The sequence below is a fragment of the Acidovorax benzenivorans genome (assembly GCF_028680575.1).
GTDB classification, from domain to species: Bacteria; Pseudomonadota; Gammaproteobacteria; order Burkholderiales; family Burkholderiaceae_C; genus Acidovorax; species Acidovorax benzenivorans.
This window is the reverse complement of the sequence record NZ_JAPCKI010000005.1, coordinates 226,384-284,054: the sequence shown is the minus strand read 5'-3', so window position 1 is coordinate 284,054 and position 57,671 is coordinate 226,384. Positions and strand designations below refer to the sequence as shown.

At 61.3% G+C, this 57,671-nt stretch carries 52 protein-coding genes, 1 tRNA gene and 1 pseudogene (1 of these 54 running past the window's edge); 25 read left to right on the top strand and 29 right to left on the bottom strand.

The window, feature by feature from the left end; translation table 11 throughout:
- Window positions 1-115: 115 nt before the first annotated feature.
- Both OIN59_RS11550 and rarD read right to left on the bottom strand, forming a co-directional pair.
- Window positions 116-1,357, bottom strand: a complete 1,242-nt coding sequence (locus OIN59_RS11550) for a GGDEF domain-containing protein (protein WP_274110379.1) — start codon at window positions 1,355-1,357, stop codon at window positions 116-118.
- 156 nt (window positions 1,358-1,513) lie between these two features.
- Window positions 1,514-2,392 carry an EamA family transporter RarD gene (rarD, locus tag OIN59_RS11545; RefSeq protein WP_274110377.1) on the bottom strand — a complete coding sequence of 293 codons (879 nt, stop codon included), beginning with the start codon at window positions 2,390-2,392 and terminating at the stop codon, window positions 1,514-1,516.
- A gap of 655 nt (window positions 2,393-3,047) precedes the next feature.
- Here rarD and OIN59_RS11540 point away from each other — a divergent pair.
- Together OIN59_RS11540 and OIN59_RS11535 are read left to right on the top strand one after the other, a co-directional pair.
- Window positions 3,048-3,881 (top strand): hypothetical protein, encoded by an 834-nt coding sequence (locus OIN59_RS11540; protein ID WP_274110374.1) that lies wholly within the window; start codon window positions 3,048-3,050, stop codon window positions 3,879-3,881.
- Window positions 3,874-4,434, top strand: coding sequence for a hypothetical protein (locus OIN59_RS11535; protein ID WP_274110372.1), 561 nt, complete (start codon window positions 3,874-3,876; stop codon window positions 4,432-4,434). The genes OIN59_RS11540 and OIN59_RS11535 overlap by 8 nt, the downstream gene beginning before the upstream one ends.
- A 104-nt stretch (window positions 4,435-4,538) precedes the next feature.
- Here OIN59_RS11535 and OIN59_RS11530 read toward each other — a convergent pair whose 3' ends face one another.
- A complete protein-coding gene (locus OIN59_RS11530) occupies window positions 4,539-5,450 on the bottom strand; it encodes a PGN_0703 family putative restriction endonuclease (RefSeq protein ID WP_328517980.1) in 912 nt (303 codons plus the stop codon).
- A gap of 363 nt (window positions 5,451-5,813) precedes the next feature.
- Between OIN59_RS11530 and OIN59_RS11525 the strand changes: the two genes are divergently transcribed.
- Both OIN59_RS11525 and OIN59_RS11520 read left to right on the top strand, forming a co-directional pair.
- Entirely contained in the window at window positions 5,814-6,977 is a 1,164-nt protein-coding gene (locus tag OIN59_RS11525) for a hypothetical protein (RefSeq protein WP_274110368.1), read from the top strand.
- Window positions 6,978-7,239: 262 nt separating this feature from the next.
- Window positions 7,240-8,283 carry a hypothetical protein gene (locus OIN59_RS11520; protein WP_274110366.1) on the top strand — a complete coding sequence of 348 codons (1,044 nt, stop codon included), beginning with the start codon at window positions 7,240-7,242 and terminating at the stop codon, window positions 8,281-8,283.
- Window positions 8,284-8,913: 630 nt separating this feature from the next.
- Here the strand turns inward: OIN59_RS11520 and OIN59_RS11515 are convergent.
- From OIN59_RS11515 to OIN59_RS11490, 6 genes are all read right to left on the bottom strand, one after another.
- The gene (locus OIN59_RS11515) at window positions 8,914-9,117 is read right to left on the bottom strand and encodes a helix-turn-helix domain-containing protein (protein WP_274110364.1); all 204 of its coding nucleotides are present in this window, start codon (window positions 9,115-9,117) and stop codon (window positions 8,914-8,916) included.
- 70 nt (window positions 9,118-9,187) lie between these two features.
- Entirely contained in the window at window positions 9,188-9,721 is a 534-nt protein-coding gene (locus OIN59_RS11510) for a hypothetical protein (RefSeq protein WP_274110362.1), read from the bottom strand.
- Window positions 9,718-10,002, bottom strand: a complete 285-nt coding sequence (locus OIN59_RS11505) for a helix-turn-helix domain-containing protein (RefSeq protein WP_274110360.1) — start codon at window positions 10,000-10,002, stop codon at window positions 9,718-9,720. The genes OIN59_RS11510 and OIN59_RS11505 overlap by 4 nt, the downstream gene beginning before the upstream one ends.
- 27 nt (window positions 10,003-10,029) lie before the next feature.
- A complete protein-coding gene (locus OIN59_RS11500) occupies window positions 10,030-11,310 on the bottom strand; it encodes a tyrosine-type recombinase/integrase (RefSeq protein ID WP_274110358.1) in 1,281 nt (426 codons plus the stop codon).
- 171 nt (window positions 11,311-11,481) lie between these two features.
- Window positions 11,482-12,576 carry a redox-regulated ATPase YchF gene (ychF, locus tag OIN59_RS11495; protein ID WP_274110356.1) on the bottom strand — a complete coding sequence of 365 codons (1,095 nt, stop codon included), beginning with the start codon at window positions 12,574-12,576 and terminating at the stop codon, window positions 11,482-11,484.
- Window positions 12,577-12,661: 85 nt separating this feature from the next.
- Window positions 12,662-13,534 carry an MOSC domain-containing protein gene (locus tag OIN59_RS11490; protein ID WP_274110353.1) on the bottom strand — a complete coding sequence of 291 codons (873 nt, stop codon included), beginning with the start codon at window positions 13,532-13,534 and terminating at the stop codon, window positions 12,662-12,664.
- 91 nt (window positions 13,535-13,625) lie between these two features.
- On the opposite strand from OIN59_RS11490, the gene OIN59_RS11485 reads away from it, so the two are divergent.
- The 12 genes from OIN59_RS11485 to mdoH all read left to right on the top strand — a co-directional run bounded on the left by OIN59_RS11485 (window position 13,626) and on the right by mdoH (window position 27,847).
- Complete coding sequence (locus tag OIN59_RS11485) at window positions 13,626-14,759, top strand: FAD-dependent monooxygenase (RefSeq protein WP_274110351.1); 1,134 nt, start codon at window positions 13,626-13,628, stop codon at window positions 14,757-14,759.
- A gap of 29 nt (window positions 14,760-14,788) precedes the next feature.
- Window positions 14,789-15,517, top strand: a complete 729-nt coding sequence (locus OIN59_RS11480) for a DsbC family protein (protein ID WP_274110349.1) — start codon at window positions 14,789-14,791, stop codon at window positions 15,515-15,517.
- A 57-nt stretch (window positions 15,518-15,574) separates the two neighbouring features.
- The gene (locus tag OIN59_RS11475; RefSeq protein WP_274110347.1) at window positions 15,575-17,386 is read left to right on the top strand and encodes a M61 family metallopeptidase; all 1,812 of its coding nucleotides are present in this window, start codon (window positions 15,575-15,577) and stop codon (window positions 17,384-17,386) included.
- Between the two features lie 74 nt (window positions 17,387-17,460).
- Complete coding sequence (locus tag OIN59_RS11470) at window positions 17,461-18,240, top strand: enoyl-CoA hydratase (protein WP_274110345.1); 780 nt, start codon at window positions 17,461-17,463, stop codon at window positions 18,238-18,240.
- Between the two features lie 25 nt (window positions 18,241-18,265).
- Window positions 18,266-18,342: transfer RNA gene (locus tag OIN59_RS11465), tRNA-Met, on the top strand.
- A gap of 169 nt (window positions 18,343-18,511) precedes the next feature.
- Window positions 18,512-18,967, top strand: coding sequence for a hypothetical protein (locus tag OIN59_RS11460; RefSeq protein ID WP_274110343.1), 456 nt, complete (start codon window positions 18,512-18,514; stop codon window positions 18,965-18,967).
- A 101-nt stretch (window positions 18,968-19,068) separates the two neighbouring features.
- Window positions 19,069-20,415 carry a tRNA (N6-isopentenyl adenosine(37)-C2)-methylthiotransferase MiaB gene (miaB, locus tag OIN59_RS11455; RefSeq protein WP_274110342.1) on the top strand — a complete coding sequence of 449 codons (1,347 nt, stop codon included), beginning with the start codon at window positions 19,069-19,071 and terminating at the stop codon, window positions 20,413-20,415.
- A gap of 45 nt (window positions 20,416-20,460) precedes the next feature.
- Window positions 20,461-21,924: a sensor histidine kinase gene (locus tag OIN59_RS11450; RefSeq protein WP_274110341.1), complete on the top strand. Its 1,464-nt coding sequence runs from the start codon at window positions 20,461-20,463 to the stop codon at window positions 21,922-21,924.
- Window positions 21,914-22,597, top strand: a complete 684-nt coding sequence (locus OIN59_RS11445; protein WP_274110340.1) for a hypothetical protein — start codon at window positions 21,914-21,916, stop codon at window positions 22,595-22,597. The genes OIN59_RS11450 and OIN59_RS11445 overlap by 11 nt, the downstream gene beginning before the upstream one ends.
- Window positions 22,598-22,611: 14 nt before the next feature.
- Window positions 22,612-24,024 (top strand): sigma 54-interacting transcriptional regulator, encoded by a 1,413-nt coding sequence (locus tag OIN59_RS11440; RefSeq protein WP_274110339.1) that lies wholly within the window; start codon window positions 22,612-22,614, stop codon window positions 24,022-24,024.
- A gap of 182 nt (window positions 24,025-24,206) precedes the next feature.
- Complete coding sequence (locus tag OIN59_RS11435; protein WP_274110338.1) at window positions 24,207-25,778, top strand: glucan biosynthesis protein G; 1,572 nt, start codon at window positions 24,207-24,209, stop codon at window positions 25,776-25,778.
- The gene (mdoH, locus tag OIN59_RS11430; RefSeq protein ID WP_274110337.1) at window positions 25,751-27,847 is read left to right on the top strand and encodes a glucans biosynthesis glucosyltransferase MdoH; all 2,097 of its coding nucleotides are present in this window, start codon (window positions 25,751-25,753) and stop codon (window positions 27,845-27,847) included. Before OIN59_RS11435 ends, mdoH begins: the two co-directional genes overlap by 28 nt.
- A 142-nt stretch (window positions 27,848-27,989) precedes the next feature.
- Here the strand turns inward: mdoH and ffh are convergent, their stop codons facing one another.
- The gene (gene ffh / locus OIN59_RS11425) at window positions 27,990-29,369 is read right to left on the bottom strand and encodes a signal recognition particle protein (protein WP_274110336.1); all 1,380 of its coding nucleotides are present in this window, start codon (window positions 29,367-29,369) and stop codon (window positions 27,990-27,992) included.
- Between the two features lie 98 nt (window positions 29,370-29,467).
- Between ffh and OIN59_RS11420 the strand changes: the two genes are divergently transcribed.
- The 8 genes from OIN59_RS11420 (at window position 29,468) to OIN59_RS11385 (ending at window position 39,752) form a co-directional block, all read left to right on the top strand.
- Window positions 29,468-30,265, top strand: coding sequence for a cytochrome C assembly family protein (locus tag OIN59_RS11420; protein ID WP_274110335.1), 798 nt, complete (start codon window positions 29,468-29,470; stop codon window positions 30,263-30,265).
- Window positions 30,262-30,489, top strand: a complete 228-nt coding sequence (locus OIN59_RS11415) for a PP0621 family protein (protein ID WP_274110334.1) — start codon at window positions 30,262-30,264, stop codon at window positions 30,487-30,489. The genes OIN59_RS11420 and OIN59_RS11415 overlap by 4 nt, the downstream gene beginning before the upstream one ends.
- Before the next feature lie 23 nt (window positions 30,490-30,512).
- Window positions 30,513-32,219: a two-component system sensor histidine kinase NtrB gene (locus tag OIN59_RS11410; RefSeq protein WP_274110333.1), complete on the top strand. Its 1,707-nt coding sequence runs from the start codon at window positions 30,513-30,515 to the stop codon at window positions 32,217-32,219.
- Window positions 32,220-32,230: 11 nt separating this feature from the next.
- Window positions 32,231-33,787 (top strand): sigma-54-dependent transcriptional regulator, encoded by a 1,557-nt coding sequence (locus tag OIN59_RS11405; RefSeq protein WP_274110332.1) that lies wholly within the window; start codon window positions 32,231-32,233, stop codon window positions 33,785-33,787.
- The gene (gene ampD, locus OIN59_RS11400; protein WP_274110331.1) at window positions 33,771-34,400 is read left to right on the top strand and encodes a 1,6-anhydro-N-acetylmuramyl-L-alanine amidase AmpD; all 630 of its coding nucleotides are present in this window, start codon (window positions 33,771-33,773) and stop codon (window positions 34,398-34,400) included. Before OIN59_RS11405 ends, ampD begins: the two co-directional genes overlap by 17 nt.
- Window positions 34,401-34,777: 377 nt before the next feature.
- The gene (locus OIN59_RS11395; protein ID WP_274110330.1) at window positions 34,778-37,696 is read left to right on the top strand and encodes a ribonucleoside-diphosphate reductase subunit alpha; all 2,919 of its coding nucleotides are present in this window, start codon (window positions 34,778-34,780) and stop codon (window positions 37,694-37,696) included.
- A 135-nt stretch (window positions 37,697-37,831) separates the two neighbouring features.
- The gene (locus OIN59_RS11390; protein WP_274110329.1) at window positions 37,832-39,028 is read left to right on the top strand and encodes a ribonucleotide-diphosphate reductase subunit beta; all 1,197 of its coding nucleotides are present in this window, start codon (window positions 37,832-37,834) and stop codon (window positions 39,026-39,028) included.
- A 187-nt stretch (window positions 39,029-39,215) separates the two neighbouring features.
- The gene (locus OIN59_RS11385) at window positions 39,216-39,752 is read left to right on the top strand and encodes a histone (protein ID WP_274110328.1); all 537 of its coding nucleotides are present in this window, start codon (window positions 39,216-39,218) and stop codon (window positions 39,750-39,752) included.
- Window positions 39,753-39,881: 129 nt separating this feature from the next.
- Here the strand turns inward: OIN59_RS11385 and OIN59_RS11380 are convergent, their stop codons facing one another.
- The 8 genes and pseudogenes from OIN59_RS11380 to OIN59_RS11345 form a co-directional block, all read right to left on the bottom strand.
- Window positions 39,882-40,781 (bottom strand): carbohydrate kinase family protein, encoded by a 900-nt coding sequence (locus tag OIN59_RS11380; protein ID WP_274110327.1) that lies wholly within the window; start codon window positions 40,779-40,781, stop codon window positions 39,882-39,884.
- Window positions 40,782-40,816: 35 nt separating this feature from the next.
- A complete protein-coding gene (locus tag OIN59_RS11375) occupies window positions 40,817-41,518 on the bottom strand; it encodes a DUF3426 domain-containing protein (RefSeq protein WP_274110580.1) in 702 nt (233 codons plus the stop codon).
- Window positions 41,519-42,277: 759 nt separating this feature from the next.
- A pseudogene (locus tag OIN59_RS25360) lies at window positions 42,278-42,343 on the bottom strand (zinc-ribbon domain-containing protein); the annotation flags it as partial.
- 55 nt (window positions 42,344-42,398) lie between these two features.
- Entirely contained in the window at window positions 42,399-43,301 is a 903-nt protein-coding gene (prmA, locus tag OIN59_RS11365; protein ID WP_274110326.1) for a 50S ribosomal protein L11 methyltransferase, read from the bottom strand.
- Between the two features lie 77 nt (window positions 43,302-43,378).
- Entirely contained in the window at window positions 43,379-44,728 is a 1,350-nt protein-coding gene (gene accC / locus OIN59_RS11360; RefSeq protein ID WP_274110325.1) for an acetyl-CoA carboxylase biotin carboxylase subunit, read from the bottom strand.
- A 7-nt stretch (window positions 44,729-44,735) separates the two neighbouring features.
- The gene (gene accB / locus OIN59_RS11355; RefSeq protein WP_274110323.1) at window positions 44,736-45,188 is read right to left on the bottom strand and encodes an acetyl-CoA carboxylase biotin carboxyl carrier protein; all 453 of its coding nucleotides are present in this window, start codon (window positions 45,186-45,188) and stop codon (window positions 44,736-44,738) included.
- 171 nt (window positions 45,189-45,359) lie between these two features.
- Window positions 45,360-45,938 (bottom strand): TlpA family protein disulfide reductase, encoded by a 579-nt coding sequence (locus OIN59_RS11350; RefSeq protein ID WP_274110321.1) that lies wholly within the window; start codon window positions 45,936-45,938, stop codon window positions 45,360-45,362.
- A complete protein-coding gene (locus OIN59_RS11345; protein WP_274110319.1) occupies window positions 45,935-46,534 on the bottom strand; it encodes a hypothetical protein in 600 nt (199 codons plus the stop codon). Before OIN59_RS11345 ends, OIN59_RS11350 begins: the two co-directional genes overlap by 4 nt.
- A 203-nt stretch (window positions 46,535-46,737) precedes the next feature.
- On the opposite strand from OIN59_RS11345, the gene mpl reads away from it, so the two are divergent.
- A complete protein-coding gene (mpl, locus tag OIN59_RS11340; RefSeq protein WP_274110316.1) occupies window positions 46,738-48,159 on the top strand; it encodes a UDP-N-acetylmuramate:L-alanyl-gamma-D-glutamyl-meso-diaminopimelate ligase in 1,422 nt (473 codons plus the stop codon).
- A gap of 55 nt (window positions 48,160-48,214) precedes the next feature.
- Here mpl and OIN59_RS11335 read toward each other — a convergent pair whose 3' ends face one another.
- The 11 genes from OIN59_RS11335 to rodA form a co-directional block, all read right to left on the bottom strand.
- Window positions 48,215-48,526 (bottom strand): hypothetical protein, encoded by a 312-nt coding sequence (locus OIN59_RS11335; protein ID WP_274110314.1) that lies wholly within the window; start codon window positions 48,524-48,526, stop codon window positions 48,215-48,217.
- Between the two features lie 104 nt (window positions 48,527-48,630).
- Window positions 48,631-49,752, bottom strand: coding sequence for a 3-deoxy-7-phosphoheptulonate synthase (locus tag OIN59_RS11330; RefSeq protein ID WP_274110312.1), 1,122 nt, complete (start codon window positions 49,750-49,752; stop codon window positions 48,631-48,633).
- Window positions 49,753-50,012: 260 nt separating this feature from the next.
- On the bottom strand, window positions 50,013-50,552 hold the full coding sequence (locus tag OIN59_RS11325; RefSeq protein ID WP_274110310.1) for a hypothetical protein: 540 nt from the start codon (window positions 50,550-50,552) through the stop codon (window positions 50,013-50,015).
- Between the two features lie 128 nt (window positions 50,553-50,680).
- Complete coding sequence (locus OIN59_RS11320; protein ID WP_274110308.1) at window positions 50,681-51,835, bottom strand: SGNH/GDSL hydrolase family protein; 1,155 nt, start codon at window positions 51,833-51,835, stop codon at window positions 50,681-50,683.
- A gap of 3 nt (window positions 51,836-51,838) precedes the next feature.
- Entirely contained in the window at window positions 51,839-51,991 is a 153-nt protein-coding gene (locus OIN59_RS11315; RefSeq protein ID WP_274110306.1) for a DUF5989 family protein, read from the bottom strand.
- The gene (locus tag OIN59_RS11310; protein WP_274110304.1) at window positions 51,991-52,407 is read right to left on the bottom strand and encodes an SxtJ family membrane protein; all 417 of its coding nucleotides are present in this window, start codon (window positions 52,405-52,407) and stop codon (window positions 51,991-51,993) included. The genes OIN59_RS11315 and OIN59_RS11310 overlap by 1 nt, the downstream gene beginning before the upstream one ends.
- A 6-nt stretch (window positions 52,408-52,413) precedes the next feature.
- Window positions 52,414-54,243 carry a carbamoyltransferase family protein gene (locus OIN59_RS11305; RefSeq protein WP_274110302.1) on the bottom strand — a complete coding sequence of 610 codons (1,830 nt, stop codon included), beginning with the start codon at window positions 54,241-54,243 and terminating at the stop codon, window positions 52,414-52,416.
- 85 nt (window positions 54,244-54,328) lie between these two features.
- Window positions 54,329-55,216, bottom strand: a complete 888-nt coding sequence (locus OIN59_RS11300) for a sialate O-acetylesterase (RefSeq protein WP_274110300.1) — start codon at window positions 55,214-55,216, stop codon at window positions 54,329-54,331.
- A gap of 156 nt (window positions 55,217-55,372) precedes the next feature.
- The gene (tldD, locus tag OIN59_RS11295; RefSeq protein WP_274110298.1) at window positions 55,373-56,857 is read right to left on the bottom strand and encodes a metalloprotease TldD; all 1,485 of its coding nucleotides are present in this window, start codon (window positions 56,855-56,857) and stop codon (window positions 55,373-55,375) included.
- Window positions 56,858-56,947: 90 nt separating this feature from the next.
- Window positions 56,948-57,286, bottom strand: coding sequence for a YegP family protein (locus tag OIN59_RS11290; protein WP_274110578.1), 339 nt, complete (start codon window positions 57,284-57,286; stop codon window positions 56,948-56,950).
- An 86-nt stretch (window positions 57,287-57,372) separates the two neighbouring features.
- Window positions 57,373-57,671 carry the end of a rod shape-determining protein RodA gene (gene rodA, locus OIN59_RS11285; RefSeq protein WP_274110296.1) on the bottom strand. Its footprint extends 877 nt past the window's final position, so 299 of the gene's 1,176 nt are visible here — the last part of the coding sequence; the start codon falls outside the window, past its right edge; its stop codon occupies window positions 57,373-57,375.

Here is a 57,671-nt window from a genome sequence, read left to right as displayed (position 1 = left end):
GCGATGCCACCCACGCGGGAGGTGGGAACAAGCGCCCAGTGTGGTCACTGCAGGCCGCTTGTCAACCCAGCCAGCGCAAACCATAGCCTGCAGACCGCCAGCAGATGGTCAGCAGTTACAGGAAAGCGTGGCTGCTGGGGATCGACAGGTCCGACAGCTGCGAATCGCCTTTGGCAATGGGCTCCTCGACGACCACCTGGTTGCGCCCGCCCTCCTTGGCCATGTACATGGCGGTGTCCGCCCGCGAGAAGAACTCCAGCACCGACTCCCCCAGCACATACTGGGTCACGCCGATGGACACCGTCACGCGGCCCTTGAGCAGGCCCGTCCAGGCATGCGACTCGACCTGGGCCCGGATACGTTCGCAGGTGTTGAGCGAGGGCAGCAGCGAGGTCGCCGGGAAGATCAGCAAGAACTCCTCGCCGCCGTACCGCCCAAACACATCGCCACCACGCACGCCCTGCTGCGCAATGCGGGCAAAGGTACGTAGCACCTCGTCGCCCCCCAGGTGGCCCATCTCGTCGTTGATGCGCTTGAAATGGTCGATGTCCAGCACCGCCAGGCACAGCGGAATCCCGCTTTCGTCGGCCAGCTGCTTTTGTTCTTCGAGCGCGGCCAGGATGTAGCGGCGGTTAAAGCAGCCCAGCAAGGTGTCGCGCTGCGCGTCTTCCTGGATATTCTTGATCTTGCGGCTGGCCCGGTAGAGGCTGCGATACAGCCGCTGCACGCGGCCCATGAGCGCGATAAACGCTGGCACCGACACGGCCAGCGCCAGCAGATGCATCAGCTCCAGCCGCAACAAGGCGTCATTGCCCTGCTCTGCATAGTGCGCGGCCACCACTGCCGCATAAGCGCACAACACCACGGCCGTCAACACCAGCAGCGTGCGCCGGGGCACGGTAAAGATGCCGTAGGCCACCGCCAAAAACATGAAGGGCGCCACCAGAATCTGCGTAACGGGCTCCAGGTAGAACACCACCAGCATGCCGCTGATGGACGCCACCACGATGCCCAGCTGGAGGTGGCGCAGCCGCAGTTTGTGGTGCAGGCCCGAGCGGAACAAGGCTCCGAACACTGCAAAGCCCGCTGCCGTGAGACCGGCCAACACCCACAGCACCTGGGCACCCACCACGCCCAGCGCATAAAACCCAGCCAGGGCCACGGCGTACAGGCCAATCAGCCCCGCCACGGCCCACCACTTGGACTGCGCGCCGCGCTCGCCCCGGGGACCAAAGCCATCCAGCGCGCGCCGCCCAGGTCGGACGGCGACCGACGACGAATCGTCGAACTCCAGCACGGCATCGGTCAACGGGAAGGCATCCGTCGCCGAAAACAGGTTTTTGCGTCCAAAAAGCATGTGGTGGCGGGCTCAGGCCTGGATAGGTGGGGTGGGCGGGGCCACGGCACTCGCGCAGCACCCGTCAGACAAATCGCAGGATCTTACGTGTGGCTGACAAAATCAAACTGCGCGTTTTCCAGTAGGCCAGGTGGCAACAATCTGCCCTCCGTCGATTTACGCGGCCGCCACGCGCTGGCGCATCCACCAGCCCTCCATGCTGTACACCACCAGCGCGGCCCAGATCAGCGCAAAGCCCACTAGGCGCGCGGGCTGAAAGGCCTCGTGGTACACCCACACTCCCAGCGCAAACTGAAGACTGGGCGAGATGTATTGCAGGATACCCAGCGTGGACATGGGGATGCGCCGAGCGCCCGCTGCAAAAAGCAGCAAAGGCACGGCCGTCATGGGCCCGGCCAACAGCAACCAGCCCACGGTGGACACATCGCCCTGCACCAACGCGCCCTGTCCCTGCCAACTCCACCAGGCCAGCACCACGGCAGCCACCGGCGCCAGCATGAGTGTCTCCAGGGTGAGCCCCTCCAGCGCGCCCAGCACCGCCACCTTGCGCAACAAGCCATAGAACCCAAAGGTCAAGGCCAGCACCAGTGCGATCCAGGGCAGGCGCCCTGCCTGCACCGCCAGCCACAGCACACCGGCCGCAGCCACCGCCACGGCCAGCCACTGCCCCGGCCGGGGGCGCTCGCGCAGGAACACAAAACCCAGCGCCACATTGACCAGCGGCAGGACGAAATACCCCAAGCTGGCATCGACCACATGGTGGTTCTGCACCGCCCACACGTAGGTCAGCCAGTTGCCCGACAACAGCACCGCCGACAACGCAAACGCCCCGAGCACACGCGGCTGGCGCGCCACGGACGCCATCCACACCCATTGCTTGCGCACCGCCAGCAGCGCCAACACCACCACCAGCGACCACAGCGTGCGGTGCATCACCACCTCCAGCGAGGGCACGTCAGCCAGCTGCTTGAAGTACAGCGGGAACAGCCCCCAGGCGACATAGGCCAGAGTGGCGTAGAGGATTCCGGTATTCATGCGTGAGAAACCCAGCAAAGGGGGAATAGATGGACTGCCTGGCGTGGGGTGCTATGGAATGGAAGCCACCAGAAAAAATCCCTGCCAGCCCAAGGGCAGACAGGGATGGCAGGGAGCACAGTCGCGCAGACCCGAGCGGGCCTGCGGGCCGGTCCAGGTTTACACGTTGAACAGGAATTGTCGCTGTAAGGGCATGATTTGATTGGTTATCGTCTCTGCTCTACTCGCTTGGTGCCCCCTGCCATGCCCCCAAATCCTTCGGATGCGGGTGAACAGTGGCGAACATCGGGGCTCCCTGCTTCGGTTCAGTCTAGCTGAAGTTGACCTCCTCGATCTCTGTTCGATCTTGGCGGTCAGTTGTTAAGCAGAGTCGCAGGGTCACGCCAGTTGACGTGTCGGACTGCTGAGCGGTCATCAACAAGCTGACCAGTCAAGTCCGCTCCGGGGGCCATTGCGCATCGACCTCCATCGTTCCGAGCTGCGCGTTTACGTTCAAGCCGATCACGCGACGCCTACCCACCGCTTCTCCTCGTGCACTTGTTCGCGTTGAACTCCTGAGCAGTACAAGGCTAGTAGCGAGTACATCTAGCACTTTGAATTGGCGCAAGCCGTGCTATTCTGATTCAAATTCACATCATAAGAGGGGGATGGTACTGTGAGAGCTGGAATTTGGCTGCAAATCGAGGGTAATCAAGCCGACGAAGGCGAACTGGACTTGGTTGACGCTGCGGCGGTACTTGAAGGCTTTGCTGTTTCATTAAATATAGTGGGCCATGCGTTCGTGCATGAAAATGAAGTGCGAAACCGTGTTCCAGTAAGAACTGACTTTGGAACTTCGCTGACCGCAGCAAAGAAGGGATGCTTCGAGTTGCAAATGGATATCTCTTTTAGCGAGAAAGCCATTGCACACCACGGCAGCAGCGTAATAGTTGCACGGTTTTGGGACTATTTATCACTATCAATGGGTGTAGCAGCCGGCATCGACTATGACCCCCTAACCCCTTGGGGGATAAATTTAAATACAGAAGAGCCATTTATATTTGATGATATTGCATCAAACATAGAAAAGCATTTAATAGACGTCCATCGACCAATTTGGTCAACGAGCGCTCAAACAGTAAAACTCGTTCGCCCAAAAGTTGGCGATAAATTGGTATTTAATCGCGACACATTGGACTACATATCCGTATCGAATGTCAGTCCGGATTTAGAATATTTAGTCGGCAACGTCACCAAGTACAACATCCTCACCGGAAGAGGACGCGCATATTTCAAAAAATATGGTCGAACTGTTCCTTTTTTTATCAAAGATATACTGGGAACAGGGCATCATTCACACCTACAAGCAGCAGAATCAATGAGGGAAGCGGCCTTGGCTGGTCTTCGAGAAGGAGGGCAGCGTCTCTTTGGAATTTATGCAGTTACGGGTAGCCGCGACCAAGTCAAGCGAGTCAACGTAGAAGGCATTAACGAGTTACCCAATGGCTGACGACGCAATTTTCTGTGCAACCATCAAGCCTCCACTTCTTGATAAGTGCATGACGATGGCAGAGTGGTCCGCCACTTGGCAATCACTTGGAATATTAATCACACTAAGTGTCGCCATTGGCGCATTGATAAAATATTTCATGGATAAGTCTGTCGCTCGCAAGCAAGCCGAGAAGAGTCATAAACTGGAAAGAGTGAAGTTCTTCCTTGACCAGCATCGCCGTTTGTTTGATGACCCAGATCTAAAAATAGTACTCCAGTATCTGGACGGAGATGATCCACGCCTAGCAGAGGAGGAATGCTGGGAGAAAAATAGAAAATTCGCAGTATTTATCGAGGAGGTAGAGCTGCTGATTCGGTCAGAAATGCTGAATTCCGATGCATGTCAATACATGTTTGGATATTATGCAAACTGCGCATTCAAGGGAAAAAACTTCCGCCAAGGCATGAATTTCGACGAGGATCACTGGACCCTCTTTTCTGAATTTGCCAGAAATTACGAGCAATTCTCAAAAACATCAGGATCAAGTTCAGATTGGAATTTCACTCTTTAGTCTCGGTAAATTCTATCCAATTGATGCTGCATGAAAAAATCGCCTTTTGGGCAAATGCTCCGGAAGTATCACTTGGATACGCAGGATAGATCTGCAGCCAAGCGCTACCCAAAAATAACCTCTTCGATTTTGCTGAAATTTAGGTATCGCTCATGCAGGGCTTGGGCTGCCTCTTCATCTCCGATGGCCTTGTATGCCGCCAGACAAGCCTCCAAGGTCACCGCCTGGAAACCTGACACAGCAGGATCAGGACTGATGCACTCTCGTTGATAAAGCTTGGCTGCACTCTCGCAGTGGTGGTTCTGTTTTGGGTAGAGCAGGACGAATCGGCCTGACTCATAGAGCCCATTGCCCACCATGGCGCGGCTGAGCATGTGCTCCCGCCATAGCTGCTGAAGCGGATTCCCCCTGAGTGATTGGGATTCTGGTTCACGGTAAATGCCCACGGCTCGGGAGAGTTCGTCATAGCGTGGGCGCAGTGTTGCCAGGGGCTCAGCCATGGCCTCGGAATACTTCACTTCGACGGCAATAAAGCCTTGCTTGCCCTCGGGTGTGCGGCAGGTCACGAACACGTCAAAGGCTGTGTTGTCTGCAGTGAAGGATGCATCCCCTCGCCCAGGTGAATGCTCGAAGTAGATGTCCTCCACCTCTGCAACGTAGTCGGGGAAAAGCTGCTGAAAGAACTTGTTGCCCTTGTCGGGATTGAGCTTCAGGTCACCAAACAGGTTGAAGCAAAGGGGCTGGCTGGACAGCATGTTGGTCCATAGGCGCTCCTGCTCGATGACTGCACCAATCTCCCGATAAACGGACTCACGGAAAGCCAGCTTGGCGATGGCCGGGGAGAGGAAGTTTGCCCCCTGCTTGGCATAGCTAGCTTCAATGCGGCTACCCAGCTTGCGGGGCTCGCCATTGGCTGGGGCGTGGGTGCCCATGGGGATGCCTCGCTCTGCTCGCCATAGGGCCTGCAGGAGTCTCGCTGCGGCTTTGAAGCGGGTGTCTCCAGGCTCATGCACCATGTGTGCCTGGAGGATATCTGGGGGAACTAGCGGAAGTCGGTTTTGGTACATGTCTATCCTTGGATGAAGCGAGGGGGATCACCGCCTCTTGCTCAGATTCCAAGAACAGGCCTCGTTGTTTAGGCCTTTGTAAGGCTGAAGTCGGCCAGGAGCCATCGGTGATCGACTGCTTTCGACATGACCCTTGCCGCGTTTCTCACGGCTTGATTCGCAGCCGATGCGCGCACCTCCATTAGCATCACAGTCTCGTACTGACAGGAGCCGGACGCCGCGTTGCTTCGACCTCTTGAGCGTGCATCTTGTCGCAGAAAATACTGTCTACGTCTGCCCAAAGTTGGTGAACTGCACAAAAGGGGGTGCTCATTGGAGGACATAGAGATCTATGACTTAGCGAGTCGTGTCATTGGCGACATCACTCATGATCTGAATGAAACTACATACGCCAAGCTAGGCGGAGAGTTGACGATTATTTGGCGCGAAGAGAAAAAGTTCGGTGCCTTCGCATCCACGCTGAGTGAAGCAGGCAAGCCGCCGAGGCATCGCGTCACTATGCACTACGAGTTAGTACGCCAAGTATGGCGTGATGCTGAGAACCTTTGCGAGTTCTTGCGACGCATTCCCGAAGATTCTGGGGTCGACAAGCTCTATGACTTCTACGGCGATAGGATAAAGCTTCCGAAGTGCTTCGACGACGAGGAAATCGTCAAGAACATATTCGTCGCAGCTATAACGTGGGTGTATTTTCACGAGATCGGCCACCTCATGCAAGAGCATGGTGTTATCCGTGCCGAATTCGCGGAATGCCATAGCAACGCCGCGCAGACGACCGACATCCATGATTTTGAAGCCTCACACGACAAACGCCTCATTGGTCGAGAGGCGCTAGTCTCTCACGTTACAGAACTGGCAGCCGACTTTGAGGCGATGCACTTCTACGTCTTCGAGCTACTTCGACATGTCACAGATCCAGATTTCGTCGACGACAAGAAGCGAACCGAAGTTTTATCCGGTTTGATTTACCTGATGGTATGCGGCCTCTCTTTGCTCTTCTTCCGCTTCAATGGAAGTCAACCGATTCTGCCGACAGCGGTCATCGAAGGCTCTCATCCCAATCCATTGGTTCGACTGGAAATCAATGTGCCGCAAATCTTCGAGAGCTTGGACATGATAGGGAAGGTTATAGATCACGGCCTCGATCGCAAACAACTCGTTTTTCTTTGCGGAAAGGCCGCACTTTCGGCCACGTTGTATTGGTCAATGAATAAAACGGAGAAACACGAGTTCGATGATCGATTCTTGCTCAAGGGACTCCTTACTAACCCTGTCGTTCTCCAATATCTCCAGCCAATTGTGACGTGCTGGGATGAAATGCTACCCAGAGTTAAGGAGATCCGCCGATTTGGCTCTCCTCTAGGTTTGATGAATTTTACTGACTCGTTCAGAAAAAGAATTTCTGGCGTGATAATTTGGGGGCATGGTCCCGAGGGCAAAATCAGAGCAGCCTCTCCGCCTGACGCCATGGCCTGATGGCTTTAAATCGCTTCCCGATCTTTTTCGAAATAAACGACGGCTACTTAGCAAGATTAAATACAGATTCAAATTTCGGATTTCAGGGAAAGGTTTTATATTGCGATCAGAGCCTTTGGGTCGCCAACGACTATTGACTGCCCATCCAATACAAGATAACTATCGATTGGTATTTTCGCATAAAGAAAATTTCCAAAAATCGCTAGATCATTTGACCTCCTGAAAGCCATATCCAGCACCAAAACTACCTTACGAGGTCAACATGCTGGATAGCTATGAAGAAGGTTACCACGGAGACAATGGAAAGGCGTGGGATCGCCTTTCCTGGGGGGATGGGGGTCACAAACCGGGCGAGCGCTTCCCCACCTACTTAGGCAACTCAGAAGAAGCTCAGCGCTTCAAGGCACTGAATGGAAGCTCAGAGGCTGAATTTCTCCAAGGACTACTAGGGTTCACCGAGGAGCCGCACTCGTACAAGGCGACCCCCTATCGCTGGAAGCGCTTCAACCCCAAGAAGACGGACCTATACCGTGCGGAAACGTTGCGGCGGTCGGACTACGTCACCATATCCCTGGATGATCCGTTCGTATTATCTCGTGACATTGATAAAGAAGAACTCACAGAGACATACAGCGCCGTCGCCTATGCAAACGAACTTGGCTACGTCTTGAACGTTAGCCTCACCATCTGCTGGGAAATGCTCGGCGTGAAGCCCAAAAACTCATCCAGGGATGAATCAGGTCTTCATGAACTAGTCATTCATCCTCTAAGAGATTGGCTAAAACACAAGAGCAATTTCTATTGGCTGTACTCCAACGAATACTCGGAAAGATCGGGGCTTCACACTCACTATCTTTTTCATATTCCGAAGGAGCATGCAGATAGCTTTAAAAGCTATGTTGCCAAGCGCATTAAAAAGATCAACAGAAATCCACAATTCAACACAGCCTCATTCAAACTTAGGCTTGATAAAGGCATGGACCCATACAAACAATGGATGCGATTTCAGTATTTATGCAAAGGCATCAATAGAAATCAATACATGGAACACATCACCACCGGGGAAAAGGTCTATATTGAAGACTTGATACGCTTCAGATACGAGAATCCTGGCAATAACCACGCAATGCGCCGCATAGCGCATTCACAGAACTTGAATAAAAAGGTACGACAGGCCTCGTCATTTAAGTCAGCACTCGAAAAGTCGATTCTGGACATCAATGTGTTGTATCCCCGTCGGAAATTTCGCCAGCAAGAGAAGACTGAGGCGGAAAATTTGGCGCTCTTGAAGAACCTCCAGCTTTGAGGCGGATGGGCAACCTCTGCGGTTTGTAACAGTCGAACCAGTAGTCTCAAACCGCAGAAAAGACAACTTAACGATTGGTAATTTGTTTTTAAAATCAACAACTTACAAGACAATGCATTGTCAGCAAACGCCCTAGGGGCAACGCCTCTCAACACCGCCTGACGGGGTAACGTCCTTGCAGCTCACCCAGAACGTGTTCCAGCCCCTGAAGGCCTCGGTCTGGGCGCTTGCCGGGTTCATTGTCTACTGTGATGGTCCCCGTAGAAGGCCAGTAGTTGATGGGGCCGATCTTCAGTTGTGAAGGTGGAAGGTGCCTGTAGTAAACGCCTTTGGCATCCAACCAATCCGTTGCCTGGATCAATGATTCACGGGCCATCTCAGCTCTATTCAGAGATAACTTCATAGACATAGAAATTTCCTTTACATCGCGTTTGCCATCACTCACTCTCGCAGAGAGCATCCAACCCAACATCAAAGACAGATAGATAGAGGGAGAGGAATGCAGAGGGGAAAGCGGGGGGGGCGTTTTATGTAGCGTTTGACAAGGAAAACTTCTATCTTTTTGTAAAAATTTTTCTGAAAAACAAAAAAGCCGATCAAATGATCGGCTTTTCTATTGGGGTGATGGCTTTAATGCTTCGTAGGTAGCTGCTCCATCCACTTTTGAGCTTCAGCCCTTGGAATCAAGGTTCGACTACCAAACTTCTTTGCAATGAGTCTACCGGCGTTCATCTCTGCATAAAGCTTGGTGCGACCAATGCTGGCCCACTTACAAAATTCACTGACAGTGAGCAATCCTCCAGCCTCGGCAAAAGAATTAACAACTTTCATCATACAGCCTCACAGTGGTTTCAACACTGTATATAAGGTCGCAACCTAAAGTCGTCTATCTCTGCCAGTTCCACTAACGGCTGATCCAGCCTTTTTCAGACTTAATCATCACCCATTCTGCATTCATATCCAAACCCTCACCTTTGCGGGCTGGCTTACCAATGATAGTATTTTCTCCAAGTGAAATAACGATCTTCTGAAACTCCATACCGACCAATCCAGGACAATTCTCTTCCCAAAATTTATCGCGCTTCGGCAGTACGGCCTTGCGAATAACTGCAGCTTCCTGGGTTAGCGTTTCATACTCTTCTCTGCTCATCCCCGGCTTCCAAGGTGGCGTTTCGTCTGGAATCTTGGATGCCCACAAAACCTCCTCTTCGATATCACTAACAAACTCCAGCTTGTACGAAAACTGAATTCTGTAGGCATCACCTTGAGGAATTCCATTGGTCTTTCTGATATTGGTTGGGCGCACCATCTTGCAAGCTGCCCACATTTGCCGAAGCTCTCCCTCGACATCTTTTGCTTCCGGCACGGATGGCCCCAAACAACCGGACAACAAGGCCATAGCGGACAACACCAATCCACCCAATACGGAATACTTCACTCACAACCTCCCGGATAAAAAATCTTGTCAAAGTTCTCGAATAAGGGCTCACAGGCCAGCTCAGAACACAACTGCGCAGGATCAACGCCCAGGGTCTTCGCTACCGCAATCAGTTCCACGATGTCCAGGCGTCGTTCCCCACGCTCGTACTTTGAGACGTAGCTTTGCGGCTTGCCCAACTGAAGGGCAATGTCCGTCTGGGTCAGGCCTTTGGCTTCTCGTAATTCAACTAAGCGTGCTCGCAGGATGCCGTAGCGAGACGCATGCATGGGATTCGACATTCCGCGTACTGTCTAGCCTGAATTGGGTTATCCCAAAACGGGTTTCATGGCGTCTGCCGTCTTCTTTTTCCACTCGTCCAGCAGGTCGGCCCATCGCTGCATCATGATGGCCCGATCCTTCAGATAGTCCGCGTGGTTGTAGGTGCGGCGCACGGCGTTGGGCTCGTCGTGGGCCAGCTGGCGTTCAATCCAGTCCGGGGAGAAGCCCATCTCGTTGAGCCGTGTGCTGCCCGTGGTGCGCGTGGCATGCGGGCTGAACTTGCCTGCCCAGCCCAAGGCCTTCAGCATCTGCCGGAACGATGCAGTGACCATTGGTTTTCTCCTGTCGTCCCGGTGGGGGAAGAGATGGGTTCGGTTGCCGGTGAGCGTGTGTAGGCTGCGCAGCAATGCAACGGCCTGGGCAGGCAAAGGGATCAGGTGTTCCTTGCGCTTCTTCATCCTCTGCGCTGGGATACGCCATAACGCTTGATCCAAGTCGAACTCGCACCATTCAGCCTCGATCACTTCGGATGGACGGGCCAGGGTCAGCCACATGAGAAAGAACGCGGCCTGGATTTGGTAGTAGCCGCCATGGCCTTCCACCGCGTTCAGCAGTGCGCCAACCTCCTCGAAAGATAAAGGCCGCTTGTGCTGGGTCTTGTTGGCAGGCAAGGCCTTGCGGACTGGATAGACCGGATCAACCTTGGCTCTGAGTGTGGAGACAGCAAACTCGAAGATGGCAGACATGGTGCGCTTCGCCTCGCACATCACGCTGTTGCCGTTGTTTGCGTCCGCACGTCTCAAGATATCGAGCACATGCGCGGGTTCCACTTGGCGGACGGGTAACGCCCCTATATGAGGGAAAACAACGCGCTCCAGCATGTTCAACCGGCGTGCCTTAGTGACCTCCTGCCAGTCCCGAAGGCCCACCCATTCGCGGGCGATGATCTCGAAGGTGTTGGAGTGCTCCAAACCCAGCTTGATGCGATCCAGGCGCTTTTGCTGTGCAGGATGCTTGCCCTGCTCTACCAACTTGCGGGCGGCCTCCATTGCCTCTCTCGCTTCACGAAGGGGCAGCTTCGGATAGCTCCCAAGGGCTACGCGGTTCTCTTTGCCAAGAAGGCGGTACTTCCAACGCCAGTGCTTGGCTCCGTTGGGTTTGACTTCCAGATAAAGCCCGTTACCTGCAAAGAGTTTGTAGGGCTTGCTGGTGGGCTTGGCAGCGCGAAGGGCTGCATCACTGATACCGCGCCGGGTCGGACTTTTTGGAGCATGGGAAACGGCTGCATCGCCAGCATCCATGCGGGTTTCGAGGTGGTTTGGGGGCATGATTTCTCCTGGGGAGGGGGCATGCACCGTGCGTGCCCCCTGTCATGCCCCCATATATGGAAAATGCCCCCGAACGATCTAGTTCACCGGCGAACAACTTTCCCTATATCTATCAATGGGTTAGCCAACACCTTCGAACATTGGCGAACTCTGAAGAACAGCTCTTCCTGTTTAGACGTTGAACAGGAAGTTCAGGACATCACCATCCTTGACCACGTATTCCTTGCCTTCGGCACGCATCTTGCCCGCATCCTTGGCGCCCTGCTCGCCCTTGTAGGCAATGAAGTCTTCAAAGGCAATGGTCTGCGCACGGATGAAGCCACGCTCGAAGTCGCCGTGGATCACACCGGCCGCCTGGGGCGCCGTGTCGCCAATGTGGATGGTCCAGGCGCGCACTTCCTTCACACCGGCGGTGAAGTAGGTCTGCAGACCCAGCAGCTTGAAGGCACCACGGATCAGGCGCGCCAGGCCTGGTTCTGTCTGCCCCATTTCGGCCAGGAACATGTCGCGGTCTTCGTCGCTCATCTCGGCCATCTCGGCTTCCATCTTGGCGCAGATGGCCACCACCGGCGCGTTCTGGCTGGCGGCATAGTCCTTGAGGCGATCCAGGAACGGGTTGTTCTCAAAGCCGTCTTCACTCACGTTACCCACGAACATGGCGGGCTTGGCCGTGATGAGACACAGGGACTTGAGCAGGGGCTGCTCTTCCTTGGTGATCTCCACGGAGCGGGCGGGTTTGCCTTCGTTGAGTGCTGCCTGGATGCGGGTGAGCAGGGCCACCAGCTTGGCGGCATCCTTGTCGTTGCCCGACTTGGCGGCCTTGGTGTAGCGGTTGAGCGCCTTCTCGACGGTGCCCATGTCGGCCAGGCACAGTTCGGTCTGGATGACTTCGATGTCCGAGATCGGGTCCACGCGGCCGGCCACGTGGATCACATTGTCGTCTTCAAAACAGCGCACCACGTTGACGATGGCGTCGGTTTCACGGATGTGGGCCAGGAACTGGTTGCCCAGGCCTTCACCCTGGCTCGCACCAGCCACCAGGCCGGCAATGTCCACAAACTCGACGATGGCGGGGACGATGCGCTCGGGCGAGATGATCTCGGACAGCTGCTGAAGGCGGGGGTCTGGCACCTCCACCACGCCCACATTGGGCTCGATGGTGCAGAAGGGATAGTTCTCGGCGGCAATACCAGCCTTGGTCAGCGCGTTGAAAAGGGTGGACTTGCCGACGTTGGGCAGGCCCACGATGCCGCATTGGAGGCTCATGGCAGGGCTTTCTGGTGTTCTGGAGACAAACCGCCGATTTTACGGGCCCGCCCAACACTCACTACAGATGGCCCGAATCGAGCTGTCATTCAAACCGCAAATCGGCGGCAATGCGTTGCCCCACGCGCAGCCATTGCCCCGCGCCGTTGCGCACGATGGCGTTCATGCCGAACGTGATGGCGCCGTCCAGCCGCTTGTCCTGGCGGTAGGTGCGCAAAGTGTCGCCCACCGACGGGTTGCTCTCCGCCGTGGCCGGGTCGATGTCAGGGATGGGGCATCGCGCGCAGGGCTTCACGGGCTGCAGGTGGATGTCGGTGTTGCCATCGCCCTCCACATGGACCCGATCCACACGGTCCTCGTCGTGGGCATCCACCCCCGCCAACACCACGTTGGGCCGGAACCGCTCCATGCCCACCGCGCCGTGGCCACCGGCCGTGAGCCGTGCGTTGAGATCCTGTAAAGATGCCTCACTGGTCACCAGCAGCGGAAACCCGTCGGCAAACTGGTTGGGAGCCTCCACACCATCCGTCCATTCCAGACTGGACAGACGCTGGTGCTCCGGGTCAAACCGCACCAGACGGCAGGGTTGGCCGAGAAAATCCGTGAACCACTGGGCCGCCACGGGCCCCATGTCCCACGCGGGGACCGTGTCGCGCCAGACGGTCACCGTGGTCGGCGTCTCCACCGCGTCGATCGCCACATGCAACGCCAGCATGCCGGGGGCACGCAGCACCATTTCGTCGCTCTTGAGTTGAGGCCGGATCAACGCCATGCGGGGCAGGCTGCGCTGGGTGAGGAACATGCCCTGTGCGTCCACCACCATCCAGGCGCGGTCCAGATCCAGCCCGGTTTCGGTAAGCAGCGCCTGCTGCACCTCGATGCCCGCACAGGATTTGACGGGGTACACAAACAGCCGCGCAATGGTGCCGGACAGATCAGACTCGGATGGGAAACTCACGCCGGGTGCTCCTGAAGAAGGGGCCACAAAGGCCGGACCGCAATTCTGCCCTGTCTTGGGAGGGCGTAAGACCCCTCCTACAATGCCTCTCATGGCCCCAACCTTTGATATCTGTATTCGTGGCACCGGCATCGTGGGCCGAACCTTGGCGTTGTTGCTGGCGCGGGAACGACTGAAGGTGGCCCTGGTACCGGCCCCTGCCCCACACAACACGGCGGCCACTGACGTACGGGCCTACGCCCTGAATGCCGCGTCGCGCAGCCTGCTCGAATCGCTGCGCAGTTGGCCCGACGCCGAACACGCCACAGGCGTCAAGCACATGCAGGTGCAGGGCGACCAGGATGGCTGCGTGCATTTTGATGCCGCGCCCCAAGGGGTAGAGGCGCTGGCGTGGATCGTGGATGTCCCGGCCCTGGAAGAACGACTGGCGCAGGCCGTGCGGTTTCAGCCGCTGGTGGAAGTGGTGGATGCCCCGGTGGCGGCGCCCTTGACCGTCGTGTGCGAAGGCCGTGCCAGCACCACCCGGTCCGAGTTTGGCGTGCACTTTGACGTGACGCCCTATGCCCAGCACGCCATTGCCACGCGGGTGCGCTGCGAACATCCGCATGGACAGGTGGCGCGCCAGTGGTTTTTGCCACAAGGCATCCTGGCTTTTTTGCCGCTGGAGGGGGACCAAGGGAACTCTGTGGCCGTGGTGTGGTCCGTCCCTGAGGAGCAGGTCGCAACGCTGATGGCATTGTCTGCCGACGCTTTCGCGCAGGAATTGCAGACTGCCAGCCAGCAGGCACTGGGTGGCTTGAGCCTCATCACCGAACGCGCTGCCTGGCCGCTGCAACTGGCCAGGGCAGACCGCTGGTGCGGCGCTGCCCCAACCGGTGGCACTGGTGCACGCAGCTGGGTGCTGGCGGGCGACGCGGCCCACAACGTACATCCGCTGGCAGGGCAAGGGCTGAACCTGGGCCTGGCCGATGTGGCGGCCCTGGCCGATGTGCTGCGCACCCGCGACTACTGGCGCAGCGTGGCCGATCTGCGGCTGCTGCGGCGCTATGAGCGTCAACGCAAGGCGGCTTTGGTGGCGATGGGCCTGGCCACCGATGGATTGCAGCAACTGTTTGCGCGTCAGGAAGCCCCCTGGCAAGCCCTGCGCAATTGGGGCATGAAGGGCTTTGAACGCAGCGGTCTGCTGAAAGATTTTGTGGCCCGTCAGGCCATGGGGATGCGCTGAACGCGCAAGTTTGATTGAACGGGAACATGATGAAACTGAGCACTGCTTTGCTGACCGTCGCGGCAGCCACCCTGAGCCTGAGCGCCACTGCGCAAGAGGACGTCATCCGCAAGGCATTGGCCGAGCGCATTCCTCAAATGGACAAGATCGACGAAGTGCGACCCACACCCATGAAGGGCTTGTACGAGGTACGCATCGGCACCGACCTGTTTTACACAGATGCCAAGGGTGACTATGTGATCCAGGGTGAACTCATCGACTCCAAGGCGCGCCGCAATCTGACCGAAGACCGCATCAACAAGCTGACAGCTGTGAGCTTCTCGGCCCTGCCTTTGAAAGACGCCGTGACCATCGTGCGGGGGGATGGCAAGCGCAAGGTGGCTGTGTTTGAGGACCCCAACTGCGGCTACTGCAAACGCTTCGAGCGCGACCTGCAGCAGATCAACAACGTGACGGTGTACCTGTTCCTGTACCCCATCCTGAGCCCTGATTCGGCTGAAAAGTCACGCAACATCTGGTGCTCCAAGGAACAGGCCACCGCATGGCAAGACCAGATGGTGCGCGACAAGCCAGCGCCAGCGGCCAGCTGCGACACCAGCGCGCTGCAGCGCAACCTGGCCTTCGGAAAGAAGCACAAGATCACCGGCACGCCCACCTTGATTTTTGCCAACGGCACACGGGTGCCCGGCGCCATTGGCGCCCAGGAGGTGGAGAAGCGCCTGGCCGAAGCTGCCAGCGACGCGCCCTCCTCCAATTGAACAGCCGCTAAAAGTCCCTGACCGACGACCCCGCGCGGCCCTTACGCCGCACACGCCATGCCCCTTTCCCGCCAAGCCTCTGCCGCAGACGTTCACTACCGCATTGAACCCACGGACCTGCACGCGCATCTGTTCACGGTAACGCTCACAGTACGGCGCCCAGCAGCCTCCCAAGAACTGTCGCTGCCGGTCTGGATTCCGGGCAGCTACCTGGTGCGGGAATTCTCCAAGAACCTGCAAGCTCTGACGGCCCAACAAGGCCGACGCGCGTTGCAACCAGCTCAGCTGGACAAGCACCGTTGGCAGGTGCAATGCACGGAAGGCAAGCCCCTGATGCTGACCTACCAGGTGTGTGCTTACGACAGCTCTGTGCGCACTGCTTGGCTGGATGCATCGCGCGGCTTTTTCAACGGCACCAGCCTGTGCCTGCGCGTGCACGGCCAGGAGAAACAGCCCCACGCGCTGGAGCTGGCACGCACCGCAGCCACCGCCACCTGGGCTGCGGCCACGGGTCTGCGGCCCCTGGCGGTGGACCAACAAGGGTTCGGCCTGTACGCAGCGGCCAACTACGACGAACTGGTGGACTGCCCGGTGGAACTGGGTCACTTCTGGGTCGGGCGCTTTAAAGCCTGTGGCGTTGCCCACCAGTTTGTGGTGGCCGGTGCGGCTCCGTCATTCGATGGCAAACGCCTGCTGGCCGACACGCAGAAAATTTGCGAAACCGCCATCCGTTTCTGGCACCCAGAAGGCAAGGCCCCTTTCAAAAGCTACCTGTTCATGCTCAACGCGGTGGGAGATGGCTATGGCGGGCTGGAGCACCGCAACTCCACGGCACTGATCTGCGGGCGGCGCGACCTGCCTCGCCAGGGCGAAGCGCGGACCAGTGAGGGCTACACCACGCTGCTAGGCCTCATCAGCCACGAATACTTTCACACCTGGAACGTCAAGCGCCTGCGACCCACCGAGTTCGCCAGCTACGACTATGCGCAGGAGAACTACACCGAGCTTCTGTGGTTCTTCGAGGGCTTTACCAGCTACTACGACGACCTGCTGTTGCGCCGCGCCGGGTTGCTGGACGATGCGACCTACCTCAAGCTCATCACCAAAACCATCAACCAGGTGCTGCAAACGCCAGGCCGGTCGATACAGACCGTGGCGCAGGCCAGTTTTGATGCATGGGTGAAATACTACCGACAGGACGAAAACACCCCCAACGCCACCGTGAGCTACTACACCAAGGGCTCGCTGGTGGCCCTGTGCCTGGACCTGGCACTGCGGCGCGAGGGCAAAGCCACACTGGACGATGTGATGCGCGCACTGTGGCAGCGCTGCGCGGGCGGCCCGATGACCGAAGCGGATCTGCGTGCCGTGCTCCACGAATTGACCGGCCGCCCATTCGACAAGGAGCTGGCGCACTGGGTGCACAGCACCGCAGATCTGCCGCTGGAGGAACTGCTGGCTGCCCACGGCGTGGCACTCAAGGCCGACCGACCGCAGCTGGCCCAGCGCCTGGGCCTGCGCGTGGCCGAGAACCACAGCGTGCAGATCAAGACCGTGCTGCGCGGCGGAGCCGCAGAAAAGGCGGGGATGTCTGCGGGCGACGAGTGGCTGGGGGTGGAGGTGCTGGGCCAGGGCTGGCGCATCAGCAAACTCGACGACGTCACTTTTTACGCGGGCAACCACGCGAGCCTGCACGCACTGATCGCCCGCGACGGGCGACTCCTGCGCCTGCCATTGGAGTTGCCACCGGTCCAGATGGCCGACGCCCCCACCAAGGGCCGGGGCAAGGCCGCCGCGACATCCAAGGCGCCAGACACCATCAGCCTGACGGTGACAGACGTCGCAGCGCTAGGACGCTGGCTCGCCTGACGGCAGCAAAGCCCCACCGGCTTGGGTATATTGCAGCAGCTTCCATCACCAACCATAAACACTCAGGAGATTTCATGGCTTACGAAACCATCGAGGTGCGCGTTGAAGCGGACAAGGTCGGCATCATCACGCTCAACCGGCCCAAGCAGCTCAACGCGCTGAACGACCAACTCATGAATGAACTGGGCGCCGCCGTCAAGGCGTTCGATGCTGACGAGAAGATTGGCTGCATGATCGTCACCGGCAGCGAGAAGGCTTTTGCTGCGGGCGCGGACATTGGCGCCATGGCCAAGTACAGCTTTGCCGACACCTACAAGGGCGACTACATCACCCGCAACTGGGAAACCATCCGTTCCATCCGCAAGCCCGTTATCGCCGCCGTCAGCGGCTTTGCGCTAGGCGGCGGCTGCGAGCTGGCCATGATGTGTGACTTCATCATCGCGGCCGACAACGCCAAGTTCGGCCAACCCGAGATCAAGCTGGGCGTGATCCCTGGTGCCGGTGGCACACAGCGCCTGCCCCGCGCCGTGGGCAAATCCAAAGCCATGGACATGGCCCTGACAGGCCGCATGATGGATGCGACCGAAGCCGAGCGCGCCGGGCTGGTCAGCCGCGTGGTGCCTTACGACAAGCTCATGGACGAAGCGCTGGGCGCTGCCATCATCATTGCAGGGTTCTCGCAGATTGCGGTGATGGCGGCCAAGGAATCGGTCAACCGTGCCTTCGAGGGCACGCTCGCCGACGGCGTGATGTTTGAGCGCCGTCTGTTCCACGCGCTGTTTGCCACGCAGGACCAGAAGGAAGGCATGGATGCGTTCATGAACAAACGCGCCGCGAACTTCACACACCAATAATTTTTGTTCTATAATTCTGGTTTCCGGTCGTATAGCTCAGTTGGTTAGAGCGCAGCATTCATAATGCTGATGTCGGTGGTTCAAGTCCACCTACGACCACCAAATACAAAAACCCACAGTGCGGCAACCCACTGTGGGTTTTTTCTTTCAGGCGAGCTCCAGAACCCGTTCCAGTGCCCATTGATGCACGGGGGCCGCTTGACTTGCCAGAGGGATGTGCCACGCTGGCAACCCCTCCTAAAATTGTGCCTTCAGCCCCTGGATGTAAACCATGAACCGCTGCACCACACCCTCTCCCGGCCTCTCACCAGCCCATCGGGCGTCCCGCTTTCGGCAGGCTGCTCTGCTGGCCGTGGTGGCATGCACCGCACTCTGTGCCGTGGCGCCTGCCTCCGCCCAGATCCAGCCAGGCCTGGGCCTTTCACGCCCCTTCCCCGATGCCGCGCTGCGTGGCACGTTGAGCATCAACACCGCCTCCGAAGCCACGCTCAATGGCAAGACCATTCGCATGGCCCCTGGCATGCGGCTGTTCAGCCCACAGAACACCTTGGTCATGGCACATACGGTGCTGGGCCAGACCTTCAAGGTCAACTACGTGCTGGAGAACAGCACCGGCATGCTGCATGCCGCCTGGATCCTGACCGAAAGCGAGGCCGCACAGCCCCGCAAGGGCAGCGACGCCATTACCACCAACATCACGACCGGCTCGGGCGCCGCTCTGAAGTAACCCCTTCCCGGCGCGGCCGTAAAGCCACTGCGCCGTTGTGACATTCATAGTCTCCGCACCGTGCAGGGCGCGGTGTTTGCTTGCTCTTTTGCGAAATAGCCATGGCCAAAAAAGTCTTCATCAAAACCTTCGGCTGCCAGATGAACGAGTACGACTCGGACAAGATGGCCGACGTGCTCAATGCCGCCCAGGGCTACGAGCCCACGCAGAACGTGGACGAAGCCGACCTCATCCTCTTCAACACCTGCTCGGTGCGCGAAAAAGCGCAGGAGAAAGTCTTCAGCGACCTGGGCCGCATCAAGCACCTGAAGGCACGTGGCGTGAAGATTGGCGTGGGCGGCTGCGTGGCCAGTCAGGAGGGCGCCGAGATCATCAAGCGCGCGCCCTATGTGGACGTGGTGTTTGGCCCGCAGACCCTGCACCGCCTGCCCGAGATGCTGAACCAACGCGAGCGCCTGGACAAGCCGCAGGTGGACATCAGCTTCCCCGAGATCGAGAAGTTCGACCACCTGCCCCCGGCGCGGGTCGAGGGCGCAAGCGCCTTCGTCTCCATCATGGAAGGTTGCAGCAAATACTGCAGCTACTGCGTGGTGCCCTACACCCGTGGCGAAGAGGTGAGCCGCCCGTTCGACGACGTGCTGGTGGAAGTGGCGGGCCTGGCCGACCAGGGTGTGAAGGAAATCACGCTGCTGGGCCAGAACGTGAACGCCTACCTGGGCAAGATGGGTGGCACGGCCGAGATTGCAGACTTTGCGCTGCTGCTCGAATACGTGTCGGACATCCCCGGCATCGAGCGCATCCGCTACACCACCAGCCACCCCAACGAGTTCACGCCCCGCTTGATCGAGGCCTATGCCAAGCTGCCCAAGCTGGCCAGCCACCTGCACCTGCCCGTGCAGCACGGCGCTGACCGCATCTTGATGGCGATGAAGCGCGGTTACACCGCCATGGAATACAAGAGCACGGTGCGCAAGCTGCGCGCCATCCGCCCCGACCTGGCCATGAGCAGCGACTTCATCGTGGGCTTCCCCGGGGAGACGGAAGACGACTTCAACAAGATGATGAAGCTCATCGACGACATCCACTTCGACAACAGCTTCAGCTTCATCTTCAGCCCCCGCCCCGGCACGCCCGCCGCAGGCCTGCACGACGACACGCCGCACGATGTGAAGCTGCGCCGCCTGCAGCACCTGCAGGGCGTCATTAACGCCAACATCAAGTCCATCAGCGAAAGCCGCGTGGGCACGGTGCAGCGCATTCTGGTGGAAGGCGCCTCCAAGCGCGATGCCACCGAGCTGATGGGCCGCACCGAATGCAACCGCGTGGTCAACTTTGTCGGCCAGCCCCGCCTGGTGGGCCAGATGGTGGATGTGACCATTACCGAAGCCAAGGCCTACACCTTGCGCGGCGAGGTGCTGACGCACGAAACCGCGGCACTGACCGGCTGACGCGCGGGCACAGACCCCGCGCACGCACCGCCCCACCTGGCTGCAATGCCCAACCAGAGCACGCCCCCCACAGCACCGCCACCCGCCGAAGGCCTGCTGCATGGCCTCTCTTTCCAGCAATTGTTGCTGCTGGCGTTCGTGCTGATTGCAGGCGTACTGGGTGTCAGCTCGCTGCGGGCCTTGCACACGCTGGAGCAGCTCATGGTGCTCAGCCGTCATGGCACTGCCGAGGCCACCGCACTGACCACGGTCGTGCAAGGCCTGAACCAACGCGGGCAAGCCCTGGAGCGTGCGGCGCGGCAGTCCCTGGTGCTGCGCGATGCGCCGCTGCGCCGCAGCTTTGACGACATGGCGGTCGAAGCCCTCACCGTGCTCGACCATCTGCAGGCCGCAGGCCTGCCAGCCACGCAGACGCAGGCATGGCGCGCCCACCTGGACGCCGTCAAAGCCCTGCTGGACGCACCACCGGACCGTGCCCTCGACAACGAACGCCTGGTCGCCGAAGAATTTGTGGCCCTGGAGACCCTGCACGGCACCCTGGTGCAGTCGGTGCAGGACATCAATACCCAACGCAACCAAGCCCTGCAGGATCAGGTGGAGCACAGCCGCCGCAACGTGACGCACCAGGTGGTGGGCGCCATCGTGCTGGCGCTGGTACTGGCGCTGTCTCTGGGCATCTGGCTGGCACGACCGTTCAAGCGGCTCGAAGGCGCCATCCGGCAGTTGGGCGAAAACCAGCTGGGCCAGCCGGTGCTGATCTCAGGACCTGACGACGTGCGACGGCTGGGCCAACAGCTGGAGTGGCTGCGGCTGCGGCTGCTGGAGCTCGATGCCGACAAGGCGCGGTTCCTGCGCCATGTGTCCCACGAACTCAAGACCCCTCTGGCCGCGCTGCGCGAGGGCGTGGCGCTGCTGCAGGACGGCGTGACGGGCGAACTCACCGCTGGCCAGCGCGAGGTGGCGCAGATCCTGCACCACAACACGCTGCAGCTACAAAGCGAGATCGAGGCCCTGCTGCGCTTCAACGCCGCCGCCTTCGAGGCGCGCCAACTGCAGCGGCGCGACACCGATCTGCTGGCCCTGCTGGAGGCCCAGGTCGAAGTCCAGCGGCTGCAGTGGCAGGCCAAAGGCCTGACCGTACGGGTGGAGGGGCCGCCCGTGCGAATGCCCATCGATGCCGACAAGATCACCTCGGCGGTCAGTAACCTGCTGTCCAACGCCATCCGCTTTTCTCCGCCCCAGGGCACGGTGCGGCTGGTGCTCTCGCAACCTCCCGGCCAAGTGCGCCTGGATGTCTTTGACCAAGGCCCTGGCGTGGACCGGGTGGACCGTGACCGGGTGTTTGAACCCTTTTACCGGGGTGTTCGCCAACCGGACGATGCCGTGCGCGGCACCGGCATCGGTCTGTCCATCGTGCAGGAATACGTGCAGGCCCATGGCGGCAGCGTGCGCCTGGTGGACGAAGGCGCACACTCCATCTTTCGCATCGAACTGCCCCATGCCACCTAGCCCCACCCCCCTGCCTTCATGCGCCCTGCGGTGGCCGCTGCTTGCACTGGGCGCTCTGCTGGCGGGCTGCGCCAGCACCCCGCCTCCACCCGCCCCCGCCAAGCCGCCACCGGTGGCCATGATCATCGCCGTGCCAGTGGCCCCGGCGATTGAAGTGGGTTCCGCCGAAGCGCGCGGCGCGGAGCCCAATACCAACGCCCCCGTTGCCCTGCTGCTGACCCAGACAGACCGTGTGCTCAAGCTGCCCCCGGCCGAACTCGCCAAGGAAATTGCCCGGCTGAGCGAAGCAGAAGACGCCACAACCGACACGCCGCTGCTGCTGGCCACGGCCCTGGCCCAAACGCGCCAGGCGGTGGACACCGCCCGTGCACTGGGTCTGGTGCAGCGCGTGCTGAGCAACACCAGCACCGCTGCACAGCCCCTGCACCCCCTGGCCCGGCTGCTGGAGGCGCGGCTGCTACAACAACGTCGGCTGGAGGACCAGCTCGAACGCCAGGCCCAACAGCTGCGCGACAGCCAACGCCGGAACGACCAGCTCAGCGAACGCCTCGAAGCCGTGCGCGCCATCGAGCGCAGCCTGAGCACGCGACCCACGCCAGCACCATCGCCCACTCCCTCGGCCCCGGCCGCGCCTGCCACAAGCAATGGCGCGGCGCCACGGCCCGCCCCCTGACTGACCCACCCGCCATGGCCTCTTCCACCCCCACCCGCGCCGCCCCACCCGCCCGCATCCTGGTGGTGGACGACGACGCCGACATGCTGCGACTGCTGTCGCTGCGCCTGAACGCCGCCGGGCACGATGTGGTGGCCGTAGGCTCGGCCGAGGCAGCGCTGGCCCAGCTGGACACTGCCCGCCCGCAGCTCGTGCTCAGCGATGTGCGCCTGCCGGGACGCGACGGCCTGGCCCTGTTCGACGAAGTGCGCGCCCGCCACCCCTCACTGCCCGTGATCCTGCTGACAGCACACGGCACCATTCCCGATGCGGTAGAGGCCACGTCGCGCGGGGTGTTTACCTACCTGACCAAGCCCTACGACGGCAAGGAGCTGCTGGAGAAGATTGCACAGGCGCTGGCGCTCAGCGCCCCAGCCGTCGCGCATCCACATGCCAACGACGACTGGCGGGCTGAGATCGTGAGCCGGTCGCACCGCATGACGGACCTGTTGTCCGAGGCGTACATGGTCGCCCAGTCCGACGCCAGCGTGCTGCTGCGTGGCGACAGTGGCTCGGGCAAGGAGCTGCTGTCGCGGGCCATTCACCGTGCCAGCCCGCGTGCGGCTCGCCCGTTTGTGGCGGTCAACTGCGGCGCCATCCCCGAGGCGCTGCTGGAGTCCGAGCTGTTCGGCCACGTCAAGGGCGCCTTCACCGACGCGGTGAGCAACCACAAGGGCCTGTTCCAGGCAGCCGACGGTGGCACCCTGTTGCTGGATGAGATTGGCGACATGCCCCCGGCCCTGCAGGTCAAGCTGCTGCGGGTGCTGCAAGAGCGCGCCGTGCGCCCCGTGGGCGCCAGCCAGGCCACGCCCATCGACGTGCGCATCATCTCGGCCACACACCGGGACCTGGAGGCCGCCATGGCCAACGCCCAGTTCCGCGAGGACCTGTATTACCGCCTGAACGTGGTGTCGCTGGTGCTGCCCACCCTGGCCGAGCGGCGTGAAGACATTGCGCTGCTGGCCAACCACTTTCTGGACCGCCTGTCCCGCAAATACGACAAACGCCTGTCGGGCTTTGCGCCCGAGGCGCTCAAGGCGCTGACCACTGCCGCCTGGCCGGGCAATGTGCGCCAGCTCTACAACGTGGTCGAGCAGGTGTGCGCCCTGTCCACCACGCCGCTGGTGCCCCTCACACTGGTGCAGCGCGCGCTGCGCACCCCGTCCACCCAGGTGCTGAGCTTTGCCGAAGCCCGCCAGCGTTTCGAGCGCGAGTACCTGGTGGGCCTGCTCAAAATGACCGACGGCAACGTGGCCGATGCAGCACGGCTGGCGCAACGCAACCGCACCGAGTTCTACCGCCTGCTGCAAAAGCACGCGCTGACGCCCGGCCAGTTCAAGCAGGACGCGGGCGACACTGACGATGTCGTGGATGAGCGACACGAGTAAGCCGTTGATTTACAGGGCGTTTTGACCGAACCACCCATCCCTTGTCGCCAGACAGCGACAAAAATCGGGGCCTGACGGGTGTCTTCACCCCGCCGCACAACTGCTTACACGCAGAGTCAACCCCAACCCATTGATTTAAAAGCATTTTTTGCAGCTGGCACAGGGTTTGCCCCATGCCTGGCATGCACGCTGTTTTTTCATCTTTTTCTTTCCAGACCTGGAGGCGCGCAGGCCCGGCAGTGGCGCTGGCCACCGCCCTGATGGCCGCAGGCGCGCACGCACAGAGTTTTGACTTCGAGAGCGTGACCCGCCTCGCCCGCGACCGCGCCAACCAGCCCTACCGGCCCGTGAGCGACAAGCTCCCGGCCGATCTCGCCCAGCTCAACTACGACCAAGTGCGCGACATCCGCTGGCGCCCTGATCGTGCGCTGTGGCGGGCCGACCAACTGCCCTTTGAAGCCATGTTCTTCCATCTGGGGCTGTACCAGAAGGAGCCGGTGCTGATCAATGAGGTGACGCCCCAGGGCGTGCGCCACATCCGCTACAGCCGCGCAGACTTCGATTACGGCAAGAACCAGGTGCGGCCCGAGGCTTGGGGCGACCTGGGCTTTGCAGGCTTTCGGCTGCACACCCCTCTGAACTCCAGCGCTTACAAGGACGAGCTGGTGGTCTTTCAGGGTGCCAGCTACTTTCGCGCGCTGGGCAAAGGCCAGCAGTACGGCCTGTCGGCACGCGGGCTGGCCATCGACACCGTGGGCGGCCGGGGCGAGGAGTTCCCCCGCTTCACCGAGTTCTGGCTGGTCAAGCCCGACGCCAATGCCACGCAGGTCACGGTCTACGCACTGCTCGACTCGCCCCGTGCCACGGGCGCCTACCGCTTTGACATCCAGCCGGGCCCGCAGACCACCACCACGGTGCGCAGCCGCATTTTTGTGCGGGCCGCCTCCGGCAGCCCACCCATCGCCACACTGGGCGTTGCGCCGCTGACCAGCATGTTCTTCTTTGGCGAGAACCAGCCGCGCAAGGAAGACTTCCGCCCCGAAGTGCATGACTCTGACGGCCTCATGGTCGCCACCGGCGAAGGCGAATGGCTATGGCGCCCGCTGCAAAACCCTCGGCAGACGCTGGTCACCTCGTTCGCCACCAAGAACCCCAAGGGGTTCGGCCTGATGCAGCGCGACCGCCAGTGGGCCAGCTACGAGGACGTGGAGGCCCGTTACGAGCGCCGCCCCAGCGCCTGGGTGCGCCCGCTGCATGACTGGGGCGCTGGCCGCGTGGAACTGGTGCAGCTGAGCACCCCGGACGAAACCCACGACAACATCGTGGCGTATTGGGTGCCCGCCCAGATGCCCGCGCCCGGCCAACCCCTCGAATTCGCCTACGAACTGAGCTGGCAGGGCGATGAACCACAGCACCCGCCCAGCGCCTGGGTCACCCAGTCACGCCGCGGCATGGGCTACACCAAGCTCTCTACCGAGGCGCTGCGCCAGCAGGCGCAGTACGTGGTCGATTTCGAGGGCCCCGCCCTGAAGGCCCTGCCCCTAGACGCCACCGTGAAGGCGGTAGTGACCAGCGACGCCAACGGCCAGGTGCTGGAAAACATCGCCTACCGCAACCCCGCCACCGGCGGGTGGCGCATGACCGTTCGCATCCAGCGCCTGCAGGCCGACCGGCCCGTCGAGCTGCGCGCTTTTCTCCAACACGACAACCACGCTGTGAGTGAAACATGGACGCACATCAGTCTTCCCGAGTAAGCCCTCACGCCCCTTATGGCCCCCACGGCTCACACGCCCCCACAGGCCCTGCCGTGGTGGCACGGCGCGGCGCGGCCTACCACCGGCCGCCCCCCAGTCGACGCAGCACGTTGCGCGAAGAGCGCCACCCCAATGCGGTGACGGCGCCGCCCGTGCACCGAGGCTCCATGGTGCCCGAGCCCTGGCGCGGGTTCTGGAACAGCCTGGGCACTGCCGCACTGCTGCGCCTGACGGGCCGCACATCTGCACAGACTGCCTCCACCCCGACTGCGAAAGCCCCGACCGAATCCAGCGCCGCCTGGCAAAGCGCAGCCCAGCGCCGCCGCTGGACCTTTGCGCTGCTCACCGTGCTGACCACCGCACTGGCCAGCACCCTGTTTGCCAGCGTGCAGCCAGACTATGAAAACCCCTGGCTGGGTTACGGCCAGATCGCGCTGTTCGCGCTGCTGTCCGCCTGGGTGGTCACAGGTTTCCTCACGGGGCTGATGGGCTTTTGGGTGATGCTGCGCGGCGACAAACACGCGCTGTCCGTACGCAGTGTCGTGGAGCAAACGCTGGCGCCTGAAGCCCGCACCGCCATCATCATGCCGATCTGCAACGAAGACGTGGCCACCGTGTTTGCCGGGCTGCGCGCCACCTGCGAGTCGGTGGCCGCCACCGGCCATGGCACCACGTTCGATGTGTTTGTACTGTCCGACAGCAACGACCCCGCCATTGCCCGCGCCGAGCGCGCCGCCTGGGAAGAGCTGCGCAGCGCCCTGGCGCAGCACAGCCAGCAGCCTCAGGTGCAGGTGTACTACCGCCTGCGCACCCGCCGCACGCACCGCAAGGCGGGCAACGTGGCCGACTTCTGCCGCCGCTGGGGCAAGGACTACCGCTACATGGTGGTGCTGGACGCCGACAGCGTGATGAGCGGCGACTGCATTGTCTCGATGGCCAAGCTGATGGAGGCCAACCCCACGGCCGGCATCATCCAGACCGCCACGCAGGCGATTGGCCACGTCACGCTGCACGCCCGCGCGCAGCAGTTCGCATCGCGCGTCACGGGCCGCCTGTTCACGCTGGGCATGCAGTTCTGGCAGCTGGGCGAATCGCACTACTGGGGCCACAACGCCATCATCCGCGTAGCGCCCTTCATGCAGCACTGCGCGCTAGCGCCCATCCCCGGCAAGGGTGGCTTGGCAGGCGGCATCATGTCGCACGATTTTGTCGAGGCCGCGCTGATGCGCCGTGCGGGCTACCACGTGTGGCTGGTGGCCAACCTGATCGGCAGCTACGAGCAGCAACCGCCCGACCTGCTGGCCGAACTGCAACGCGACCGGCGCTGGTGCCAGGGCAACCTGCAAAACGCGCGCCTGATGGCCGAGCCCGGCATCCACCCCTTGCACCGCTCCATGTTCATCACCGGCGCCATGGCCTATCTGTCGGCCCCGCTGTGGCTGGCCTTCCTCACGCTGGGCACGGCGCTGTGGCTGTCGGGCGCCAAGCTGGTGGCGGACTGGCACATCCTGCCCGCCGAGTTGCTTGCGCTGTGGGCCTGGACCTTGTGCCTGCTGTTCCTGCCACGCATCCTGGGCGTCACGGCCGTGTTCATGCGCCGGGAACAGAAGCAGTACGGCGGCGCTTTCAGCCTGCTCAAGAGCGCAGCGCTGGAGAGCGTCATGGCCATCCTGCAGGCGCCGGTGCGCATGCTGGCGCACTCGCTGTTTGTGCTGATCGCGTTGACCGGCCTGAAGCTGGAATGGAAATCCCCCCCGCGAGAAGCCCACGCCGTGCCCTGGCGCCACGCCGTGCGCCAGCTCGCCCCCATGAGCGCAGTGATCGCCCTGCTGGCAGCGGGTGTGGCGCTGATCGACAGCAGCGCACTGTTGTGGCTGATGCCCGTGGGCCTGCCGCTGGCGCTGGCGATTCCGCTGGCGGTATGGACCAGCCAGATCGCGCTGGGCCGGGCGCTGCGTGCGCAGCGGCTGCTGCTGATCCCTGAGGAATCGTGGTCTCCGCCGGTACTGCGCCGTGCCTGGTTGCACGCCAGCCGACTGGCGCGGCCCGTGGTTTTGCAGGCTGCCTGAGGCGCCAGGCAGAACCACCGTCCACCACCCCACAAAAAAGCCGACACACATACGTGTATGTCGGCTTTTTCATTAACTCCTATTTTTATAGCAGCTCAGGCATATGGTTGTAGCGCCAGGTGCCAAAAAGGCTTAAAGGTCTTCAGAAAGGCATCTTGGGCATGCCTCCGCCACCCATGCCCTTCATGCCGCCCATCTTCTTCATCATCTTCATCAGGCCGCCGCCCTTCATCTTTTTCATCATGCCCTGCATCTGCTCAAACTCCTTGAGCAGGCGGTTGACCTCTTGCACATGCACGCCCGCCCCGTTGGCGATGCGTTTTTTGCGCGTGGCCTTGATGAGTTCGGGCTTGCGGCGCTCCAGCGGGGTCATGCTCTGGATGATGCCTTCCTTGCGCTTGATGTCTTTCTCGGCCTTGTCCATGTCGATGGAGCCAGCTTTGGCGGTGAGCTGAGACGGCAGCTTGTCCATCAGGCTGGACAGCCCACCCATCTGCTTCATCTGCTGGATCTGCGACAGAAAGTCGTTCAGGTCGAACCCGTCACCGCTCTTGACCTTGGCCGCCAGCTTTTGTGCGGCCTCCATGTCCACCCCGGCCGTGACCTGCTCCACCAGGGCCACGATGTCGCCCATGCCCAGGATGCGGCCTGCGTGGCGCTCGGCATCGAACACCTCCAGGCCGTCAAGCTTTTCGGACACACCGGCGAATTTGATGGGCGCACCCGTGATCTGGCGCACCGACAGCGCAGCACCGCCGCGCGAATCGCCATCGAGCTTGGTGAGCACGATGCCGGTGAGTGGCAGCGCTTCCTTGAAAGCCTTGGCGGTGTTGATGGCGTCCTGGCCCTGCATGGCATCAACCACGAACAGGGTCTCGACCGGGTTCAGCGCGGCGTGCAGGTCCTTGATTTCCTTCATCAAGGCTTCGTCGATAGCGAGACGACCGGCCGTGTCCACCAGCAGCACGTCAAAGTAGTGCTTCTTGGCATAGTCGAGCGCGGCGTGGGCGATGTCGAGCGGCTTCTGGTCGGGCGTGCTGGGGAACCACTCGGCACCGGCCTGCTTGGTCACCGTCTTGAGCTGCTCGATGGCGGCCGGGCGGTACACGTCGCCCGACACCGTCAGCACCTTCTTCTTGCGCTTTTCAATCAGGTGCTTGGCCAGCTTGGCCGTGGTGGTGGTCTTGCCCGCACCTTGCAGGCCAGCCATCAGGATCACGGCAGGCGGCTGGGCGGCCAGGTTGATGTCTGCCACGCCCTCGCCCATGGTGGCGGCCAGTTCGCGGTTGACGATGCTGACCAGCGTCTGACCGGGCTTGAGCGAACCCAGCACCTCCTGCCCCAGGGCCTTCTCTTTGACACGGGCGATGAAGTCCCGCACCACGGGCAGGGCCACGTCGGCCTCCAGCAGGGCCATGCGCACTTCGCGCAGCATGTCCGTCACATTGGATTCGGTGATGCGGGCCTGGCCACGCATCTCTTTGACGAGGCGCGTGAGTTTGTCGGTAAGGGCGGAGGCCATAGGGGTGTTTCCGGTATTGGCTGCGCGCCGTCAACAGGGGCGTTGTGCGCGCGGCCCCGCCAGGGCGCTGGCGGTGGGCGAAAGGCTAAACTGTGCCCATGATTTTAACGAGTAGCTCTCCGGTCAGTTGGCTGCTGGCCCTGGCCGCTGCCGTGGCCTACGCCGTGCCTGCCGCCGCAGCCTCCCGCCTGGGGGCCGCAGCGGCACGCAACGCACTGCTGGTGGCGTGGTTGCTGCACTGCGCCGTGCTGGTGTGGGGCCTGTGGGGCGATGCGCCCCGGTTTGGGTTTGCGCCCGCGCTGTCGATGACCGCGTGGCTGGTGCTCACGGTGTATGCCGTCGAACGGCAGTTGTTCCCGCAGATGCAATCGCGCTGGGTGCTGGCAGGTCTGGGTGCCGCCGCCATTGTGCTGGCCATGTTGTTCCCGGGGCAGCCCCTGCATGTGGCCGCATCGGCCTGGTTGCCGCTGCACCTGGCGCTGGGCATAGCGTGTTATGGCTTATTTGCAGCCGCCGTGGTGCACGCCTGGCTCATGACACGCGCCGAGCGCCACATCCGGCAGGCCGAAGACCCGCACAGCGGCATCCCGCTGCTCACGCTGGAGCGGCTGACCTTCCGGTTCGTGACGGCCGGGTTTGTCCTCCTCACCGCCACCTTGCTGGCCGGGTGGCTGTTTGGAGAGACGCTGTATGGCCGGGCTTGGCGGTGGGACCACAAGGCCGTGTTCTCGATGCTCTCTTGGCTGACCTTTGCCACCCTGTTGCTGGGCCGCGCCCGTTTTGGCTGGCGAGGCCGCAACGCGGTGCGCGTGTTGTATGCGGGCTCGGCCCTGTTGCTGCTGGCCTATGTGGGCTCGCGTTTTGTGTTGGAAGTTGTTCTGGGCCGCAACACATGAAATACCTGGTTTTGTTGGTTGTCATCGCGGTGGCCGTTGGTATCTGGCGCAGTCGCCGCGCCCCTGATGTCGCTGCGCCCAAGGCCCCCCCCACCCCGCCAGCCCTACCGCAGGACATGCTCGCTTGCGCGCACTGCGGCGTGCACATCCCGCAGGCCGAAGCCCTGATGCTGGGCAGCCAGGCCTATTGCAGCGCCGAGCACCGGCGCCTGGGCCCGGCCTGAACGGCACTGCACCCGTTTTGACCATGCAAGCTGTGCCCGCAGGTACCCTGCCGCCGTCGGCGGATGCGCCCTTTGCACGGCTGTGGCTGGGTTTTCTGACGGGCCGCGTCATGGTGGCCCTGGTATTGCTGGTGCTGCAAGGCGCCGGGTTGCTCATCAACCAGGTGATAGGCACCACCGTGCTGGCGGTTTGTGTGGCCTACCTGGTAGCCACCGTGGTACTGCGGGTGCTCTCGCGCAAGGGCCCCCCCTCGCCCGGCGCCGGGCCGCAGTGGCTCCCCTCCATCGGGGTGGACCTGGCCGCGATCACCGCGCTGCAGTTGCTGCATGCGGGCACCATGAACTACACGCCGCTGTTCGGCCTGCCCATCCTGATCGCCGCGGTCATGGGCACGCTGACGCTGGCCCTCGGCACCACCGCCGCCGTCACCCTGCTGCTGCTGGGCTGGGCCTGGTGGGCGGGCCAATACAACCCGGGGGACGAAGGACAGCGCTACCTGCAAAGCGCACTTACCGGCACGGGCTACTTCATCGTGAGCTACCTAGTGCACCAGCTCGCCATCCGACTGGCGCGCGAACAGGAGATGGCACAACAAAGCCAGGTGACTGCCCGCGTACAAACGCAGGTCAGTGCACTGGTCATCCAGAACCTGACCGATGGTGTGCTGGTGGTGGACGAAAGCGACGTGGTGCGCATTGCCAACCCCGCAGGGCTGCAGTTGCTGGGCGGCACGGCACTGACCGAGTTGCCTTTTGCCCTGACATCCACCGCGCCCTGGCACCCCCTGGTGATCCTGGCGAGACGCACCTTCCGGCACGAGCAACCCCAGACAGCCGATGTCGATCTGCTGCACGACGGCCAGAGCCCCACCGGCCTGCATGTGCGCACCTGGCTCACATCCACCCGCAATGCCGCCCTGCAAACGCACACCGAGCGGCTGTGCGTGATGTTTCTGCACGATCTGCGGGAGATGGAAGCGCGGCTGCGCACCGAAAAGCTCGCGGCCATGGGACGCATGTCCGCCGCAGTGGCCCACGAGATCCGCAACCCGCTGGCGGCCATCGTGCAGGCCAATGCCTTGCTGGAAGAAGACCTGCACGACCCGGCTCAAAAACGCCTGGCGCACATGGTGCAGCAAAACGCCGACCGCCTGGCCCGCATCGCAGAAGAAGTGCTGGACATTGCCCGGGTACAACACCAGATCAGCCATGCCCCCGCTTCGACCGTGGCGCTGGACGAAACCGTCGCCCAGGTCTGGAACGACTGGCAGGCTCAGGACCCTGCCCGGCGGCGCGCCGTGGTGTCGCTGGATACTGGTGCCACCCAGGTGGAGTTTGATGTGGAGCACCTGCGTCGCGTACTGGTCAACCTGCTGGACAACGCCCTGCGCTACATGGGCCCGGAGCCCGACTCGTTGTCAGTGACCACGCGCAGCACGCCCGCCGGGCAGGTCAGCCTGCAGGTGTGGAGCGACGGTGCCCCGATGGACAAATCCGTGGAGCGGCATTTGTTCGAGCCTTTCTTCTCGTCAGAGAGCCGCTCCAGCGGTCTGGGCCTCTATATTTGCCGGGAGCTGTGCCAGCGCCATGGCGCCTCCATCAGCTACCAGCGCCTGAACCGCCCCACCACAACACGCGGTGACATCGGAGGCAATGCCTTCACGGTGGGCTTCCGCCGCACGACCCGCCCCGCCGACACTGCCACCTTGTTTGACACCATCGTGGTCTGACTGCCACCTCCATGAACGCCCCTGCCGCCTCCATTCTTGTCGTTGATGACGAACCCGATCTGCGCACCCTGTACGAGCTCACCCTGCTGCGCGAGGGGTACCGGGTCGAGACCGCGTCGAGCGTGCAGGAGGCCCGCGACCAGCTCAAGGCCCACCGCTTTGACGCGGTGATTACCGATATGCGGCTGCCCGACGGGTTTGGCATGGAGCTGCTGCAGGACCTGCGCGACCAGCAACGCCGCGAACGCTGCGTGGTCATGACAGCCTACGGCTCGGCAGAAAACGCGGTCGAGGCGCTGCGCGCAGGGGCGTTCGACTACCTCACAAAACCCGTGGACCTCAAGCAGTTCCGCTCGGTCGTGGCCTCGGCCATCCAGGGTACCGGCGGCGTTCCGCCTCCGCGTGCAGCACGCAGCAGCGGATCGAACCGCCCGGCCAACGCGCCCGCAGGTAACGAATTCGGTGGTGCCAACGCCGCTCTGGACCGCCTGGTGGGCGAGTCCGACGCCATCCGCAACGTCAAGCAACGCGTAGCCAAGGTGTCCCGCGGCATGGCGCCCGTGCTGATCCATGGTGAGTCGGGCACGGGCAAGGAGCTGGTGGCTCAGGCCCTGCACGCCAGCAGCCAGCGCGCAGACGGCCCCCTGGTCGCCGTGAACTGCGGGGCCATCCCCGAGAACCTGCTGGAAGCCGAATTTTTCGGTGCCCGCAAGGGCTCCTACACCGGCGCGTCGCAAGACCGTGACGGCTACTTCCAGGCCGCACGTGGGGGCACACTGTTCCTCGACGAAATCGGCGACCTGCCGCTGGCCATGCAATCCAAGTTGCTGCGCGCCATCCAGGAGCGCAGCGTGCGACCATTGGGCTCCACCCAGGAAGAGACGGTGGACGTGCGCATCGTGAGCGCCACCCACCGCGACCTAGCAGCCGATGTGCAGGCAGGCAGGTTCCGCCAAGACCTGTACTACCGGCTCAATGTGATCGAGATCGTCATCCCGCCGCTGCGCGAGCGCCGCGAGGACCTGCCCGCACTGTGCGCGGCGCTGCTCACTCGCATTGCCAACGAGTCGGGCATGCCGGTGCCCCAACTCACCGACCAGGTACTGAACGCCATCGCAGCCCACCCCCTGACCGGCAACGTGCGCGAGCTGGAAAACCTGCTGCACCGCGCAGTGGCGTTAAGCGACGGCGACGAGTTGCAGGTGGACGCGCCAAGCGGCGCAGCAGATGCACTGATGACACGCCCAGCGTCGCCCTCGCTGGCGACTGAGGGATCGGCGGCCACAGCCTCCTCTTCGGCCGGTGCCCATGCTTCGTCCCCCGCCGATACGGGCCAGAGTCCGCAACCCCTGGCCAGCGGATGCACGGTACCGCTACCCAGCGACCTGCAGGCCTGGCTGGACCAGCAAGAGCGGGAGATCCTGATCAGAGCGCTGAAAGAATCCGGGTTCAACCGCACCGCCACGGCTGCACGCCTGGGCATCAGCCTGCGCCAGATTCGCTACCGCATCGCCCGTCTGAACATCGCCGTGCCCAATGACCAGGACCCGCATGACGACCTGGGCTGACAGCGAACCAGCGGCGACCTCAACGCCCTGGGAGGGCGGCTGGCACCGGGCAGCCCAGCGGCTGGCATCTCCGAATCACGGGCCGCGCCCGGTGCAAGCGTCGCAGGTCGATCTGATCGTGGTGCACTCCATCAGCCTGCCGCCGGGCGAATACGGCGGCGGTGCCGTGCAACAGTTGTTCACCAACACCCTGGACTGGGACGCCCACCCCTACTACCAGGGCATTCGCGGACTGCAGGTGTCCGCGCATTTCTTCATTGAGCGCACCGGGGCGCTGTGGCAGTTTGTGGATTGCGACCTGCGCGCCTGGCATGCTGGGCAATCGTTCTATCGGGGGCGGAGTCAGTGCAACGACGACTCCATCGGCATTGAACTGGAAGGCTTGGAGGGCCTGCACTTCGAGCCCGCACAGTACGAAACCCTGGCCAGGGTCTGCCAGGACATTGCGCTGCGCTACCCCCTCGAGCACATCGCGGGGCATGAACATATCGCGCCGGGGCGCAAACTGGACCCAGGCCCAGGGTTTGACTGGCCCCGGCTGCAAAGGGCATTGGACTGGCCTGCGCAGCGATTCCCGCAAGGCACACTGCTGGACCTGTCGCCGCCTCGCTGACGCCGCGCTTTCACTGTCGCACGGGCGCATCAACGCATATTTTTCTTTGTGCGTTTGCACATGGTTTTACACCCAAGCGCCGCGCGGCCTGGCACAGGAAATCTGCCGCCAAGGTCCGCCGCTGCGCGGTTTGGCATCCCACGCGTCGCATCCACAAGGGCTGGCCGCAGACACCGGTAACGGACGTACCGGGGCTGGGAACATACTGTTTCCGCTTTTTAGGGCTCATTCACGCGGTACACTACCGGTAGTGTCTTGAACCGCCTCGACACACCATATATAGTGTGCGCCAGACTGAAGTCCGGCGCATCACTCGCACACTGCGACGGCACTCCAGGCCGCACGCCCACCCCAGACAGCCCACAGAAGAGGACCCCATGCAAGCTGCTTTGAACACGCCTTCCAATGCCCATGCCGTTGCCACCGATGCCCCGGCATCCCAGGCTACGCCTGCGGCCACGGCCTCCAACACGTTTGCGCACTACCAGATCATTCGCCGCAACGGCGCAGTGGTGCCCTTCGAGCCGCAAAAGATCGCGGTGGCCATGATGAAGGCCTTCCTTGCAGTCCACGGCACACAAGGCGCTGCATCGGCCAGCGTGCGTGAAGTGGTGGACACACTGACCCATAACGTCACGCGCGCCCTGATGCGCTCGCGTCCTGGCGGCGGCACCTTCCACATTGAAGACGTGCAAGACCAGGTTGAACTGGGCCTGATGCGTAGCGGTCACCACGAAATTGCCCGCGCCTACGTGCTGTACCGCGAGCGCCGCACCCAAGAACGTGCCCGCCAAGCCGAACAGCAAACCGCTGCGGTATCCATCCCCCTGCTGCAGGTCATCGACGGTGGTGAGCGTGTTGCGCTGGACCCGAAGCGCCTGCAGGCCCTGATCGAGTCGGCGTGCGTGAACCTGGGTGCCGACGTGAAGGCCGACCCCATCGTGGCCGAAACCATGCGCAACCTGTACGACGGCGTGCCCATGGACGAGGTGTACAAGGCCTCCATCCTGGCTGCCCGTACCCTCATTGAGAAGGATCCCGACTACACCTACGCCACCGCCCGCCTGCTGCTGCACACCATCGTGCGCGAGGTGCTGGGCCGCGAGGTGACGCAGGATGCGATGGGCCAGGCGTACATCGAGTATTTCCCTCAGTTCATCAAGAAAGGTGTGGACAACGAACTACTGGACGAACGCCTGCTGCAGTACGACCTGCAGCGCCTGGGTGCCGCCCTCAAGGCTGACCGCGACCTGAAGTTTGACTACCTCGGCCTGCAAACCCTGTACGACCGCTACTTCCTGCACGTCAAGAAAACCCGCATCGAGCTGCCGCAGGCGTTCTTCATGCGTGTGGCCATGGGCCTGGCGCTCAATGAAGCCGACCGCGAAGCACGCGCCATCGAGTTCTATGAAGTGCTCTCGTCATTCGACTTCATGTCGTCCACCCCCACGCTGTTCAACAGCGGTACGCTGCGCTCCCAACTGTCGAGCTGCTACCTGACCACGGTGCCCGATGACCTCGATGGCATCTACGAGTCGATCAAGGAAAACGCCCTGCTGTCCAAGTTTGCTGGCGGCCTGGGCAACGACTGGACCCGCGTGCGTGCCCTCGGCTCGCACATCAAGGGCACCAACGGCGAATCGCAGGGTGTGGTGCCCTTCCTCAAGGTGGTCAACGACACCGCCGTGGCCGTGAACCAGGGCGGCAAGCGCAAGGGCGCCGTCTGCACGTATCTGGAGACCTGGCACCTGGATATCGAAGAGTTCCTGGAACTGCGCAAGAACACCGGCGACGACCGCCGCCGCACGCACGACATGAACACGGCCAACTGGATCCCCGATCTGTTCATGCGCCGCGTGATGGAAAAGGGCACCTGGACCCTGTTCTCGCCCTCCAACGTCCCCGATCTGCACGATCTGTTCGGTGCCGATTTTGAAAAGGCCTACGTGGCCTACGAAGAAAAGGCGGCACGCGGCGAGATCAAACCCGCCAAGACCGTGCAGGCCACCGACATGTGGCGCAAGATGCTGACCATGTTGTTCGAGACCGGCCATCCCTGGATCACGTTCAAGGATGCTTGCAACGTGCGCTCGCCCCAACAGCATGCTGGCGTGGTGCACTCCTCCAACCTGTGCACCGAGATCACGCTCAACACCAGCGACACCGAAACCGCCGTGTGCAACCTCGGCTCGGTCAACCTGTTGCAGCACATCAAGGACGGCCAGATCGACCACGACAAGCTCAAGAAGACCATCAAGGTCGCCATGCGCATGCTCGACAACGTGATCGACATTAACTATTACGCCGTCAAGAAGGCGCGCGACTCCAACTTGCGCCACCGCCCGGTCGGTCTGGGCGTGATGGCCTTCCAGGACAGCCTGTACGAACTGCGCATCCCCTACGCCTCGCAAGAGGCGGTGGAATTCGCCGACAAGTCGATGGAAGCCATCTGCTACTACGCCTATTGGGCGTCCACCGAGTTGGCCAAGGAGCGCGGCAAATACTCCAGCTACAAGGGCTCGCTGTGGGACCGTGGCATCCTGCCTTTCGACACGCTGGACATGCTCTCGCAGGCCCGTGGCGGCTATGTAGAAGTGGACCGCTCGTCCACACTGGACTGGGATGCCCTGCGCAAGAAGATTGCACAGGACGGCATGCGCAACTCCAACTGCGTCGCCATCGCCCCTACGGCCACCATCTCCAACATCATCGGCGTCGATGCCTCGATCGAGCCCTCGTTCGGCAACCTGTCGGTCAAGTCCAACCTGTCGGGCGAGTTCACGGTCATCAACGGCGGCCTGGTGCGTGACTTGAAGCGCCTGGGCCTGTGGGACGACGTGATGATCATGGACCTCAAGCACTTCAAGGGTTCGCTGCACCCCATCGACCGCGTGCCGCAAGACATCAAGGCGCTGTACTCCACAGCGTTTGAAGTCGAACCCCAGTGGCTGGTAGAGGCCGCATCGCGCCGCCAGAAATGGATTGATCAGGCGCAGAGCCTGAACATCTACATGGCCGGCGCATCGGGCAAAAAGCTCGACGACACCTACAAGCTGGCATGGGTCCGTGGCCTCAAGACCACCTACTACCTGCGCACACAAAGCGCTACGCACGTCGAGATGAGCACCGTGAACACGCGCCAGCTCAACGCGGTTTCGTCGGGCAACGACAGCGGCGCATCGGCAGCTGCAGCAACAGCGCAAGCCAAGCCAAGCCCGCTGGAAGCCGCTGCCGTACCCGCCACGGACGTCAAGTTCTGCGCCATCGACGATCCTGGCTGCGAGGCCTGCCAGTAAGCACTTTGCCAGCAACGCTTCGGGCTCGCCCGAGGCGTTGCTCCGGTGTTGTGAAGCAACAAAACCTTGCTGCACAACGCTTCAGTGCTTTCCTTTTCGCAGCACTGCTTTCATAATCCGAACACTGGAAAATCTATGTTGTCCTGGGACGAAGAAGTCAAGCCCTCATCGCAAAATCAACTGGACGGCGGTCTGCCCAACAACCGCCTGGTGGGACAACCGCCTCTGTCTTTCCAGACACCTTCGCTGCAGCCAGTGGACACCACGGCCCCAGCAGCAAGCACCACCACCGCTCCCGTCGTCGCCGCAACGCACCGCCGCGTCAATGCCGCTGACAAGCGCATCATCAATGGTCAGACCGACGTCAACCAGTTGGTGCCCTTCAAGTACAAGTGGGCGTGGGAAAAGTACTTGGCCACCTGCGCCAATCACTGGATGCCCCAAGAAGTGAACATGACGCGCGACATCGCGTTGTGGAAAGACCCCAACGGTCTGACCGAAGACGAGCGCCGCATCATCAAGCGCAACCTGGGCTTCTTCGTCACCGCCGATTCGCTGGCCGCCAACAACATTGTGTTGGGCACCTACCGCCACATCACAGCACCTGAATGCCGCCAGTTCCTGCTGCGCCAGGCGTTCGAGGAAGCAATCCACACCCACGCGTATCAATACATCGTCGAATCGCTGGGTCTGGACGAGAGCGAAATCTTCAACGCCTACAACGAAGTCCAGTCGATCCGCGACAAGGATGAGTTCCTGATCCCCTTCATCGAAGCGATCATGGATCCGTCCTTCAAAACGGGGACTCCCGAGACCGACCAGACCCTGCTCAAATCGCTGATCGTTTTCGCCTGCCTGATGGAAGGCCTGTTCTTCTACGTGGGCTTCACGCAGATCCTGGCTCTGGGCCGCCAGAACAAGATGACGGGCGCTGCCGAGCAGTACCAATACATCCTGCGCGACGAGTCGATGCACTGCAACTTCGGCATCGACCTGATCAATCAACTCAAGCTGGAAAACCCCCACCTGTGGACTGCGGAGTTCAAGGCCGAGATCAAGGCATTGTTCCTCAAGGCCGTGGAGCTGGAATACCGCTACGCTGAAGACACCATGCCCCGTGGCGTGCTGGGCATGAACGCTTCGATGTTCAAGGGCTACCTGCGCTACATCGCCAACCGCCGCGCCACGCAGATCGGGCTGGAGACACTGTTCCCCAACGAAGAAAACCCGTTCCCGTGGATGAGCGAGATGATCGATCTCAAGAAGGAACGCAACTTCTTCGAGACCCGGGTTATTGAATACCAGTCCGGTGGTGCGCTGTCCTGGGACTAGCGCCTTTTTTGCAGGCTACACCACCATGGATTTTTACACCACGCCCGGCACCGACAGCGTCGCAGAGCGCTGCCCTGCGGGGCGTCCCCGTGTTCATGGAGATGGAGTTTTCATCCATCTCCATGGATCGCTTTCTGTCCACAGCAGACAGGAAGTGCTCTTTGCAAATTGACCCAAGGAGAACATGATGGCAACTGCGAAAAAACCCGCCGCTAAGAAGGCAGCTCCCGCGAAGAAGGCTGCAGCCGCAGCAAAACCCGTAGCCGCGAAGAAGGCTGCACCTGCCAAGAAGGCAGCAGCACCGGCAAAGAAAGCCGCTCCCGCCAAGAAGGCCGTAGCTGCGAAGAAGGCTGCACCCGCCAAGAAGGCAGCAGCACCGGCAAAGAAAGCCGCTCCCGCCAAGAAGGCCGTAGTTGCGAAGAAGGCTGCACCCAAGAAGGCAGCAGCACCGGCAAAGAAAGCCGCTCCCGCCAAGAAGGCCGTAGCTGCGAAGAAGGCTGCACCCGTCAAGAAGGCAGCAGCACCGGCAAAGAAAGCTGCTCCCGCCAAGAAGGCCGTAGCTGCGAAGAAGGCTGCAGCACCTGCCAAGGCAGCCCCAGCAAAGAAAGCTGCACCGGCCAAGAAGGCCCCCAAGGCGCCTGCCCCTGCGGCCGCTGCCCCTGCAGCACAGACCACGCTGAACCCTCAGGCGGCCTGGCCTTTCCCTACGGGCAACAAGCCCTGATCCTGGCGCTCCATGCGCTCAACCCGGTGCTCGCGCACCGGGTTTTTTTTCGCCTGTACTTCAGGGCAGTGTGTGCGCTCTCCGAAGGCGCACGGAGATCAAGCCATACGGGCCACAGGTCCGACGGGCTTATCCCAGTGGATCAAAGTCCAGCGTGTAGTTCTGCGGCCCCCGCTGCGCAATCTTGAGAGCACCAACGCGGTTGCCCAGTTCAGCACAACGCACGAGAGGCCAGCCTTTTTCCAGACCAAACAGCAGCGCGCCGCGCCACGCATCTCCGCAGCCTGTGGGGTCCACCACAGCCGCAGGTGCAACGGGTGGTACATGGGTTTTCTCGCCATCGACCCAGACCTCACAGCCCTCTGCGCCCAACGTCACCACCAATCCCTTCACCTTGCGGGAGATGTCGGCCGACGACCAACCCGTGCGGTCACAAAGCATTTTTCCCTCGTAGTCATTGACGGTGACCCAGGTGGCCTGCTCGATGAACTGCGCCAACTCCTGCCCATTGAACATGGGCAAACCCTGGCCAGGGTCGAATACAAACGGAATGCCCGCCGCAACGAACTGGGCCGCATGTTCCAGCATCGCGTCACGCCCGTCCGGCGCGATGATCCCTACGCTGACACGGCTGTCTGCGCTAACACGATTGGCATGGGCCTGCATCATTGCGCCAGGGTGGAAGGCCGTGATCTGGTTGTTGTCACGGTCCGTCATGATCATGGCCTGCGCGGTGTAGGTGTCCTGCACCTGCCCCACATGGCTGGCACTGATACCCAGCGACTGCAGTCGCTGCAAATAGTCAGCACCATCACTGCCCAACATGGCCATAGGCAGCGGCTCGCCACCCAGCAGCTTGAGGCTGTAGGCGATGTTGCCGGCACAACCGCCGTAGTCGCGGCGCAACGACGGGACCAGGAAGGACACATTCAGGATGTGAAGCTGGTCCGGCAGGATCTGCTCTGCAAAACGCCCCTCGAAAGTCATGATCGTGTCGAACGCCAGGGAACCACAAATGAGGGCAGCCATAGATAGTGAAGCTCAGTAAGTTGTTGGGAGAAAAATCAGGGATAGAACGCAAGCAGCCGGTAGCCTGCCACACGCGCACCGCCCGTGGTCACAAGCACCGACACCGAGGTGCCCCACTCGCCTTTCGCAGGCAGCTCTGCCGGAGCCGCCATGTCGGTAGGCAACAGAACCCGCCGCAACACTGGCTGGTCCTGTGCATCGGTCAGGGTCAGCTCCACCGCAGGCATGGCCAGCGGGATGGTGGCGGAGCTCTTCATCGTCAGCGCCAGTTGGTAACTGTCACCCCGGGCTTTGTTGAAGGAAGAACTGTCGATGACCACATCGGCAATCTGACGCACCGGGGCGAGTTCGCAGCGCAAAGGCTCGCACAGTTTCACCAGCCAGGGTCGGCTGCGCACGTCCAGGGCCGCAATGTGGTCGCGCTCCTGCACCGCAATCTGCAAGGCCAAGCCCAACAAGGAGACGACGAGCACCAGTCCCAGCACCATCCGCACAACTGGTTTGCGCCAGAACGCCTTTCGACGCGCAGCAACCACAAAACTGACCTCAGGATCTGACGCCGGAGTGTCGGCATCATCGTCATCATCAACGGATTTTTTGTGCCGCACCTGAAGGATCGCAGCGGGCGAGTCGTCCTGCACCAGTTCCATGGCTGGGCTCTCTGGCGAATCTGCCTTGGGCACAAAGTCCACGGAAGGCAGCGCGGGAGCAGGCAGTACGAGGGCAGGCTCGATCACCGGCCTCTGCGCTTCGCCTTGCGATGCAGGCGGCTGTAAAAAATCTGCAGGAGGACTCGCAGCGTTTGCGACATCCGCATCGATTGACGTGCCCAGAGGCCCGTCGGAATCGCGGAGTTCCGCAAAGGGCAGCTCATAACCGGAGGGACTGGAAGAGGATGCGTCTGGCTCCCGTGGGTCACGGACGGGATCGCCTCGCCCTTGCCCGGAAGCCAGCCCCCCTGGCCCAACGGCCATGGATGGCCCAGACACCGCGTCATCCTCGGGCCCAGTGGCCGAAGAGAATGCCGCAGCATCCACTTCAAACGCAGCCCTCGGTGCACTGTGGGCACGCCAGGTGAAAGGAGTGGCGGCCTCCTCACCCAAGGCATCGGTGGATGTGTCAGCGTGCGCCCCGGCAGTGAGAAAAGCTGGCACTGCAGGGCTGGGGATATCGAGCACTGGGGCAGCCGGCACCTGAGTGCCCCCGCCATGCGACGCGGCGGCAACGGCCGTGGATGCAACAGTCTCCGTAGCAGGAGATGGAGCACGACGACCCATGGGGCCATTGGTCTGGGCCATATCCCCGGCGACAGCCGGTGCCCTGCCTCCACCCCAGGCCCCCAGTGCATCCTGCTTGCGCGCTACCGGTGCGGCGGGCGTTCGCAGGTCGGCCAGAGACACATCGGGCAACAGCGCCGCTGATGCCACGGGCAGCAAATGGGCTGAGGCGTCGAACACCTCTTTGCATTGGCCGCAGCGCACCCATCCTTCCGAGATGCGTAATTGGTCCGCCACGACCTTGAAGGTGGTGGCGCAGGACGGGCAGCGAGTGATCTGGCTCATCAGCGATGGATTGTAGAGGCCATGCCACGACCGCCAGGACGGCGCTTGAGCACGCTCAGCGACGCGCGGTCATCAGGATCCAGCCGTCTTCCGCATCCGCTACTTCCAGCGGAAGCCAGGGGGCATAAGCCTCCTTGAGCTCGTCTGCCTGACGCTCCAGAATACCTGCCAGAACCAGGTTCCCGCCCGCAGCCACATAGCGGCACAACAGTGGGGCCAACACACGCAAGGGAGTCGCCAGGATATTGGCCAGAACGGTCTGGTACTCGCCCTGCGCCTTGTCGGGCAGGCCCGCTTGGAGCGCAACTTGGTTCGCTTGGGCGTTCTGCACCGTGGACTCCACCGCCGCCGGGTCGATATCCACCGCATCAATGTCGGTGGCACCGAACTTGGCGGCGCCAATGGCGAGGATGCCAGACCCACATCCGTAGTCCAGCACCCGCCCCAGCGGGTTGCCCTGCTCAGGCTGCGTGGCCCCATGGCGCGCGATCCAGCGCAGGCACATGCGGGTAGTGGGGTGCGTGCCGGTGCCAAACGCCAAGCCGGGGTCCAGCCGGATACTACGCATCGCCTGGGCAGGCAGTTCATGCCACGTAGGTACGATCCAGAAATCCGGGGTGATGTCCACCGGAGCAAATTGCGACTGAGTCAGCCGCACCCAATCCTGCTCGGGCACCTGGGCCACACCCAGCACTTGGCAGCCGACAAAAAAGTCCTGCACGACCAGCAACTGCTGCGCCTCGCGGGCCGCCACCTCGGATGGAAACAAAGCGACCACGCGGCTGCGCTGCCAGCCGTCTTTGGGCGGAGGCATGCCGGGCTCGCCAAACAGCGCCTGCTCGGCGTCGGTCTGGGCATCGGCGTCTTCCACCGACACGGAGAGCGCATCCAGCGCATCCAGCGCATCGCTGACCGCTTCAATCCGGTCCTCAGGACACATCAGACTCAACTCAAACATAGGCGTCTCTCAGAAAAAGTGAAATGCTGGCACCCGTTGCCAGGAGCCAGCATGTGAATGACCTGCGGTGTGCAACCTCAGCGCTTGTGCTGCGACAGCCACTCTTCCAGGTAATGGATGTTGGTGCCACCCGCCATGAACTTGGCATCCACCATCAACTCACGGTGCAGCGGCACGTTGGTGTTGATACCCTCGATCACCGTCTCGGACAGCGCCGTGCGCATGCGGGCCAGGGCCTGCTCGCGCGTGTCGCCGTGCACGATGATCTTGCCGATCATCGAGTCGTAGTTGGGCGGCACAAAGTAGTTGGTGTAAGCATGCGAATCCACACGCACGCCGGGGCCGCCTGGTGGGTGCCAGGTGGTGATGCGCCCGGGCGACGGGATGAACTTGTAAGGGTCTTCGGCATTGATCCGGCACTCGATGGCATGGCCACGGATTTCGATCTGGCGCTGGGTGAACGGCAGCTTTTCGCCCGCCGCGACCATGATCTGCGTCTTCACGATGTCTACGCCGGTGATCCACTCGGTGACGGGATGCTCGACCTGCACGCGGGTGTTCATCTCGATGAAGTAGAACTCGCCGTTTTCGTACAGGAACTCGAACGTGCCCGCGCCACGGTAGCCGATCTTCTTGCAAGCGGCCACGCAGCGCTCACCGATTTTCTCGATCAGCTTGCGAGGGATGCCCGGAGCTGGAGCCTCTTCGATCACCTTCTGGTGGCGGCGCTGCATGGAGCAGTCACGCTCGCCCAGGTACACCGCGTTGCGGTGCTTATCGGCCAGGATCTGGATCTCGATGTGGCGGGGGTTCTGGAGGAACTTCTCCATGTACACCGCAGGATTGCCAAACGCAGCACCCGCTTCGGCCTTGGTCATCTGCACGGCATTGACCAGCGCGGCCTCGGTGTGCACCACACGCATGCCCCGACCACCGCCGCCGCCAGCGGCCTTGATGATCACCGGGTAACCAACGGCCTTGGCGATGCGACGGATCTGGACCGGATCGTCGGGCAGTTCGCCCTCGGAGCCCGGCACGCAAGGCACGCCCGCCTTGATCATGGCTTGCTTGGCCGACACCTTGTCACCCATGGTGCGGATGTTGTCGGGTGTGGGGCCGATGAACTGGAAGCCGCTTTTTTCCACGCGCTCGGCAAAGTCGGCGTTCTCCGACAGGAAACCGTAGCCAGGGTGGATAGCCTCGGCGTCGGTCACTTCGGCGGCCGAGATGATGGCGGGCATGTTGAGGTAGGACAGCGGCGAGGGCGCAGGGCCGATGCACACGGCCTCTTCGGCCAGCTTGACGTACTTGGCGTCACGGTCGGCTTCGGAGTAGACCATCACGGCCTTCACACCCAACTCATGGCACGCGCGCTGGATACGGAGAGCAATCTCTCCGCGATTCGCAACGAGAATCTTCTTGAACATGGGCGCCTTATTCAATGACGAACAGCGGTTGTCCGTATTCCACGGCTTGGCCGTTCTCGCCCAGGATGCGGGTGACGGTGCCCGACTTGTCGGCTTCGATCTCGTTGAGGATCTTCATGGCCTCGATGATGCAGACGGTCTCGCCCTCCTTGACCTGGCTGCCCACCTCGACAAAAGCCTTGGCGCCAGGGCTGGACGAGCGGTAGAAGGTGCCCACCATGGGCGACTTGACGATGTGGCCGGTGGGCGCAGCGGCGGCGGGAGGGGCGGGCAATTCCGCCACGGGCGCTGCAGCAGGTGCAGCGACAGGGGCTGCAACGGGGGCGGGCACATACTGCTGAACCACGGCACCACCGCTCTTGACGATGCGGACTTTGCCCTCAGCCTCGGTGATTTCGAGTTCGGACACGTTCGACTCGGACACGAGATCGATGAGGGTTTTGAGTTTTCGCAGATCCATGGAAGCTCCAACGGCTATAAAACTGAATAGGGCGCGAATTTACTCCAATTTCACCCTATCGCAGTCTTCCACGCGCATTTTTCATGAACTTCAACATGGAAAAGCGCCATCTCACAGAGAGAAAAACGCATCCAGAAGCCCTAAAAGGTGGCTGCTTTTTGACGCAAGCCCTCAGCCCAAACCTGCCCAAAGCTGCAAGTCCTGGGCGGTCACTTGCCCCATTTTACGATGCAGCACCTTTCCCTCCCCACCAAGGACCACGGTGAACGGCAGGCCTCCCGTCAGGTTGCCCAGAGATCGCCCCAGGTCCGTGCCCCCCAAACCGGCCAGCCCCACCGGAAAGTCCAGCGGAATGCGCGCCAGAAACTTGCGTACCGCCGAAGGCTGGTCAATGGCCAAACCCAGCACTTGCCAACCTTTGGCAGATTGTTCGCGGTAGAAGGCGTTGAGCATGGGCAACTCTTCCACACAAGGCGGGCACCAGGTGGCCCAGAAATTGAGCAGCAACGGCTTACCGGCCAACGACTTCATGGCAAAGGTGCCCCCGGCGGGAGTGTCAAACTCCAGCCCCCAAAGCGCCTGCTCAGCCCCCGGCTCCACGGCATGGGGCTGAAACTTCCACCAGGCCAGGCCCGCCCCCCCCAAGGCTGCGGCTCCTGCCACCCCGGCATACAACAGGCGCCTGCGCGCAGCGGAGGGCGCAATGGCGTCAGGAGTCACAGGGTCGAGAGATTCAGCAGACTGGGTCATGGGGTCGTGGTTTCCTGGAGCAGGCGGCGCACTGCCGTCATGTCACCGCGCGGGGTGCGGCCTTTGGTATCGGGCTTGAGCGCGCCTCGCAGGTCGTCAAGGTCATAGATCAGCAGATGCACACCGATCATTTCGTTGAGTTCGGGTGATTTGCTGCCCAGGCTCAGGGCCTCCACCGATTCGCCGTGAAATCCTGTGACCGTGCGGGGTTCGTAGTCCACATGATGATCGATCAGAGCGATCTCTGCCGATTTGGGGTCATCGCAAAACAACTGCAGGTAAATGTCCGACAGACGTGTGGCCGTTCCGTGCCACACAGCACCCGCCAGATGCGGCCGGAAAGCCGCCATGCGCTCCATCCATACCAGGGCCAGTTGGCGCAAAGCCCGCAACTCGCGCGGCTGGGTGTCGGCACAAAAGAGCTGGATGTACTCGCGCACAGCCTCTTCCACCAGGTCGTTGTCGGGGAGCGGGGTACGGGCCGGCAGGCCCAGCTGCCGCAGCGCGCGGCGCTTGGCAGGGCCCCACTCCAGCCCCTCTTCCACGACCAGGCGAGCCGTGGTGTGGGCGATTTCTTCGCTCAAAGGTGTGTGCATGGCAGGCAGGGGCAACAAAGGAACCCGCATTGTGGCGCGAAGCCGTGACACGGCGGGTGATGACCCCAGACGACCCCCGGCAACCCGAACGACCGGGTACCTGAAAGACTATTGTTTTGAGAGCATCTCAGGCACATGGAACCGGCGCCAGCTACCCTTTTTGCCTCAAATGACTCCAGACCCCGGCTTTAGAATCTGCGCCCATGCATATACACATACTGGGCATCTGCGGCACGTTCATGGGGGGCCTGGCGGCCTTGGCACGCGAGGCGGGCCACAAGGTGACGGGCTGCGACGCTGGGGTCTATCCGCCCATGAGCGATCAGCTCCGCGCGCTGGGTATCGACCTGATAGAGGGCTTTGGCGCCGACCAGCTCGCGCTCCAGCCTGACATGTTCGTCGTGGGCAACGTCGTCAGCCGTGCGCGATTGGCCGACGGCACGCCCAAGTTTCCTTTGATGGAAGCCATTCTGGACGCCGGACTGCCCTACACGAGCGGGCCCCAATGGCTGGCCGAGCATGTGCTGCAGGGTCGCCATGTGCTGGCAGTGGCAGGCACCCATGGCAAAACCACCACCACGTCGATGCTGGCGTGGATTCTGGAGTTCGCAGGACAGCAACCCGGCTTTCTGATCGGTGGAGTGCCATTGAACTTTGGCGTGTCCGCGCGCCTGGGGGCGCCGCAGCGCCCTGCCCCCGCCACTGCGCCCCTGGGGGATGCACCACTGTTTGTCATCGAGGCCGACGAATACGACACGGCCTTCTTCGACAAACGCAGCAAGTTCGTGCACTACCGGCCCCGCACCGCCGTACTGAACAACCTGGAGTTTGACCACGCAGACATCTTTGACGACCTGACCGCCATTGAGCGCCAGTTCCACCATCTGGTGCGCACCGTGCCGCCCTCGGGGCGCGTAGTGGTCAATGGACTGGAAGAAAGCCTGGCGCGCGTGCTGCACACCGGCTGCTGGAGCGAGGTAGCGAGTTTTGGCGCCGCGGTCAGCGACTTTCACGCCGTGGGCGATCCGCAGGCATTTGATGTAGTGCACCAGGGCCACACAGTGGCCCGCGTGGAATGGACGCTGACCGGTGTGCACAACCAGCTCAACGCGCTGGCGGCCATTGCAGCCGCGCACCATGTGGGCGTGGCGCCCGAACAAGCCGCAGCAGCCTTGGGCAGTTTTCAGAACGTCAAGCGACGCATGGAGTTGCGCGGCACCGTGGGCGGCGTGGCCGTGTACGACGACTTTGCGCACCACCCCACCGCATTGCGCACCACCCTCGACGGCCTGCGCCGCAGCCTGGGCGCCAATGCACGCATCCTGGCGGTGTTCGAGCCCCGCAGCAACACCATGAAGCTGGGCGCCATGAAAAGCCAACTGCCCTGGGCCCTGGAGCCCGCAGACCTGGCGTTTTGCCACACGGCGGGGCTGGACTGGGATGCCGCACAGGCATTGGCGCCACTGGGCGTCGGCCCCGGCCAGCGCGCCCAGACGGCCCCGGACATCGATACGCTGGTGGCCCAGGTCACCCAAGCCGCGCGCCCAGGTGACCATGTGGTGTGCATGAGCAATGGGGGCTTTGGCGGCATTCACGCCAAGCTGCTGAAGGCGCTACAAAAATAATAGCTGCCAGCGCATATTCCACTAGCGCTAGCAGCCAATTTTTATCAAATGGCGCTCAGAACGTGACCGCCATACCCGGCACATCCACCCGCACGATGGGCTTGGCCAGCGCGGCACTGGCGGCGCGCGCAAAGTCGCGGGACCATACCGGGTCCTGCATCAGCGCAGTACCGGCGGCACGGGCCACCGTCAGTACCTTGTCGGCCAGCAGCACCTTGCCACTGGCACGCAGGGGCTCGCAGTCCAGCGCGATGAACTGGTCGTCGAGCCAGCGACGTCCCGCCTCGTGGGCCATGGGCTCGGCGCCCTCCAAGTCAAACCGATATTCCTGATTTGCGGCCAGCTTGACCGACACTTCGCTGTGCATGATGGATCGCCTTTCTGTGTTGTTGCGGTGACTGGGGACCGCTGCTGCACGTGGAGTGCGTGCAGCAAGAGGCCCCAGTTTAGACCCTGCCATGAAACCGGCGATCAGCGGGCGCGACGCGCCTTCACAGCCTCCGACAGTTCGACCAGCGCTTGCAGCGAGGCATCCCAGCCCAGGCAGGCGTCGGTGATGCTCTTGCCGTATTCGAGTGCCAAGGGGTCGTCCTTGCCAGGCGTGAACTTTTGCGCGCCTGCCGTCAGATGGCTTTCGATCATCAGGCCGAACACGCTGCGCGAACCGCCAGCGACCTGGGCCGCCACATCGCGGGCCACATCGAGCTGCTTTTCATGCTGCTTGCTGCTGTTGGCGTGGCTGCAGTCCACCATCAGCGTGGCGGGCAGCTTGGCGGCTTCGAGGTCTTTGCAGGCCGCCGCCACGCTGGCTGCGTCGTAGTTGGGCGTCTTGCCGCCGCGCAGAATCACGTGGCAGTCCTTGTTGCCCTTGGTGTTGACGATGGCCACCTGGCCATTCTTGTGCACCGACAGGAAGTGGTGGCCCCGGCTGGCCGACTGGATGGCATCGGTGGCGATGCGGATGTTGCCGTCCGTGCCGTTCTTGAAGCCGATGGGCGCCGAGATACCCGAGGCCAGCTCGCGGTGCACCTGGCTTTCGGTGGTACGGGCACCAATCGCGCCCCAGCTGATGAGGTCGCCGATGTACTGGGGCGAGATCACGTCGAGGAACTCGCTGCCAGCGGGCATGCCCAGGCGGTTGATCTCGATGAGCAGTTGGCGCGCAATGCGCAGGCCTTCGTCGATGCGGTAGCTCTCGTCCAGGTAGGGGTCATTGATGAGCCCCTTCCAGCCCACGGTGGTGCGTGGCTTTTCGAAGTACACGCGCATCACGATTTCCAGGGTGTCGGCGTACTGGGTGCGCACGGCCATCAGGCGGCGGGCGTATTCGACAGCGGCGGCCGGGTCGTGAATGGAGCAAGGGCCAATCACCACCAGCAGGCGGTCATCCTTGCCGGCCATGATGTTGTGGATGTTCTTGCGGGTCTGGGTGATCAGCGCTTCGGCTGGCGTGCCGCCGATCGGGAAGAAGCGAATTAGATGCTCTGGAGGAGGCAACACGGTGATGTCCTTGATACGTTCGTCGTCGGTCTGGCTGGTTTTCTCGACGCTGCGGTACCAGGCATCGCTGGTGGGGTTGGTAGTGGCCGTCATGGTTGCTTCCTCGTGGAGTCGGTTGAAGTGGATGGAAAAACGGGAGGGTTGAAAAACAAAAAACCGCCGGGCTTTGCAGCGTCGGCGGTTGGTATGGGGAGGTTGTGTGTGCTTGCGCGTTTTCCTCTCATCCGCCGGGGACCGAGATAAAAAACCAAAAATAAAACGCGCTGCGAACTTGCATGGCAACCAATGTAGCACAGGAGTGTGGGGGTTCAGCACCCTTGGCATGTTGCAAATGCACGACATGCCGGGGTGATTCAGCGGTGCCCACCCCGAAACCATGCGCGAACGCGCTGCAATGCCGAGGGCTTACGCGGCGGCTGCGCATCCTGCAGGTCGCTTGCAGGATCGCTCTGGTGGTCGTACATGTCGATGAGCAACAGCGCCTCGCCCAGTGTGCGCCAAGCCAGTAGCTCGAACTGGTCAAAGCTGGCGCTCTCCTTGGTGCTGCGCCGCTCCAGCATCAACTGCCAATCAGCAATGGCGTTGCGAAGCTCGCTCAGCGCACGCTGGTAGGCGCCAAACTCGTACAGCGCGTGCCACGCAGAGCCCAGGCCCGTCAAAAACAGCTGGTGTTCACGCGCACTGCGCGACAAGCCCACCACGCGGCGCGTGATCTCGGTGGTGTCGGTGCTGGTGCGGCGAATGCGGACGGCCTCGTCGATCTGCATGGACAACGCGCCAAGGCTGTCGCGCAGCTGGCGCGAGTCTTCGTCCGCAACGCCTTCGCGCAGAAAACGGCTGATATCTCCAAACGACTGGAGCGTCAGCAATTGACTGGGGCGCGTGGCGGGCATGCGAGATATTTTGCGCTCCTCCTCGGAGAAAACGTCATCGAGCGCTCAGCACTGGCACACGGCGAAACCGCAAAAGCAACAACGTGGGCAATCCAGTCCTCAAATACCCGCCGTCCAAAATCACCTTCTTATAGTTTTGAGGCAGCAGGCACCCGTGCCAACCGACTTGCTAACGCAGAAAACATCGCCTCGGCGACTACGGCGTTTCCTTTGTCACCAAAATGAAATTGATCGAGAAATATTTCATCTGTCGCTCTATAGCCGTCAAAAACTTTCGACAAATCAACAAATTCGAAATTTTCATGTTGCAAACCAGCCAGTCGGAATGACATCAACTGGTAACACTGTACAAAGTAGTTCTTTGATGCAGGAATGAAGGCCTTCTCGCGGGAACTCAGCGCTTTGTTGGTTACAGACAGCGTAGGCTGCAGGAAGAAAATCCAGTCAGCATTCACGTGCTGCAATGCCTGCGCGCCAAGGCGCGCATTTTTCTCCAGCCGGTAAGCCACCAACTCGGCAGTCACGGACTGGGATGCAGGGCGTGTCTGCGGCAGCTGGGACAGTTCATTTCGGCCCGCTGTTTTTAGGCCCGTGTTCGCCAACGTCTGGAAATACTCATCCGCCCCTGCAGCAAACCACAGCACATTCCGGCCAGCATCACCCCAAAAGACATCGTTGTTTCCAGACAGAGAAATGACTAGATCAGGCTGAAGCTCCGACAAATAATTTTCAATCGCAATGCGCTCTTGCGTCGACGCCCAAGCTGGATTAGCAAAGGTGAATACCTCATAGCGTAGCCCCGTCTTTTGCGACAGCCTGTCGGCCAACAGGCCATTTAGCAGACTACCAATTGTCTTTTCCTGACTGGGTGCTCCAGATCCAAAGGCTGTAGAGCCCCCAGTGAGGAAAATTCGATAGATCCCCGCAGGCTTGGGCTCCTGGATTTCTTCGCTATTGCGCATCTGCCAGGAGTTGATCCGCGCATTGTGATGCTGCCCTGGGGCAGGGGCTGTACCTACAAACGGGGTCGGCTGATTGGGAACCGACCAACTGATATTGCGAACATCAATGTTTGGATCGCTGTACGCATTTTTGATGCCGTCTCGCTGCTCATCGCTCAAAGGCGTGATTGCAAGCACTCCAGCCAAGGTCTCTCCCTGCTCAATCCAGTGAATTGTCCTCTCGAACCGTCCCGCAACGGTGTAGACCCCAGCCCCATATCCAAGTCCCACCAGCATGCACAGCACCAATGATGGAAGCAGGAGGTACAAGAATTTTTTCATGAATCAGAACAGCGTATAAATGAATGGTGCCAACACCGATCCGTGTCCAAAAACAATCAGGGCTCCCAGCAGCAGCAGCACCACCAGCACGGGGATCAACGAGTACCGCTTATGCTCCTTGAAGAACAAGACGAGTTCTTTCAGTAATTCCAACATCAGAATTGACGCTCCATGTGATCGGCCTTCCTCGGCACCTTGTTGACTCGGTATGTCGCCAAACGACTATCCCACTTCTTTTGCAAGGTGTCCTTGCCTAGCGCACGCAGCCCCCATCCGAGGGGCGCAAAGACCAGGACAAACACGACCCCCAGCACCAACCTTGTGTTGACCCATTCCAGCACTCTGCCCAAGCGCATCCAGAACTTGTACGGCCCGCGCAGCAGCCTGGGCGCAAGAAGAGCAAACACAAGAAAAACGCCAGCGACCACCCAAGGCCAGTAAGCCCATTTCATGGACCACCACCAAGGCATCAGCACGCCAAAGAACAGGGCAAAAAAGCCCGCCATTACATAGCCGAACTTACGCAGCTCGAGATCGCTCACCCCAGAAGGATTTTCAGTTTTTTCGCTCATAACGTTTTAATCCAATGCTAGGGCGCCTTTGCGGAATTCGATCTTGGCGTTCGCCTGAGCCTCCTTGGCCAACAGAACATTCCCTATCACGAGGTAGTCCATGTCCGTTCCCATGAAGCAGCGGTATGCATCCTCTGGCGTGCAGACAATGGGCTCGCCACGTACGTTGAAGGACGTGTTCACCAGAACCGCACAACCCGTCTGCTCTTCAAAGGCCGTCAGCAACTTGTAGAACTGCGGATTACTTTCGGAGTTCACGGTCTGAACCCGCGCAGAATAATCCACGTGGGTCACGGCCGGGATGCTGGAACGCACTTGATGCAACTGGGCCAAGCCCTGCAGCGACTGGTCCTGATGGAGCTGAATGCTCTCGTGCACTTGCGCCACCAACAGCATATAGGGGCTGGGACGATCAAGATGGAAATACTTTTCCACGGCCTCTTCCTTGACCGCAGGAGCGAAGGGACGGAAAGATTCCCGGAACTTAATTTTCAGGTTCAGCTGGGACTGCATGGCGCTCGAACGGGGATCGGCAATGATCGAGCGCGCACCCAAAGCACGCGGACCAAACTCCATTCGATTCTGGAACCAACCCACCACACTCTCGTTCGCCAGCAGTCCAGCGACAGTGCTGTAAAGGCGCTCGTCGTCCAGTACGGTGTAGCTGGCGCCCAGATCAGTCAACGCCTGGATGACGGCCGCCTGGCCATATTGCGGCCCCAACAAGGAGCCTTGCATCTGATCCCTGCCTTCGCCCTGCAGCCGTGGCTGCCCACGGTACGTGTGATAGGACGCGTAGGCCGCGCCCAGCGCGCCTCCAGCGTCCCCGGCCGCTGGCTGGATCCATATGTCCTTAAAAATGCCTTCCCTCAACAACCGGCCGTTGGCTACGCAATTGAGCGCCACCCCGCCAGCCATGCACAGGTAGTCAACCCCGGTCTCGCTCTGCAACTGGCGGGCCAGCTTGATCACAACTTCTTCCGTCACAGCCTGGATGGACGCCGCCAGATCCATGTCACGCTGCGTAGGGGCGGAATCTGAATCTCGGGGGGGGGCGCCAAACAGGTCTGCGAACTTCTTATTCGTCATTCGCAGGCCGGTGCAGTAATCAAAATATTCGAGATTCAGACGGAACGAGCCGTCCGGCTTGACGTCGATCAGGTTATCCCAGATTAGTTGGGTATAAATGGGCTTACCGTAAGGGGCCAGACCCATGAGCTTGTATTCACCTGAGTTGACCTTGAAGCCTAGGTAATAAGTAAATGCAGAATACAGCAACCCTAGGGAATGTGGAAATTCTATCTGCCACAGGGGCTTCAGCTCAGCCCCCTGCCCCAGCCAAGCAGAGGTAGTAGCCCATTCACCAACACCGTCTAGGCACAAGACAGCAGCCTTGTCATACGGACTGGGATAGAACGCGGAAGCTGCATGGGATTCGTGGTGCTCTGCAAACAAAATGGGCGGCAGCTCCGACTCCTTACACGCAAGCAAAACTGCCAACTCTTGCTTGAGGGTTCGCTTGAGATACAGCTTTTCCTTCAGCCATACTGGGACCGCCGCGACAAAGGAGCGGAAACCGCTCGGCGCATAGCTCAGATAAGTATCGAGGAGTCGCTCGAACTTTAGAATGGGCTTGTCGTAGAAGACGATGGAGTCCAGGTCATTCGCCCGGACATTGGCTTCCTGCAGACAATATCGAATCGCATTCTTCGGAAACTGCGCATCGTGTTTCTTTCTGGTGAATCGCTCTTCCTGTGCGGCAGCGACTATCCGACCAGAGCGCAAAATCGCTGCCGCGCTGTCGTGATAATACGAAGAAATTCCCAATATATTCATAGAGGCTTAAACACACGTTCCATGAGCAAAACTTAAAAAGAGCGCCGAAGCGCTCTCACCCTGAAAAAGTGCAACCGGCACTGACTCACTCTTTTTTAGCATTATCAGCACCAGCGATGAAAGCCTTGAAAGCTCTTCCTCCCAAGCGCGCCTGCGCAATTTCATTGAAATGCACGCCTCCAACCACAAGGTGAGCGGACAAATCGTCAGTATCGACAAGGCTAACCCGTGGCAATTCATGGGCCACCTGTGCTTGCGCCAGCCGGACGTGACTTCTGTATACCCATACCGGATTGTCCTGTATCCTTCCCACAACTACGGGTACATCGACATCGCTGGCGCACTGCATTCGAACGAGCGACTGCCGGAATTTTTTAATAAAACCACTCAAATTTTTTTTGTATTGAAGAGCCGATGTTTTATTGAGTGCGTCCGTTTCACCCTGCATCCAGAAAAGACCGGAAACTTGCAGCCTGACTTTTGATCTCTGCGTATTATAGGCGCTTGCGATCATTTTCAACAGTTCATTATTTAGATGTCCACTAGGCGCCCAATTATCCAAGCCGCCAGCGTTACGGAGCGAAGTATTCGCAACCGCCAGCTTAACGATATAACTATCGAGAGGAAAGTAATCATTCAAATACCGCGCCAAGTACAATTCTGGGCCAAATATTTCCTGAGCTGTGACATCCGCAGGAAAATCATTGGTATATTGCTTGAAGTTCTTAAAACCAAAACCAGGCCGCGCCAACTGCCAGGAAGCAAACCGGCTCCACTGCACGCCACGGGATAACCTCCCGTCGTCCCTTCCCGTCACTCCCTGGGGCGCACCGTAAATTCCATAGATTTTCACATTCGGGAAGACCGTGTCCTGCCGAGCATAGTCATCGACCCCGCCGACGATATCCCTCACAGATGCCAAGCCTGCAGCATTGGACTGTCCTGCAACCACAAAAAGCTTGCGCACCGGCACGGTGGGACTGGTATCCCGTACCAAGCACTGCTGGGCCAGGACAGCCCCGCAGGCGCCCCAGCACAGCGCGCACAACGCTACGCGCCTCAACCTGGGCCAGGAGAGTAGCCGCGTAAACTGCATATTGTGATTGGCGCTGTATGCCTGAAAACGGCATCAGGCGGTGCCGCCCACAGTCAGGCCTTCAATGCGCAGGGTGGGCTGCCCCACGCCCACCGGCACGCTCTGGCCTTCTTTGCCACAGGTGCCTACGCCGCTGTCCAGGCGCATATCGTTTCCGATCATGGTCACCCTCTTGAGCGACTCAGGCCCGCTACCGATGATGGTGGCGCCTTTCACAGGGTACTGAATCTTGCCGTTTTCCACCCAGTAGGCTTCGCTGGCCGAGAACACAAACTTGCCCGAGGTGATGTCCACCTGCCCGCCACCAAAGTTGCTGGCGTACAGGCCCTTCTTGATGCTGGCAATGATTTCCTGCGGGTCCTTGTCGCCCCCCAGCATGTAGGTGTTGGTCATGCGCGGCATGGGGATATGAGCGTAGCTCTCGCGGCGGCCGTTGCCTGTGGGGGCCACCCCCATCAGGCGCGCGTTGAGCGAGTCCTGGATGTAACCCTTCAAGATGCCGTCCTCGATCAGCACGTTGCGCTGGCTGGCGTGGCCTTCATCGTCCACGTTGAGCGACCCGCGGCGGTCGGCAATGGTGCCGTCGTCCAGCACCGTGACATCCTTGGCCGCCACGCGCTGGCCGATGCGGCCACTGAACGCGCTGGAGCCCTTGCGGTTGAAGTCGCCCTCCAGCCCATGGCCAATGGCCTCGTGCAGCAGGATGCCGGGCCAGCCCGAACCCAGCACCACAGTCATCTCGCCCGCCGGGGCGGGGCGCGATTCCAGGTTGACCAGCGCCGCATTCACGGCCTCATCGACATACTTGCCCATCTGCTCATCGTCGAAATAGGCCAGGCCAAAACGGCCACCGCCGCCAGCAGAGCCCATTTCACGACGACCGTTTTGCTCGGCGATGACCGTGACCGACAGGCGCACCAGCGGGCGCACGTCGGCCGCCAGGGTGCCGTCTGCACGGGCCACCAGCACCACGTCGTACTCGCTCGCCAGGCCGGCCATGACCTGCGCAACGCGCGGATCCTTGGCGCGAGCGCGCTGCTCCAGCTTTTCCAGCAAGGCCACCTTGGCGGTGCTGTCGAGCGAGGCAATGGGGTCCACTCCGGGGTACAGGCTGCGGCCTGCCGCTACTTTTTTAGGAGCTATTCGCGCTTTACCTGCCTGCGCTGCAGCCGAAATAGATCGCACAGTGCGCGCCGCATCCAGCAGCGAGGCCTCGGAGATGTCGTCCGAATAGGCAAACGCGGTCTTCTCGCCACTGACTGCACGCACCCCCACGCCCTGGTCGATGCTGAAAGAGCCGGTCTTGACGATGCCTTCTTCCAGGCTCCAGCCTTCGCTGCGGGTGTACTGAAAGTACAGGTCCGCATCGTCCACCTGGTGGGTGCGGATCTCGGCGAGTGCACGGGCCAGGTGGCCTTCGTCCAAGCCAAAGGGGGTCAGCAGCAGTTCACGGGCAACATCAATGCGCCGACTGGTGGCCGCACGCTGGGGCGCGGCAGTGGTAGAGCGGGAAGTCATCAGGGCATTTTAGGCGCGTGACCAGCCCCAGCCCGGGATGGGCCCACATGTCCCTATGTGACCCCTGCACCCCTCGGCCGCCCCGCCGCCTCAGGCAGCCGTCTGGTCGTCCAGCCCCGCCTGCGCAGCGTGGGTCTGCACCGACTCGATACCGGCGTCCCGCGCCTTAGCGCCGGAGTACATCTGGCTTTGGCCAATCACCTGTCCATTGCCTGCTTTGAGGGTGAAATACGGCGCTCCATTCTTGGCGCTGAGTCGACCGAAGCGGCCATCATGCAAGGCGTTCTTGCGCACCGCCTCGATGCCACCCAGCGCACTGGCACGAGATTCGTACATCTCGCTGGTCAGGATGACCTGACCATTGGCGGCCAGCAGGTTGAAGACAAACTTGTCGTTTTTCGACTTCTTGAGCTCGAACTTCGCCACCATAGACATCGCCTCCATGAACCAAAGCAAGGTTGGTCAGCGGGTTTGTACCCTGACGGCACGCTGCGGGCAACCTTACCCACAAGGCCCTATAGCGCAGCAGGGAGGGGGTCCTTGGTTTCCTGCTTCTGGGATCGCGCCACCGACATCAGAATGCCCAGTGCCAGCCCCAGCGTGACCATGGCGGTGCCGCCATAACTGACGAAGGGCAAGGGGACGCCCACCACCGGCAGGATGCCGCTGACCATGCCCATGTTCACAAACGCATAGGTGAAGAAAATCATCGACACCGCCCCCCCCATGAGGCGGCCAAACAAGGTGTTCGCGCCCGCTGCAATGGCCAGCCCTCGCCAGACCAGCAGCAGAAACCCAACCAGCAAGAACAGGT

Coding starts and splice junctions, on each gene's coding strand:
- OIN59_RS11550 (WP_274110379.1), bottom strand. CDS start 1,357: ATGCTTTTTGGACGCAAAAACCTGTTTTCGGCGACGGATGCCTTCCCG.
- rarD (WP_274110377.1), bottom strand. CDS start 2,392: ATGAATACCGGAATCCTCTACGCCACTCTGGCCTATGTCGCCTGGGGG.
- OIN59_RS11535 (WP_274110372.1), top strand. CDS start 3,874: ATGGCTGACGACGCAATTTTCTGTGCAACCATCAAGCCTCCACTTCTT.
- OIN59_RS11530 (WP_328517980.1), bottom strand. CDS start 5,450: ATGGTGCATGAGCCTGGAGACACCCGCTTCAAAGCCGCAGCGAGACTC.
- OIN59_RS11520 (WP_274110366.1), top strand. CDS start 7,240: ATGCTGGATAGCTATGAAGAAGGTTACCACGGAGACAATGGAAAGGCG.
- OIN59_RS11515 (WP_274110364.1), bottom strand. CDS start 9,117: ATGATGAAAGTTGTTAATTCTTTTGCCGAGGCTGGAGGATTGCTCACT.
- OIN59_RS11505 (WP_274110360.1), bottom strand. CDS start 10,002: ATGTCGAATCCCATGCATGCGTCTCGCTACGGCATCCTGCGAGCACGC.
- OIN59_RS11500 (WP_274110358.1), bottom strand. CDS start 11,310: ATGCCCCCAAACCACCTCGAAACCCGCATGGATGCTGGCGATGCAGCC.
- ychF (WP_274110356.1), bottom strand. CDS start 12,576: ATGAGCCTCCAATGCGGCATCGTGGGCCTGCCCAACGTCGGCAAGTCC.
- OIN59_RS11485 (WP_274110351.1), top strand. CDS start 13,626: ATGGCCCCAACCTTTGATATCTGTATTCGTGGCACCGGCATCGTGGGC.
- OIN59_RS11480 (WP_274110349.1), top strand. CDS start 14,789: ATGAAACTGAGCACTGCTTTGCTGACCGTCGCGGCAGCCACCCTGAGC.
- OIN59_RS11475 (WP_274110347.1), top strand. CDS start 15,575: ATGCCCCTTTCCCGCCAAGCCTCTGCCGCAGACGTTCACTACCGCATT.
- OIN59_RS11470 (WP_274110345.1), top strand. CDS start 17,461: ATGGCTTACGAAACCATCGAGGTGCGCGTTGAAGCGGACAAGGTCGGC.
- OIN59_RS11460 (WP_274110343.1), top strand. CDS start 18,512: ATGAACCGCTGCACCACACCCTCTCCCGGCCTCTCACCAGCCCATCGG.
- miaB (WP_274110342.1), top strand. CDS start 19,069: ATGGCCAAAAAAGTCTTCATCAAAACCTTCGGCTGCCAGATGAACGAG.
- OIN59_RS11450 (WP_274110341.1), top strand. CDS start 20,461: ATGCCCAACCAGAGCACGCCCCCCACAGCACCGCCACCCGCCGAAGGC.
- OIN59_RS11445 (WP_274110340.1), top strand. CDS start 21,914: ATGCCACCTAGCCCCACCCCCCTGCCTTCATGCGCCCTGCGGTGGCCG.
- OIN59_RS11440 (WP_274110339.1), top strand. CDS start 22,612: ATGGCCTCTTCCACCCCCACCCGCGCCGCCCCACCCGCCCGCATCCTG.
- OIN59_RS11435 (WP_274110338.1), top strand. CDS start 24,207: ATGCACGCTGTTTTTTCATCTTTTTCTTTCCAGACCTGGAGGCGCGCA.
- mdoH (WP_274110337.1), top strand. CDS start 25,751: ATGGACGCACATCAGTCTTCCCGAGTAAGCCCTCACGCCCCTTATGGC.
- ffh (WP_274110336.1), bottom strand. CDS start 29,369: ATGGCCTCCGCCCTTACCGACAAACTCACGCGCCTCGTCAAAGAGATG.
- OIN59_RS11420 (WP_274110335.1), top strand. CDS start 29,468: ATGATTTTAACGAGTAGCTCTCCGGTCAGTTGGCTGCTGGCCCTGGCC.
- OIN59_RS11415 (WP_274110334.1), top strand. CDS start 30,262: ATGAAATACCTGGTTTTGTTGGTTGTCATCGCGGTGGCCGTTGGTATC.
- OIN59_RS11410 (WP_274110333.1), top strand. CDS start 30,513: ATGCAAGCTGTGCCCGCAGGTACCCTGCCGCCGTCGGCGGATGCGCCC.
- OIN59_RS11405 (WP_274110332.1), top strand. CDS start 32,231: ATGAACGCCCCTGCCGCCTCCATTCTTGTCGTTGATGACGAACCCGAT.
- ampD (WP_274110331.1), top strand. CDS start 33,771: ATGACGACCTGGGCTGACAGCGAACCAGCGGCGACCTCAACGCCCTGG.
- OIN59_RS11395 (WP_274110330.1), top strand. CDS start 34,778: ATGCAAGCTGCTTTGAACACGCCTTCCAATGCCCATGCCGTTGCCACC.
- OIN59_RS11390 (WP_274110329.1), top strand. CDS start 37,832: ATGTTGTCCTGGGACGAAGAAGTCAAGCCCTCATCGCAAAATCAACTG.
- OIN59_RS11385 (WP_274110328.1), top strand. CDS start 39,216: ATGGCAACTGCGAAAAAACCCGCCGCTAAGAAGGCAGCTCCCGCGAAG.
- OIN59_RS11380 (WP_274110327.1), bottom strand. CDS start 40,781: ATGGCTGCCCTCATTTGTGGTTCCCTGGCGTTCGACACGATCATGACT.
- prmA (WP_274110326.1), bottom strand. CDS start 43,301: ATGTTTGAGTTGAGTCTGATGTGTCCTGAGGACCGGATTGAAGCGGTC.
- accC (WP_274110325.1), bottom strand. CDS start 44,728: ATGTTCAAGAAGATTCTCGTTGCGAATCGCGGAGAGATTGCTCTCCGT.
- accB (WP_274110323.1), bottom strand. CDS start 45,188: ATGGATCTGCGAAAACTCAAAACCCTCATCGATCTCGTGTCCGAGTCG.
- OIN59_RS11350 (WP_274110321.1), bottom strand. CDS start 45,938: ATGACCCAGTCTGCTGAATCTCTCGACCCTGTGACTCCTGACGCCATT.
- OIN59_RS11345 (WP_274110319.1), bottom strand. CDS start 46,534: ATGCACACACCTTTGAGCGAAGAAATCGCCCACACCACGGCTCGCCTG.
- mpl (WP_274110316.1), top strand. CDS start 46,738: ATGCATATACACATACTGGGCATCTGCGGCACGTTCATGGGGGGCCTG.
- OIN59_RS11335 (WP_274110314.1), bottom strand. CDS start 48,526: ATGCACAGCGAAGTGTCGGTCAAGCTGGCCGCAAATCAGGAATATCGG.
- OIN59_RS11330 (WP_274110312.1), bottom strand. CDS start 49,752: ATGACGGCCACTACCAACCCCACCAGCGATGCCTGGTACCGCAGCGTC.
- OIN59_RS11325 (WP_274110310.1), bottom strand. CDS start 50,552: ATGCCCGCCACGCGCCCCAGTCAATTGCTGACGCTCCAGTCGTTTGGA.
- OIN59_RS11320 (WP_274110308.1), bottom strand. CDS start 51,835: ATGAAAAAATTCTTGTACCTCCTGCTTCCATCATTGGTGCTGTGCATG.
- OIN59_RS11315 (WP_274110306.1), bottom strand. CDS start 51,991: ATGTTGGAATTACTGAAAGAACTCGTCTTGTTCTTCAAGGAGCATAAG.
- OIN59_RS11310 (WP_274110304.1), bottom strand. CDS start 52,407: ATGAGCGAAAAAACTGAAAATCCTTCTGGGGTGAGCGATCTCGAGCTG.
- OIN59_RS11305 (WP_274110302.1), bottom strand. CDS start 54,243: ATGAATATATTGGGAATTTCTTCGTATTATCACGACAGCGCGGCAGCG.
- tldD (WP_274110298.1), bottom strand. CDS start 56,857: ATGACTTCCCGCTCTACCACTGCCGCGCCCCAGCGTGCGGCCACCAGT.
- OIN59_RS11290 (WP_274110578.1), bottom strand. CDS start 57,286: ATGGTGGCGAAGTTCGAGCTCAAGAAGTCGAAAAACGACAAGTTTGTC.